39 protein-coding genes and 3 tRNA genes (2 of these 42 cut by a window edge) are annotated in these 57,671 nt (G+C 55.7%); 24 read left to right on the top strand and 18 right to left on the bottom strand.

Features of this window, described 5'->3' with window-relative positions:
- Both IEX77_RS06750 and IEX77_RS06745 read right to left on the bottom strand, forming a co-directional pair.
- A protein-coding gene (locus IEX77_RS06750) for an AAA family ATPase (RefSeq protein ID WP_188808259.1) crosses the window boundary here: on the bottom strand, positions 1-747 show its 5' portion. It extends 318 nt beyond the left edge of the window; the window shows 747 of its 1,065 coding nt (coding positions 1-747); its start codon is at positions 745-747; its stop codon lies beyond the left edge, outside the window.
- Positions 744-1,055, bottom strand: coding sequence for a DUF3853 family protein (locus tag IEX77_RS06745; RefSeq protein ID WP_188808258.1), 312 nt, complete (start codon positions 1,053-1,055; stop codon positions 744-746). Before IEX77_RS06745 ends, IEX77_RS06750 begins: the two co-directional genes overlap by 4 nt.
- Before the next feature lie 320 nt (positions 1,056-1,375).
- Here IEX77_RS06745 and IEX77_RS06740 point away from each other — a divergent pair, with 320 nt between their 5' ends.
- The 4 genes from IEX77_RS06740 to IEX77_RS06725 all read left to right on the top strand — a co-directional run bounded on the left by IEX77_RS06740 (position 1,376) and on the right by IEX77_RS06725 (position 7,522).
- Complete coding sequence (locus IEX77_RS06740; RefSeq protein WP_188808257.1) at positions 1,376-1,579, top strand: helix-turn-helix domain-containing protein; 204 nt, start codon at positions 1,376-1,378, stop codon at positions 1,577-1,579.
- Between the two features lies 1 nt (position 1,580).
- Complete coding sequence (locus IEX77_RS06735; protein ID WP_188808256.1) at positions 1,581-3,614, top strand: type I restriction-modification system subunit M; 2,034 nt, start codon at positions 1,581-1,583, stop codon at positions 3,612-3,614.
- Positions 3,608-5,050 (top strand): restriction endonuclease subunit S, encoded by a 1,443-nt coding sequence (locus IEX77_RS06730; protein WP_229770827.1) that lies wholly within the window; start codon positions 3,608-3,610, stop codon positions 5,048-5,050. The genes IEX77_RS06735 and IEX77_RS06730 overlap by 7 nt, the downstream gene beginning before the upstream one ends.
- A gap of 84 nt (positions 5,051-5,134) precedes the next feature.
- Positions 5,135-7,522 (top strand): AAA family ATPase, encoded by a 2,388-nt coding sequence (locus tag IEX77_RS06725; protein ID WP_188808255.1) that lies wholly within the window; start codon positions 5,135-5,137, stop codon positions 7,520-7,522.
- Between the two features lie 90 nt (positions 7,523-7,612).
- On the opposite strand, the gene IEX77_RS06720 is transcribed toward IEX77_RS06725, so the two are convergent.
- Positions 7,613-7,697, bottom strand: a tRNA-Ser gene (locus IEX77_RS06720).
- 249 nt (positions 7,698-7,946) lie between these two features.
- On the opposite strand from IEX77_RS06720, the gene IEX77_RS06715 reads away from it, so the two are divergent.
- From IEX77_RS06715 to nagA, 7 genes are all read left to right on the top strand, one after another.
- Positions 7,947-8,885 (top strand): DMT family transporter, encoded by a 939-nt coding sequence (locus IEX77_RS06715; RefSeq protein WP_188808254.1) that lies wholly within the window; start codon positions 7,947-7,949, stop codon positions 8,883-8,885.
- Between the two features lie 564 nt (positions 8,886-9,449).
- Positions 9,450-10,031, top strand: coding sequence for an RNA polymerase sigma factor (locus IEX77_RS06710; protein ID WP_044115538.1), 582 nt, complete (start codon positions 9,450-9,452; stop codon positions 10,029-10,031).
- 45 nt (positions 10,032-10,076) lie between these two features.
- Positions 10,077-10,790 (top strand): type IX secretion/gliding motility protein PorT/SprT, encoded by a 714-nt coding sequence (gene porT / locus IEX77_RS06705; protein ID WP_188808253.1) that lies wholly within the window; start codon positions 10,077-10,079, stop codon positions 10,788-10,790.
- A gap of 82 nt (positions 10,791-10,872) precedes the next feature.
- Positions 10,873-11,256, top strand: a complete 384-nt coding sequence (locus tag IEX77_RS06700) for a DUF1573 domain-containing protein (RefSeq protein WP_188808252.1) — start codon at positions 10,873-10,875, stop codon at positions 11,254-11,256.
- A 169-nt stretch (positions 11,257-11,425) separates the two neighbouring features.
- Positions 11,426-11,947, top strand: a complete 522-nt coding sequence (locus tag IEX77_RS06695) for a KdsC family phosphatase (RefSeq protein ID WP_009432122.1) — start codon at positions 11,426-11,428, stop codon at positions 11,945-11,947.
- 16 nt (positions 11,948-11,963) lie between these two features.
- Positions 11,964-12,569, top strand: coding sequence for a Maf family nucleotide pyrophosphatase (locus IEX77_RS06690; protein WP_188808251.1), 606 nt, complete (start codon positions 11,964-11,966; stop codon positions 12,567-12,569).
- Entirely contained in the window at positions 12,569-13,738 is a 1,170-nt protein-coding gene (nagA, locus tag IEX77_RS06685; RefSeq protein ID WP_188808250.1) for an N-acetylglucosamine-6-phosphate deacetylase, read from the top strand. The genes IEX77_RS06690 and nagA overlap by 1 nt, the downstream gene beginning before the upstream one ends.
- Before the next feature lie 96 nt (positions 13,739-13,834).
- Here nagA and IEX77_RS06680 read toward each other — a convergent pair whose 3' ends face one another.
- The 12 genes from IEX77_RS06680 to mfd all read right to left on the bottom strand — a co-directional run bounded on the left by IEX77_RS06680 (position 13,835) and on the right by mfd (position 30,276).
- Positions 13,835-14,896, bottom strand: coding sequence for a YeiH family protein (locus tag IEX77_RS06680; RefSeq protein ID WP_188808249.1), 1,062 nt, complete (start codon positions 14,894-14,896; stop codon positions 13,835-13,837).
- Between the two features lie 630 nt (positions 14,897-15,526).
- Positions 15,527-16,057: a 3'-5' exonuclease gene (locus IEX77_RS06675; protein ID WP_188808248.1), complete on the bottom strand. Its 531-nt coding sequence runs from the start codon at positions 16,055-16,057 to the stop codon at positions 15,527-15,529.
- 21 nt (positions 16,058-16,078) lie between these two features.
- On the bottom strand, positions 16,079-16,975 hold the full coding sequence (locus tag IEX77_RS06670) for a ChaN family lipoprotein (RefSeq protein ID WP_188808247.1): 897 nt from the start codon (positions 16,973-16,975) through the stop codon (positions 16,079-16,081).
- Positions 16,972-19,818 (bottom strand): M16 family metallopeptidase, encoded by a 2,847-nt coding sequence (locus tag IEX77_RS06665; protein ID WP_188808246.1) that lies wholly within the window; start codon positions 19,816-19,818, stop codon positions 16,972-16,974. The genes IEX77_RS06670 and IEX77_RS06665 overlap by 4 nt, the downstream gene beginning before the upstream one ends.
- Positions 19,819-19,996: 178 nt before the next feature.
- Positions 19,997-22,036 (bottom strand): DNA topoisomerase 3, encoded by a 2,040-nt coding sequence (locus tag IEX77_RS06660; protein ID WP_188808245.1) that lies wholly within the window; start codon positions 22,034-22,036, stop codon positions 19,997-19,999.
- Between the two features lie 207 nt (positions 22,037-22,243).
- Positions 22,244-22,319 (bottom strand) — tRNA-Gly (locus tag IEX77_RS06655).
- Between the two features lie 577 nt (positions 22,320-22,896).
- A tRNA-Arg gene (locus IEX77_RS06650) sits at positions 22,897-22,968 on the bottom strand.
- A 91-nt stretch (positions 22,969-23,059) separates the two neighbouring features.
- Positions 23,060-23,743 (bottom strand): porin family protein, encoded by a 684-nt coding sequence (locus tag IEX77_RS06645; protein ID WP_229770826.1) that lies wholly within the window; start codon positions 23,741-23,743, stop codon positions 23,060-23,062.
- Positions 23,730-25,238, bottom strand: coding sequence for a LysM peptidoglycan-binding domain-containing protein (locus IEX77_RS06640; protein WP_188808244.1), 1,509 nt, complete (start codon positions 25,236-25,238; stop codon positions 23,730-23,732). Before IEX77_RS06640 ends, IEX77_RS06645 begins: the two co-directional genes overlap by 14 nt.
- 68 nt (positions 25,239-25,306) lie before the next feature.
- Positions 25,307-26,359: a nicotinate-nucleotide--dimethylbenzimidazole phosphoribosyltransferase gene (gene cobT, locus IEX77_RS06635; protein ID WP_188808243.1), complete on the bottom strand. Its 1,053-nt coding sequence runs from the start codon at positions 26,357-26,359 to the stop codon at positions 25,307-25,309.
- A gap of 26 nt (positions 26,360-26,385) precedes the next feature.
- Positions 26,386-26,898 carry a bifunctional adenosylcobinamide kinase/adenosylcobinamide-phosphate guanylyltransferase gene (locus IEX77_RS06630; protein WP_188808242.1) on the bottom strand — a complete coding sequence of 171 codons (513 nt, stop codon included), beginning with the start codon at positions 26,896-26,898 and terminating at the stop codon, positions 26,386-26,388.
- A gap of 30 nt (positions 26,899-26,928) precedes the next feature.
- Complete coding sequence (gene mfd / locus IEX77_RS06625; RefSeq protein WP_188808241.1) at positions 26,929-30,276, bottom strand: transcription-repair coupling factor; 3,348 nt, start codon at positions 30,274-30,276, stop codon at positions 26,929-26,931.
- Positions 30,277-30,893: 617 nt separating this feature from the next.
- Between mfd and susR the strand changes: the two genes are divergently transcribed.
- The 10 genes from susR (at position 30,894) to infB (ending at position 50,605) form a co-directional block, all read left to right on the top strand.
- Entirely contained in the window at positions 30,894-32,582 is a 1,689-nt protein-coding gene (gene susR / locus IEX77_RS06620; RefSeq protein WP_188808240.1) for a SusR family glycan utilization regulator, read from the top strand.
- Positions 32,583-32,792: 210 nt separating this feature from the next.
- A complete protein-coding gene (locus IEX77_RS06615) occupies positions 32,793-35,783 on the top strand; it encodes a SusC/RagA family TonB-linked outer membrane protein (RefSeq protein ID WP_373287900.1) in 2,991 nt (996 codons plus the stop codon).
- Between the two features lie 45 nt (positions 35,784-35,828).
- Positions 35,829-37,553 carry a RagB/SusD family nutrient uptake outer membrane protein gene (locus IEX77_RS06610; RefSeq protein WP_188808239.1) on the top strand — a complete coding sequence of 575 codons (1,725 nt, stop codon included), beginning with the start codon at positions 35,829-35,831 and terminating at the stop codon, positions 37,551-37,553.
- Between the two features lie 46 nt (positions 37,554-37,599).
- Positions 37,600-39,159 (top strand): SusF/SusE family carbohydrate-binding protein, encoded by a 1,560-nt coding sequence (locus tag IEX77_RS06605; protein ID WP_188808238.1) that lies wholly within the window; start codon positions 37,600-37,602, stop codon positions 39,157-39,159.
- A 28-nt stretch (positions 39,160-39,187) separates the two neighbouring features.
- Positions 39,188-40,639 (top strand): alpha-galactosidase, encoded by a 1,452-nt coding sequence (locus IEX77_RS06600; RefSeq protein ID WP_188808237.1) that lies wholly within the window; start codon positions 39,188-39,190, stop codon positions 40,637-40,639.
- Positions 40,640-40,787: 148 nt separating this feature from the next.
- Positions 40,788-42,914 carry a glycoside hydrolase family 97 protein gene (locus IEX77_RS06595; RefSeq protein ID WP_188808236.1) on the top strand — a complete coding sequence of 709 codons (2,127 nt, stop codon included), beginning with the start codon at positions 40,788-40,790 and terminating at the stop codon, positions 42,912-42,914.
- A 125-nt stretch (positions 42,915-43,039) separates the two neighbouring features.
- Positions 43,040-44,857: an endo-dextranase gene (locus IEX77_RS06590; RefSeq protein WP_229770825.1), complete on the top strand. Its 1,818-nt coding sequence runs from the start codon at positions 43,040-43,042 to the stop codon at positions 44,855-44,857.
- An 847-nt stretch (positions 44,858-45,704) separates the two neighbouring features.
- A complete protein-coding gene (rimP, locus tag IEX77_RS06585) occupies positions 45,705-46,175 on the top strand; it encodes a ribosome assembly cofactor RimP (protein WP_009433673.1) in 471 nt (156 codons plus the stop codon).
- A gap of 47 nt (positions 46,176-46,222) precedes the next feature.
- Positions 46,223-47,554: a transcription termination factor NusA gene (gene nusA, locus IEX77_RS06580; RefSeq protein WP_188808234.1), complete on the top strand. Its 1,332-nt coding sequence runs from the start codon at positions 46,223-46,225 to the stop codon at positions 47,552-47,554.
- A gap of 126 nt (positions 47,555-47,680) precedes the next feature.
- Positions 47,681-50,605 (top strand): translation initiation factor IF-2, encoded by a 2,925-nt coding sequence (gene infB / locus IEX77_RS06575; protein ID WP_188808233.1) that lies wholly within the window; start codon positions 47,681-47,683, stop codon positions 50,603-50,605.
- A 335-nt stretch (positions 50,606-50,940) separates the two neighbouring features.
- Here the strand turns inward: infB and IEX77_RS06570 are convergent, their stop codons facing one another.
- Positions 50,941-52,110 (bottom strand): PDDEXK-like family protein, encoded by a 1,170-nt coding sequence (locus tag IEX77_RS06570; protein ID WP_188808232.1) that lies wholly within the window; start codon positions 52,108-52,110, stop codon positions 50,941-50,943.
- Between the two features lie 684 nt (positions 52,111-52,794).
- Here IEX77_RS06570 and rplU point away from each other — a divergent pair.
- The 3 genes from rplU to serS all read left to right on the top strand — a co-directional run bounded on the left by rplU (position 52,795) and on the right by serS (position 54,794).
- On the top strand, positions 52,795-53,112 hold the full coding sequence (rplU, locus tag IEX77_RS06565) for a 50S ribosomal protein L21 (RefSeq protein ID WP_009433676.1): 318 nt from the start codon (positions 52,795-52,797) through the stop codon (positions 53,110-53,112).
- Positions 53,113-53,148: 36 nt separating this feature from the next.
- Complete coding sequence (rpmA, locus tag IEX77_RS06560) at positions 53,149-53,406, top strand: 50S ribosomal protein L27 (protein WP_188808231.1); 258 nt, start codon at positions 53,149-53,151, stop codon at positions 53,404-53,406.
- A 101-nt stretch (positions 53,407-53,507) separates the two neighbouring features.
- The gene (gene serS / locus IEX77_RS06555) at positions 53,508-54,794 is read left to right on the top strand and encodes a serine--tRNA ligase (protein WP_060934857.1); all 1,287 of its coding nucleotides are present in this window, start codon (positions 53,508-53,510) and stop codon (positions 54,792-54,794) included.
- A gap of 102 nt (positions 54,795-54,896) precedes the next feature.
- On the opposite strand, the gene IEX77_RS06550 is transcribed toward serS, so the two are convergent.
- Positions 54,897-55,421: a thioredoxin family protein gene (locus IEX77_RS06550; protein WP_188808230.1), complete on the bottom strand. Its 525-nt coding sequence runs from the start codon at positions 55,419-55,421 to the stop codon at positions 54,897-54,899.
- A gap of 153 nt (positions 55,422-55,574) precedes the next feature.
- Positions 55,575-57,671, bottom strand: partial view of a M16 family metallopeptidase gene (locus IEX77_RS06545; RefSeq protein WP_188808229.1) — the 3' portion only. The gene runs 756 nt beyond the window's last position; only the last 2,097 of its 2,853 coding nucleotides appear in the window; its start codon lies off the right edge, out of view; its stop codon occupies positions 55,575-55,577.

Raw genomic sequence — 57,671 nt, 5'->3', positions numbered from 1 at the left:
AGCGAATGGCTGAAAAGCCTTCGAGCGAATGATCGCAGAGGATACGATGCTTCTATCAGCGTCAGCATTATCTCTGGCAATAAGTAGCACGCTTTCGGCTTTGTTGTTTAGCTCAGTACCAATGTGCCCTCGTGCATTATCGTCGCCTTTGTTGAGATGAAGGACCGTCTGGATATGGATGTTCTGCTCGCCTGTCCATTGCATTAGGTCTCCGACGAGCTTTGTGGCTTCAGTGGAGCTGTTGATGTCATGCATGAGATCACGGATACCATCAATGACGACGAGCCCTACATCAGGGGTGTGGTAGATGGCGTAGCGAATGATGGCTCTGCGCTCTTCGGGATCAGCGATGGCTCTCAAGTGGCTGAAGTGTAAATGCTCGGGCTCACGGTCAAGAGGAAGTCCGGCCAAGTGTAAGATGCGCTGCATGACGAGCTGGCAGTGATAGGGGCTTTGTTCGGTGTCGAAGTAGAGGATGTTGCGCTTGGTCTCAGGAAAGCTCGCTCGATATTCTAGCACCTGCCCATTGATGAGGGCTGCCGCCACCAGGGCACAGACGTTGAAGGTCTTCTTGGCTTTTGCCTTCCCCGTCGAGACGCTGAAGTTGCCGAGCGTGCCAATGATTGCATCCTCCACACGGAGCACTACGGGAGGGAGGGTGAATTCGTCTGTTACTCGGATGAGTGAGCGTTTCCATACCTCCTCCATATCGGGTGATGGATCGCAGGAATGGGTGAAAGCGTTCATCTGCGTCCTCCTGATTTGCGCCCAGCTAGCTCAAGGGCAAGGTCTGCATCGACGATGATCTTTCGTCCGACTTGCGTGATAGCCCGATCGATCTTTCCACTCTGCTTGATGCGATTGGCTGTGGGGAGGCTACACCCAAAAAGTCGGGCAAGCCCAGAGAGCCCGTAAACGAAGTGTCTTTCTTCTTTGGCGGAGGTTTGTTGTGTGCTGTTGGTCTCTGTGTGACGCTGTCCGTGCTGAGCGAGGAAGAGGAGTTCTTCGCCTGTCATCTGCCACACAGGTTTGTCGAGAAGTTCGTGTAGTGTCATAGGATATGGATGTTTACTTGTGCGTTGATATTGCGTTATGCCTAGCGATGTCTTGCGAGCTGTAGGGATGCTTCCTGCGTCGCTTTGACACTGCAAAAGTAAAGGCGAAATCAATGCGTATGAATAGCTCGGGAAGCGCAGGGAAACGCCAGGAAAGAGTAGGAAATCGGGAAGTCTATCTAAGTCTTCTGCTCGTGTTCTTTGATACGTTTAGTGGGTGTCTCAAGCAAATCATACCATCGAGCGTGTTAAAGTCGTTCGAAATCTCTTTTCTCTCACTATAAGTTCATATATTTGTAGCCAAAATCAAGATACATTCAATGGGGCAGAAGAAAGAGCATAGCAATCTCATCAAGGAGTATTTGAAGAAGCGAGGTATCACGCAAACGTGGCTTGCCAAGGAGCTAGGTATGAGCTTCAGCATCACCAATGCCTATGTGTGCAATCGCAAGCAGCCCAATCTGGTCACCCTTTTTAAGGTGGCCGACTTGCTCGGTGTGTCTCCCAAAGAACTCATCAAATAAAATGGCAGAAGAACAAAAATATCAGATCGTTCCCGAAGGGAAGATAAGAGACTACATCGATGGGACTATCCGCAAGGATACGCCCGAGGAGTATGTGCGCCAGACAGTAGAGAAGCGTCTCGTGGTTGAGCATAAATATCCCAAGGCGCGTATTGCTGTGGAGTATCCCATCAAGATGGGCGATGGCAAGAAGCGGGCAGACATTGTGATCTTCTCAGAAGAGGCCACGGCCGAAGAGCAACAAGACCAGCAGAACATTGTCCTCGTGATTGAGTGCAAAAAGGAGTCGGTGAAGCCTACCGACAAAGAGGAGGGTGTGGCCCAACTCAAGACATATATGGCTTCGTGCAGCAACTGCGTGTGGGGCATGTGGACCAACGGAAAGCACAAGACCGTCTATCAGAAAGTGACAGACGACAAGGGGAACATTCTCTTCGAAGAAGCCAATGACATCCCCTCAGCCGATGGTAGCAATAGTGCCAACGATCGTCCTAAGCGTGGTCTCATGTCTAAGGCTACAGACGACAATCTGCTCTTCACCTTCCGCACTTGTCACGACATCATTTCGGTCAATGAGGGACACTCCAAGCAGGCAGCCTTCTTTGAGTTTCTCAAGGTCATCTTCTGCAAGATCACCGATGAGCGCAACGTCACCCAGCCCGTAGAGTTCTACACCACAGCTTCTGAGCGCAACAATTCAGATGGGCAAGCCACGGTGTATAAACGCATCGCGGCCATCTTTGAGGAAGTGAAGAAGAAGCAGGGTAAGATCTTTGAAGCCAATGACACCATCAAGCTAGAGCCACGCACGCTCACTCATTTGGTGGGCGAACTTCAGAAATATTCGCTCCTCGACACGCGCATCGACTTCAAGGGCAAGGCCTATGAGGAAATTGTGGGTTCCAACCTCCGTGGCGACCGCGGAGAGTTCTTCACCCCTCGCAATGTGATGCAGATGGCGGTGGCCATGATTGCGCCACGAGAGGGAGAGAAGGTGCTCGACAGCAGTTGTGGCACTGGAGGCTTTGTGGTCACGGCCATGAATGCCGTTATCGCTACGCTCAAAGCCCAAATGCAAGGGGAATATGGCGAGAACATTGAAGACTGGCCACCGATGATACGCGATGCCTTCAACAATAAGATCACAGAGATTGCTGGAGAGAACTTCTTTGGCTTCGACATCAACCCCGACCTGGTGAAGGCTACGAAGATGAACATGGTGATGAACAACGACGGTAGTGGCAACATCATTCAGCTCAACAGCCTCCTTCCTCCCCACGAGTGGAGCGAAGAGAAGAAGCATCTGCTCGAAGCGCGTATGGGACGAGCCAAAGACTCAATTGTCAATCACAAGACCATCGACCTCTTTGACGTCATCGTCACCAATCCGCCCTTCGGGTCTAAAATTCCCATCAACGACCAGCAGATACTTGAACAGTTTGACCTGGCCCACACGTGGACGAAAGACCAGCACGGCAAGTGGAAGATGAACCCCACGAAGCTCCGTGTGAGTGTGCCGCCCGAACAAATTTTCATTGAGCGCATCATCCAGCTCTTGAAGCCTGGTGGGCGTGCTGCCATCGTCTTGCCCGATAGCATCTTCTCTTCGCCAGGCTTGGAGTTCATTCGTGTGTGGCTCATGCAAAAGACGCATATCATCGCCAGCATTGACCTGCATGCAGACACCTTCCAACCTCACAATGGTACGCAGTGTTCCATCCTCTTTGTAGTCAAGAAGACAGAAGCCGAATTGCAAGAAGAGCTGAAGCTCGGATTTATCCCCAATGAAGAGATCTTCATGGTTATGGTAGACCACATTGGGCATGATAAGCGAGGTAACACGGTGTATAAGCGTGACGAAGAGGGGAACTTGGTCTTGCGTCACGAAGAGAACGAGGTGCGCGAGATTAATGCTGAGACTGGCGAAGTGACTTATCGCAAGGAGAATTTTGAAGAGAAGATCGTTAACGACCAGACCATCATGGTGGCAGAAGTCTTCTTGAAGTGGAAACGTCAACAAGGTATCGTATGGTAGAGGATAAGGAACTGAAAGAGCTTTTACCTCCTTTGCGTTGGTATACTCTTGCTAAGGAGCAAGTCATCAGTAATGGTTATCGCCTTGATGCTTCAGCCTACGACATCGGCGCTATGGATGCACTCTCACGAGTACACCACAACCCTTATGGCTGGGTCTATCTCTGGAGCAAAAAGGGATTGGTCGAGGATGCGTATGTTGGAGGACGCTTTAAGCGGATATACACAGAGAATAAGAATGATATTCCATTCTTTCTACCTTCAGATATAGAGAATGTATATCCAAGCCCAAGCAAGTATATCTCGGCAAAGACCGTGGCTCCATTAGATGACTTGAGAGTCAATAAAGGAATGTTGTTAGTTTCTGTATCGGGGACTATTGGTAAGACGAGTCTGGTTAGTAAGAAGATGGATAAGCAAGTATTTAGCCATGATTTGCTTCGTGTTACCTTCCAAGGATCATACGATCTCGGTTACGTCTATGCCTATCTCAACACAGAGGTGGGCTTGAAGCTTTTGCAGAGCAATAACTATGGAGCAGTCATTGATCATATTGAACCTATACATCTAATGAGGCTCCCCATCCCGAATGCGCCCGAAGAAATCAAGCGGAGCATTCACGAGGCTGTAGTAGCATCCTACGACCTACGCGACCAATCGAACGACCTCATCGACGAGGCGCAACGCTTGCTCTATGACGCACTCGGATTGTCTGCAAAGATGGAATTGACCCCGCAGTACTATACGCCCGATGCTGGCTTCCGCTGCTTCACTGTCAAGCACGAGGAACTCAACAACCGCTTCGATGCCTCCTACCACGTGCCCGAAGTCAAGGAAATCCTCTTCCTCATTGCCCAAAATGCTGCCGAAGTCACCACCCTCGGCGACCCAAGGGTGAGCAAGGAAATAATCTTGCCAGGACGTTTCAAACGTATTTATGTTGAAAAGGGGAAAGGGGTACCTTTCTTTGGAGGTAAACAACTGTTACAGTTGGATCCTTCGGGAGATAAATATTTATCTCTCAATAATCATGGAGACCGCATCGATCAAGAACTCTCCATCAAAAAGAATATGTGTTTGGTAAGTTGCAGTGGTACTATTGGAAAAGTGCAGATTGCTCCTCGTCATTGGAATGGCTGGGCGATCAATCAGCATGTGATGAGAGTGATTCCTGCGTCCGATGAAATAGCTGGCTATATTTATAGCTGGCTATCTTCCCCATATTGTTTCCCTCTCATTGTGCGCAATAATTATGGTGCTGTCATTGATGAGATTGATGATAAGCAGTTAGCTGAAGTCTCCATTCCCCTCCTGACGGATAAGGCGGTTCAGTCACGCATCAATAACTTAGTGCTAGAGGCAAATGCCCTGCGCTACAAAGCTTATCTCAAGGAGCAAGACGCACTGCAACAGATGGAGAAAGTTCTGAGGCGTTGATATAGATGAAGTTATAATGAAAATAATACCTTATACAGGCATTCTAAGGTAAAGGAGTGTAAGGAGTTCAAATTCTAGAAAGATATGATTAAAAAGTTTGACGTCAAGAATCTAGGGGTTTTCAAAGATTTTGAATGGGACAAGAACGTTGTAGACGATAATGGAAAAATAGAGACCTTACAAGATATAAACATTTTATTTGGGCGTAACTATTCGGGAAAGACAACTCTTTCTCGGATTTTTCGTGCCTTAGAGTTAAAATGCGGACTCGAAAAGTTTGAGAGTGGTTCGTTCCAGTTGGAACTGAGCAATGGAAATACTATAGATGAAAAATCTATAGCGAACTTTACAATCCCTGTTCGAGTCTTCAATGAAGACTTTATGAAAGAGAATCTACTCTTTATTGGTAATCCTGAAGAAGGTATAACACCCTTTGCCGTATTGGGTGAAAACGCCCAGATTGAGTTAGAAATCCAAGAGCTAAAAGGTCTGTTAGGGTCAGCAGAAGAAGGGAATGAAACTGGACTTTATCTGGAGAGAAAGAATGCAGTCAAAGACTATCAAGATGCAGAAAAAGAAATAAAGGAAGAGAAAGAACGGTTAGAGAAGATGCTCAAGCTTAAGGCTCTGGATAAGAAATCCGGTATCAAGTATCTATCCCATATTTTTGGCGATCAGAATTACAATGTAGCCAAACTCGAAGATGAACTTAAGAATGTTACTCACGACAATCAACTGGCAAACGAGCAATTAGTTGAGTTGAAAGCACTATTAAAGGAAGAGACAAAGCAAATCACACTTATATCAGAATGTTCTTTCCCAAGTTTCGAGGACATCAATCAACGAATTAAGGTTATTGTGGAGCAGCAGATAATGCCATCAGGAAAAATTGAAGAATTAGTACGCAATGCAATAGCAAACAAATGGGTTGAGGAAGGATGTAAACTACATGAGGGAAAGAAAACTTGTTTATTCTGTGGAGGTGAAATCACAAACAATCGCTGGGCAGAGTTAGAACGTCATTACGACGAAGCTACAAGGAAATTGAAAGATAAGGCAGAGAAGGCGGTTGATTGGTTAGAAGAACATATTCAAGTAGCAAAGGATCTCTACAAAATATCACCTGAGAAATACTATCAGCACTTTAAAGTTGAGGTAGAGGATATTAATAAGGACATGGATAAACTTCGAGAGAACCTTTTGACAGCGTTGAACGACATTTTGCTACAAGTGAAAGAGAAATTAGCGGATATTCATTCTACCCCTTCTTATATTGAATCCGCATTTGATATTTCAGATCTCAATGCAATTTATAGTCGGATTGAGAATCTTGAGAAAAGTGCAGCTGAGTATGGTGCTAAGCTTAAGCAGGAGCAATCTAAAACTCAGGAAAAACTCCGTTTAGCTGAAGTTTCTCGCTTTAAGGAAGACATAGGCTATGAAGAGAAAGTCAAGCTCATATTAGAGAAAGAGGCGGTTCTCAAAGAGAAAGGAGAAGCAAAGGAAGCAAAGGAAAAAACAGTTCTTTCCAAGGAGAAAGCTATTAAAGAAAAAGAGCGCCTCCGTCAAAATGAAGAAGAGGGAGCAAGAAAAGTAAATGCAATTCTGAAAAACTATTTTGGACATAGATTCATTGAGCTTAGAGCTGTTAAGAAAGATAATGAAGAAGGTGTTTACTTTGATGTGTTTCGAGGAGAGCAGAAAGCGTATAACTTGAGTGAAGGGGAACGTAATCTAGTTGCTTTTTCGTACTTCGTTGCGAAACTGGAGGATGTTGAGACTGTAGCAGAAAAGCCAATAATTTGGATTGATGATCCTATATCGAGCTTGGATGTTAATCATGTGTTCTTTATCTTCTCGCTGATAGACCAGCAAATAGCGGCTAAACATCAGTGGGTACAGCTCTTTATATCTACCCATAATCTTGATTTCTTGAGGTACCTCAAACGGCTCCATACAAAGGAACTGACTATACCCTATTCAGATAAGAAAGGCGATATAAAGCAGCGGAATATTCAAATCCAGCGCTTCTTATTGGAACGGAAGGGGCATTCTTCGGTTATCAGTGTTATGCCGAAGTATATGAAAGAACATGTGACAGAGTTTAATTACCTATTTCACCAAATCTATAAATGTAGTCAAGCGGCTGAAAATGAAGCATATGAGCTGTTTTATGGCTTTGGGAATAATGCACGTAAATTTTTAGAGGCCTATCTATATTATAAATATCCTGATAACGATACAAACTGCCTCCATAAGAAAATGATGCGCTTCTTCTCAGATGAATGTGCGGCTACTACTATAGATCGCATTGATAACGAACTTTCACATCTTGAGGGGTTAATGGAGAGGGGGATGTCTATGTCCGATCATGCCGAGATAAAGAAATGTGCCCAGTATATACTAGAGACTATCAAGACCAAAGATCCAGATCAATATGATGCTTTTCTTCTAAGTATTAACCCTAAATAAAGCATTCTCTATCTAAACATTATGCTTATAAGTTTCTGGGTGTAGAAAAGGGTGTAAATTGCATAACTTGCTGATTTACACCCTTTATTGCGGAGAGAGAGGGATTCGAACCCCCGGAACCTCTCAGTTCAACGGTTTTCAAGACCGCCGCAATCGACCACTCTGCCATCTCTCCATGGTCAATTTCACCCCGTTTGAAGCCCACCCGCAAGGGAGGGTAGGGGGCTTAACCGATGCAAAGATAGTCTATTTCGGCGAATTTGCAAGAGTGGACTTATCGGAGAGGGGAGTATCTCCTTTGTGAGGAGGGGAGAGAAGGGTGAGTCGTGGGACCTGCTGCCACGCCTGCTCGCTGGGGAAGTTGTACCTTTGTAAGAAGGCCGCGGGACTGCGGTCACAGCACATCGCCTAATACATTATGTATATGAATAAGTTCAAGGGCTTCCTCTACGGGATGACTGCATCTGCGACCTTCGGGCTGCTGCCCCTATTCACGCTGCCGACGATGGCCGAGGGCATGACGACGGATAGCATCCTCTGCTATCGTATGCTCTTCGCTTCGCTGTTGGTTGCTGTGCTGATGATGGTGCGTCGGGTGAACTTCTCCGTAGGCTTGCGCGAGCTGAGTTGGCTCGTCCTCTTGGGCTTCTTCTACTATGGGTCGGCTACTCTGCTCTTCCAGGCCTATGGGAGTATGTCGAGCGGGATGGCCACGACGCTGCACTTCCTCTATCCGGTGGGCGTGACGCTCATTATGGCGGTACTCTTCAAGCAGCGTCCTTCGCCCTTCACGATTATCGCTATTATCCTTGCGCTCTCGGGCGTGGCACTGCTCTCGCTGCGAGGTAGCGGGGTAGCGGAAGGAAGCGCTTCGCTGGTAGGCATCCTGCTGGTCCTGCTCTCGGGGCTCAGCTATGCGATCTATCTTGTGACGGTGAATAATGTCCGCCGCATCCGCGAGATGGACAATCTGAAGCTGACGCTCTACGTCCTCCTATCCAGTGCGGGCTTCTTCCTCATCAATGCGTCCTTCAATGGCGGGGTACAAGCTATCCCAAGCGGGTCGGCACTGGTCAACCTCCTGCTGCTGGCCTTCCTCCCTACGCTGGTGTCAAATCTTGCGCTCGTGCGGGCGATCAAGAGTATTGGCTCGACACTGACTTCGGTCCTCGGGGCTATGGAGCCGCTGACGGCTATTGTCATCGGGGTGGTAGTCTTCGGCGAAACGATTTCGGGTACGATGGCTCTGGGGATTCTCCTCATCATCGCAGCGGTGACGATCATCGTGCTTTCGCCCCTCCTTGATAAGAATATCGCCGAGCGCCTGCGCCGTTTTGCCCAGCGACCTATTGGGCGGAGGTAGGTCGACCGACGGGACTTCTTCCCTGCTTCATCTCTCTTATTATACGGTGCTCCTTGCGGTGAAGGGCTCTCCTAAGGGAGGGCCCTTTGTCGTTTGCGTGGGAGCAGGGGAAAATGAACCAGTACTGGTCGCTGAGTGGACCAGTACTGGTTGCCAAAAGTGACCAGTACTCCTTCGCATCGTGATCAGTACTCCTCCGATCGATGACCAGTACTGGTTGAAATTCCTCTCTCCCGAGTAGGGGGATTTGCCTTCGTAGGAGAGGGGCGTGGGAGGCGCGAAATAGGGGGCTTCGATGTAACCGACTTTATGGTCTATTCGTATTGTCTAAGGCAGGAGATTTGGTGAATTCAAAACATATCTCTTAATTTGTAGCCGAGAGATGTAGCAAAAAACGCTCATCTCCACGCACAAATTTCATTCATTACGTAGCAATAAATAGTCGCCTATCGAGTAAGCTTTACATATCTGAAAGTAATTAAGTCTATCGCTGGTCCGTAGCCAGAGTCTGCCCCGACGTCTTGTGGGCGCGCCCTGTGGATCCAGCCCTAAACTGAGACAACAATGAGACGATATGAAAGCATGAGCGATGATCAGCTGGTGCACCTTTATTCCGCTGGGACTAACGAAGCCTTTGACACGCTTCTCCTTCGCTACGATGCCTATGTCCATACGACGATCCGCTATTGGGTCACTGACGAAGATCTCGTGGAAGATATCTTCCAGGATACCTTCATCAAGGTCATGATGACCATTCGCCAAGGCCGCTACACGGCCGAGGGGAAGTTCCGCAGCTGGATCGGGCGCATCGCGCACAACCTGATCATGGACCACTTCCGCCGTCAGCGTACGCGTGGTCAAGAGCAGACGATCGAGGGGACTTCGACCGAAGATCTCCTACAGACGATCCAGATCCCCTCTCCCGAAGCTATCGCTGAGGAGCGCCTGATCCACGGCGAATATGTCGATGAGCTGGGCTATGGCCTGAGCCAGCTTTCCGCCGAGCAGCAGGAGGTCGTGCGCCTTCGCTACTGGGAAGAGAAGAGCTTCAAGGAGATCGCCGAAGAGACAGGCGTCAGCATCAATACAGCCCTCGGGCGTATGCGCTACGCTCTGCAGCATCTGCGCCGCTACGTGCGTCAGTAAGCCTCCCGCCCTCTTGTGCGGTGGGACGATACCATATTAATATATATGTCCCTTCGCAGCCTTACACTTGCCTTTGCGCTCCTGCTCTCCGTCCTTTGCCCCGCCGCTCTGTGGGCGCAAGAGGGAGCCGTCGAGCGTCAGCCCTATCTCGACTTACGCCGCTATTATATTGGCTTCCGCCTCGGGCTTCACTTGCCCGATGTGCGGATCACCAATAGCGGGGCGGTCAATAGTCTGGGTGGGCAACTCTGGGCCGATAGCCCTGTGTGGCACCCAGGCTTCAGTATCGGCGTCATCGGGGGCGTGACCCTCGTGCCTCAGCTGGAGCTACGCCTGCTCCCGACGCTTCATCTCGGGGATGTGCCCGTGGCCTACACTGATGGGAGCCAAGAGGTAGAGCGCCTCTCTCTGCGCACGAGTAGCCTGCAGCTACCACTGGAGCTGAAGTGGGCAGCCGTGCGCTGGGGCAATTACCGCCCCTTCGTCGCTGCTGGTGGCTATGCTGCTCTGCAGCTCAGGACGCGCTCGAGCGAACTCCTGCACCTCCGCCCCATAGACTACGGGCTGAGTATCGGTGCTGGGTGCGACCTCTACTTCTCCTTCTTCAAGCTCTCGCCTCAGCTGACCTTCCACTATGGCTTGGCGAACCTTCTCCAAACGCACCGCCCCGATCTGCAGGGTGCCCCCCGGATACGCTTCACTGAGGCCGTTCGTGGGGTGGCGACACGTGCGCTTCTCTTCACGCTGTCCTTCGAGTAAAATGGTCTTTTAAAAAGTTTTAACTATCTTTGCGACAAATAGCCTCTTCTCAGAGGGATCATACTTAAACGAACAGAAGATTATGAAAAGATTTGCTCTTATATTCTCAGCACTCCTTCTCTGCATCGGCTTCGTCGTTGCACAGAACGGAAAGGGTGCCGTCATTTCTTCCGCTGCGCCAGAGTTTGACTTCGGCATCATCAAGGAAGCTAATGGTAAGGTCTCACATACCTTCGTCATCAAGAATGTCGGGGACGCTCCCCTGGTGATCACGCGTGTCGCTACGCCCTGCGCTTGCACGACGCCTGAGTACAGCCAGGAGCCTATCGCTCCAGGCCGCGAAGGCAAGATCACTGTCTCCTTCAACCCCGCAGGCCGTCCCGGTCCTTTCTTCAAGAATGTCGCCGTCTATAGCAACGGCCGCGATGGGGCCTTCACCCTGCGTATCAAGGGTAAGGTCGAGTAATCTTACCGGACTCTATCACGACTAAGACGAAGCCGCTACAGCATCTCAGCTGTGGCGGCTTCGCTCTTTTATAGACCTGCCTATGGGTAGATGTGCCGAATTTTATGGAGGAAATAGGCACAGATATGGGTAAATGGTTGTACCTTTGTATCATAAATTCTTTTAGGAAATGAGTAGTATCCCCTTTGATCTGTCGAAGATCCGCGCCTTCGTCCTAGATATGGACGGGGTAGTGAGTGCTACGGTGAGCCCCATTGGCCCCGATGGTATGCCTATGCGTACGGTCAATGTCAAGGACGGCTATGCGATGCAGTACGCTGTCAAGCAGGGCTATACGCTGGCAGTCATCTCCGGTGGTGCGAGCGAAGCGATGACGCAGCGCTTCCACCAGCTCGGTGCTAAGCACGTCTATATGCGGGTCTCGGACAAGGCTGCTCAGCTCGATATCCTCTGCCAAGAAGCGGGTATTACACCCGACCAGATCGCCTATATCGGCGATGATATCCCCGACATCCCCATTATGAAGCTCGTGGCTCTGCCCTGCGCACCTGCGGATGCCGCTCCCGAAGTCAAGTCCATCGCTACCTACATCTCCCTCTGTGATGGGGGCTATGGTGTGGTGCGTGACGTCATCGAGCAGACCCTGCGCGCCAATGGCCAGTGGTCGCTCTCAGCAGGCTTTGGCTGGTAAGGAGACCTATAATACTATGTGGAAGCACCTCGACGACTACCAGATCATCTTAGGCTCACAGTCTCCGCGCCGTGTGGAGCTCCTGCGTGGGCTGGATCTTCCCTTTGAGCAGATCCGTCTGGAGGGTGTCGATGAGTCTTACCCTACTGATCTACCTCTCGAGGAGATCCCCCTCTATATCGCCCGCGTGAAGGCGGAGGCTTATCGTCCACTTCTCGGTGAGCGCACGCTCCTCATCACGGCTGACACGCTGGTCTTCATCGGGGATAAAGTCCTCGGTAAGCCCCGTGATGCTGCACAGGCGAAGGCGATGCTTCGCGAGCTAAGTGGGCAGAAGCATACCGTCACTACGGGTGTCGTACTGATGACGCCCGAGCGTTCGGTGGCATTCTCCGACACGGCGACGGTGGAGTTCCTCCCCCTGACGGATGAGGAGATCGACTACTACGTCACTCACTACCAGCCACTGGATAAGGCTGGCGCCTACGGTATACAGGAGTGGATCGGCTACCGTGCCATCCGCCGTATCGAGGGCTCTTTCTACACGGTAATGGGCTTGCCAGTGCATCTGGTGGGCGAACAATTGATGAGCATATTTCATACAAATACATCCAATAGATAATGTATATACAGATCGTAGGCGGGCGCATTTACACGCCCACAGGCTGGATCGATGGTGGCAGTGTCCTCGTCGAAGGCAAGAAGATCAAAGCGATTCTTAATACCGACCTCCCTATCGAGGGCGCACGTCAGCTGGATGCTCGAGGCTCGTACATCATCCCTGGTGGGATCGAGATGCACGTGCACGGCGCTGCCGGAGCAGACTACATGGACGGGACGGTAGAGGCCTTCCGCACAGCATCAGACTACCACCTCCAGCAGGGTACGACGACGATCTTCCCCACACTCTCCACCTCGAGCTATGAGACGATCATGAAGGGGATCGAGTGCACGGAGATCCTGATGAAGGACGATGAGTCCACCGTCGAAGGTCTCCACCTCGAAGGTCCTTACTTCTCTGTGAAGATGGCTGGTGCTCAGCTCCCCGAGCTGATCCGCCCCGCTCGTCCCGAGGAATACACGAAGATCATGGAGCGCGGTGACGGTGTCATCAAGCGCTGGGACGCTGCTCCCGAGATCGAGGGTGCACTGGACTTCGGTAGCTATATCCGTGAGCGCGGTGTCGTCGTCGCACTGGCCCATACCGAGGCCAACGACAAGCACGTCCGCGCAGCTTGGGAACATGGCTACACGCTCGGTACGCACTTCTACAATGCGATGAAGGTCGCTCACAAGGTCGGTGTCTACAAGGAGCCTGGTGCCGTAGAGACCATCCTCGATATGCCCGACTTCGATATCGAGGTGATCTGCGATGGTATCCACGTGCCTCCCGTGATGGTCCACCTGGCTTACGCTGTGAAGGGCCGCGAACGTATGGCACTCACCACCGATGCACTCCTCTACACGGGTACGGTGAACTTCAAGGATCCCACGGGTCACGCTATCGTCGAGGACGGCGTCTGCAAGCTCTCCGACCGCTCAGCTCTCGCTGGTAGTATCGCTACGATGGACCTCCTCATCCGCACCGCTGTGCAGAAGGCTAATATCCCCCTCATCGATGCTGTCTACATGTGCACCTACACGCCTGCCCGCATCATGGGTATTCAGGATACGAAGGGTGCTCTCGAGGCAGGCCACGACGCAGATATCCTCTTCCTCGACGAAGACCTCCAGCTGCGCTTCGTCATGCACCGTGGTCGCACGGTCCGTGGCGCCGAGTTCTGGGGCTAAGCCTTTCCGACTGCTACAGATATAAATACGCAGCGCCCCGTGCCACTACGGCACGGGGCGCTGCGTGTTTTATGTTTGTCCCTATCGTTCCCGTGGCTATGCCAGCAGGCGAGCGAGGATATAGCCACCGCCTACGAGCCAGACATACAGCCCGAGGGCGAGGAGGAAGGCCTTAGCGCCCGACTGGCGGAACTTGGCAAAGGTCGCATCCAAGCCAATCGCCGTCATCGCCATCGCCAGCATGAAGCCGTCGATGACCTCGATGATATGCGTCAGCTGGTGATATGCTGCGACTTGGCCGATATGCTCAGCTCCCATGCCCAGCAGCGTATTGATCCCGATAGCGATGAGGAAGTAGAAGGCAAACCAAGGTACTTGTATCTTCCCCGAGGTAGCGCTGTCTGCACTGCCTCGGCGCATGATGTAGCCGAGGATCATCAGGACGGGTGCGAGCAGAAGCACGCGAAGCATCTTCGTCATCGTCGCGATGCCTGCGATGTCTATGCTGGAGCCGTGGGTGTCGGGTGTCATCGCAGCCCCTGCCCCGACGACGTGTGCGACCTCGTGTATGGTAGATCCCGTGTAGACCCCGACTGCTTGTGGGGAAAGGGCATCTAAGAGCCCTGCACGGTAAAGGAGCGGGTAGCCAAACATCGACAGCGTACCGAAGAGGACTACCGTCGCTACGGCGACGACCGTCTTGTGTGGCTTCGCCCCTACGACGGGCTCTGTGGCGAGTACAGCCGCTGCTCCACAGATAGCCGAACCCGAGGAGATGAGTAAGCGTTCGTCTTTGTCCAAGCCCAGTGCTCGCCCGAGGTAGTTCCCAAGGATAAGTGTGCCAGCGACGATGATCACATCGATAAGGATGGCGCCACCACCTACGGCGAGGAGCGTATCGAAGCTCAAGCGGAAGCCATAGAGTACGATCCCCGCACGCAGGATTTGCTTGCTGGCGATCTTCAGCCCGCCGTCCCAGCTTTCGGGGAACTGGGAGCGTACGGTGTTGGCCAAGATCATCCCCACGATGACGCCGAGCACCATCGGGCTGAGGCGCAGGTCGTGGAAGAAGGGCACGAGCGAAAGGGTATGAACCAGGAGGGTCAGGACGACGAGGAAGAGGAGACCATGGATGGTACCTCGAGGGAGGGCTTTCATTGAATTGCTGTCGTGAGTAATAGATCTTTTGTCCTGCAAAGATACGGCACTCCTCGCTACCTTATACCGGAGGGTCGTATGAACCTATATTGGTCGCTGGGCGAACCTATATAGGTTCACTCACGGATCTATATAGGTCACGACGCCGACCTATATAGCTTCACCCGATGAACAATATGAGACTGTTGCTCCGCGTAGGGATAAAAGTTGTGGACGAGTGGCAGATAAGTTTGGACTACGCACGTGGCTCTAATATCTACGTACGTGGATATTTGGATTTACGTGCCTGGTCTTTAAGACTACGTGCATAGATGCGGAAAAACCACTACGGGAAGGTGCTTTTTTCTTCACGAGAATGATACTTTTCCCTCCGCTGGATAAGAGGAATACTCGCGATAAGGTGAAGGGCTTGTGTATCGCTTCGGAGAGGCATATCGGGGAGCTGGGTGCGCGATGCTTTAGCACAATAAGTAGGGGGCAGGACTCTCGGCAACAGTCTCCATATAGGTTCGCTCACCCCTCTCTCATACTTATGATGGATATGGATATAGGCAGGGGGACGAACCAATATAAGTTCGTCCCCCTGCCTATATGATTTCTTGCCTTATATGGCTGGCGGTACTGATGTGCTTATCTCCGTCCGCCCTTCGCTGGAGCATCGGCCCACTCCCTCAGATAGAGGCGGGCGCACATCTCGGCGTCATCGCCAGCGCGGTGGTGTGTGCCGCGAGTGATCTGGAGCTGGTCGCAGAGGGATGCGAGCGAATTGCTCTCGAAGTTATAGATCTGCCGTGCACGCTTCAGCGAGCAGTCCCACTTCAACTCCCCAAGCTCGATCTCGTAGAGCTCGGCCGTACGCTCCAGACAGCTGCGGTCGAAGGGAGCGTTGTGGGCGACGAACGTGTCGAACTCCTCCAGATACTCGCGGGCAATCTCCTCCCACACGTCGGGGAAGGAGGGGGCGGTGGCGGTATCCTCGGGGCGGATGCCGTGCACTTGGATGTTCCAATAGGCATAGGCATTGTCCTCGGGCTGTACGAGCCACGAGCGCGTCTCGACGATCTCGCTATCACGGACGACGCAGATACCCACCTCGCAGATGGAGCTGCGCTTCTGCGTAGCCGTCTCGAAGTCAATGGCGATGAAGTTGAGCTTGCTCATTCCGTAGGGTGATGGGGGAGCTTAGTGCGTGCGGGTCATGTCCTCGGGGACGATGAGGATGAAGTCTGCCATACCGCGGTAGGCTTCTTCGAGGGACTGGACATCCTCCTGCAGGACGGTCGTGATCGTCACGATGCGCGTCTTGGGAGCGTAGCGACTGAGGTAGGGGATGATACCGCCATTCTGCAGGGAGTGGTAGGAGCCGTTGAGGTGGAGGAAGGTGTGCTGAGGGCGGAGGTGCTGGCTGATGCGGTAGCCCATGGTGGCATCCTTGATGGCTTGAGCTTCCTCGAGGTAGCGCTTCTCCTTCTTCTTATCCCCGTGGACGAGAGCACCCATAGCGGCGAACATTCCCGCACTCTCCTCCGTGGACTGGAAGGCGATGGGCAGAGGGGGTAGATAGCGCTTGGCTTCGGCGCTGAGCGAGTCGAGGGCGGGAAGGCCCTTGCGATTCACCAGATCGGCATAGCGACGGGGTACGTTCGTCGCGATGACTCTAAGGCCATGGTCCTTGGCGAAGTAGACGACGGGGTCGTAGTCCGTCTCATAGTTCGGCCACAGGCGTGCCTCGTCGCCGTAGCTCTTGGGGCTGATGGTCTTGGCGAGGTACTCATCGAGGATCAGCTGGATATCCGCCTCGAGCATCTCAAGCCCGAGGGTGAGGTTCTTCCCCTTACGCTGCTGCAGGGCCTCGAGGACACGGAGCTGCATCCAGTGGCTGATGGGATTGTTGTGCAGCTCCCCGAAGAAGACGACATCGGCACCAGCGGCGCGTGTGATGAGCTTGTCGAAGGTGACGGGGCGCCCGACGGAGTCTACGAGGCGGTAGGCGACGGGCTCGGTGGTCTTCTGCGCTGATACGGAGAGGGAGAAGAGAAGCCCCGTGAGGAGCAGGGTGAGGGTACGGAGGAGTTTCATTGCTTGGGTACAATCGAATAGATGAGGTGGCGCTGAGGGCTGAGGATCGTGCGGAAGGCGGTGCGGAGCTCCTCGGGTGTGATGGAGCGAAGGATCTGCTCGTACTGAGCGAAGTCCTCAAGGCGCTCACCGCTACGCACGAGGCCAAGGAGCATATCTTGCCAAGGAGCCAGATCACTCTCGGTGAGGGCTTCGCGCTTATTGATGAGGAAGGTGCGGGCGATGTCGGCTATTTCGCTGGGGCTGGCGAGCTTCGTCTGGAGGTCTTCGACCAGCTCCTCGATGAGCTTGCAGGCCAGTGGAGCATTGCTACTCTTCACAAGCGTCTCGAGGCGGAACCATACGAAGGGCTCGGGCTTCGGGCGGTACTCCATATAGAGATAGGGCGAATAGATGATGCCCGCCTCGGAGCGCAGGCGATCGATGAGACGACTGCGCAGGAGCTCACGCATGAGCTTGAGGCGTAGGCTACCACGTAGGGTAGGCTCGTAGGTGCCGTAGTAGACGTTGTGCAGTGCCGTCTCGTCGCCAGCATCGATATCCTCGAGGGTATAGTTTTCTGCCGTGAGCTGGCCCTGAGATGGGAGGGTGGGCTTAGCGGGGCGCTGGGGAAGGTCAGCGAAGACGCCCGAGATTTCCTTGAGGAGAGCTTCGCTGTCGAAGCGCCCGACGACTACGATCGTCATCCCCTCGGTGCGCGTCCACAGGTCGGTGTGGAAGTCAATCATGTAGGGAAGGCTGAGGGCACGTGCTTCGGCTTCGGTCTCAGGTTCGCGCTGGGGGATGTAGGTGCCGAGGATGCTATCCAGACGGCGCTGTAGCTTGCGCTCAGGGTCACGGGCAAGCATTTGCTCCAGACGGCTGGGGCGCCCGAGGGCGGAGATAAGTGATTCGCGTGACTCCTCGAAGTCTGCTGTCGCAGCCTCGGGGTGCAGCATCTTCTCCTTCATTAAACGTAGGAGGCTGTACGTCTTGCCCGTGGGAGCTGTACCGAGGAGTGCACCCCAGTCCATGGCTTCGGTGAGGGTGAGTGCTACGCCGTGGTCGAAGAGGAAGCTATCGAGCTGGTCACGGGGTAGGGTCGCGATACCGCCCAGCTCCATATAGGCAGCGAGCGAAGCGACGCGAGGCTGCTCGTCAAGCGGGATGTCACGCAGGCCCGAGGGGTGGTTGATGGCGATCTTCACGACAGAGTCCGCTTCGGGCATGGGGCGCAGGATGATGCGGATGCCATTGGGGAGATAGGCCTCCTGCACGCCGAGGTTGGGGTGTAGCTTCGACGAACGGAGTTGTGCCGTGGGGAGCTTCTGTGGGGGAGTGAGGAGCTGTGGGATGGCGCTCTTCTTCTCTTCGGTAGCCTCATCCGAAGGCGGAGTGAAGCTGAGACGGGTGCGCTGGGCGGAGAGTCCGCGCTGGATAGCACGCTCGATGGCGCCACGCTGTGGGCGTGCTGTCTCGGGGAGCTGCGCATTGTGTGTGAAGCTCGCCAGCTTGCTTGGCCCAGTGAGGTAGCGGTAGAGGCGGTCAAAGGCGGGGCGGAGATCGCTGGCACGTAGACCGTCGATGCGACGCTCGAGCTTCTTCTTCTCTGCCTCATCGGTGAGGAAGTGGTCGCCGTGGAGGATCTCATCAGTGTAATAGTCGCACCAGCCAGCCGAGGGCGTATCGCCCGTGACGACGTATAGGGCGGACTTTGCACGCTCCTTGAGGAGGGTGAGTTCGCGCTCTGATATCGTGCCTCGTCGCAGTACGCTCAGTGCCGAGATAGCCTCGCGGAGGTCACGGAGGATCTCGGCCGTACGACTGCCTTCGAGGGTGAGGGAGAGGTGGCTTGTACGGCCAAGATACCAGCTGTCAGCGAGCTTAGCGCCGCGGAGCTTGTCGAGTCGGTGACTCCATGCAGCTAGTGCCATGCGGTGGACCTTCTCCGTAAAGAGCTCGGAGAGCGTCCGTGTGGGGAGGGTCTTGTGGGGGAAGATGAGGTCGAGGGTCGCTGTGCGGATGAGGGTGTCGCTATGGCTCTCGAGATGTAGGCCACGCGGGTAGTGCAGCTCTGGCTCGATATAGGTACGGGCTGGGGTGGTGGGGGCGGTGGTGAAGGTCGCGCGTAGGCTCTTCTCCGCGGCATCCAGGTCGAAGTCCCCGACGAGGACGATGGTCGCAAGGGAAGGACGATACCAGCGATGGTAGAAGGCACGTAGGCCGCTCGCCGTCGCACGGTCGATGTCTTGTGCTGTGCCTACGGGGAGGCTACGGCTGTGGATGCCTGTGCCGACCTTCAGCGAGTAGAAGGGATCGGTCTGTACGTAGGCGCGTATCTCCTCCTTGATGATACTACGCTCCTGCTCCACCTCGAGGCTGTCGAGCTGTAGCCCCGTGAGCCAATCGCTGAGGATGAGCGCCGTGCTATCAAGGACGTGCGGCTCATCGGTGGGGAGGGAGATCATATAGACGGTGCGGTCGTGACCAGTCATAGCATTTAGCTCGACGCCGTAGCGTGTGCCGAGACGCTCTGCATAGCGCTTGATACCGCCCGAGGCAAAGTGCTTCGTTCGACCGAACGCCAGATGCTCGATGAAGTGTGCGTAGCCTGCTTCGTCGGGACGCTGAGCGCAGGAGCCCACACGCATGACGAGGCGTGCCTCCATCTTCTTGCGTGGCTGAGTATTGTGTCTGAGGATGTAGCTCATCCCATTGGAAAGCGTCCCTCGTCGCTCTTGGGTGAGAGCGGGGCAGGCGAAGGAGAGGAAGAAAAGGGTAAAGAGGAGGGTGAGCCCTATGGAGCGGAATCCCTTCCTCTCCACACGGCTGGTCGGTGTGTATACGTATCTGTCTATTGCCATCAGATGCTACTTTTCGCTAATAGATAGAACGCCGTAGGTATGCCCTCCGGTTGTCAATCCGCCAAATATCCCTATTTCTTGGTAACTCTACGCCCTGCCGTGGTACGAGAATGGAGCCGCAGACCTTGGTCTACGGCTCCATATTTATATCGTGCGTCTGCAGAGGAGAGCATCGGGATCAGAAGAGGAGGGGTGTATCGCCCAGCCGGGCGCTCAGCTCTTCGGGCGAAGCTGTGCAGGGGCACTCCTTATAGGAGAGGCGGAAGGTGCAGCCCTCACGGAAGGCGGAGCAGCCGAAGGCCGCACGACCTCGCAGAAGGGTCCCCTGCTGACACTGGGGGCAGGGCACGCCCGTGTCGACGGGAAGGATGGGGGCAGCTGGCTGAGGTGCTGGTGCCGGCTGTGGGGCAAGGACAGACTGCACCAGCTGGTAGAGCATCGCCTTGAGATCGTCGATGAAGACCTGCGTCTCCAGCTCACGACGCTCGATCTGACGGAGCTTGTACTCCCATTCGCCCGTGAGTGCAGCGCTCTTCAAGAGGTCGTAGTTGATGAGCTTGATGAGCTGACGGCCCGTCTCGGTGGCGTGGATCTGGCTGCGCTTCTCCTTGACGATGTAGCCGCGCTTGAAGAGCGTCTCGATGATGTTGGCACGTGTTGAGGGGCGTCCGATACCATTCTCCTTCATTGCCTCACGGAGCTCTTCCTGCTCGACGAACTTACCTGCGGTCTCCATAGCACGCAGGAGGGTCGCTTCGGTGTAGTACTTCGGGGGCTGGGTCTGCTTCTCGCGTAGCTCGGGGATGTGCTCGCCCGTCTCGCCTTCGGTGAAGGTCGGGAGGAGTGCTTCGGATGCTTCTCCGCCCTCTTCGCCTTCCTTGGCTTCGCTCGCCTCGGTGGGTGTCTCGGTCTCGAAGACCACACGCCACCCTGGCTCGAGGATTTCCTTCCCCGAGGTCTTGAACTTCACCTTGCCTGCTGTGCCCTCGACGCTCGTCGTACTGACGAGGCAGTCGGGGTAGAAGGCCGCGATGAAGTGGCGGGCGATGAGGTCGAAGACCTTCGTCTCTGTCTCGGAGAGCCCCGAGGGCGACTGCCCTGTGGGGATGATAGCGTGGTGGTCGGTGACCTTCTTGTTGTCAAAGACCTTCTTACTCTTGCGGATGGGGGCGCCACTGAGGAGCGGGCTCACCAGATTGAGATAGGGTGGGATGACGAGGCCTCGCAGGATACCTGCGACCTTAGGATATAGGTCTTCGCTGAGGTAAGTGGTGTCGACACGAGGGTAGGTCGTCACCTTCTTCTCATAGAGCGACTGCACGGTGGTGAGCGTCTCTTCGGCGCTCATACCGAACTTACGGTTGCACGCTACCTGCAGGCTCGTCAGGTCAAAGAGCTTCGGAGCGGACTCCTTGCCGTCCTTCTTCTTGACACTGGTGATGGTGAAGGGCTCGCCCGTGATGCTTTGTAGGGCAGCATCAGCCTTTGCCTTGTCGCTGTACTTGCCCTTGTCGGCGCTGAAGATGACCTCGCGGTAGCGAGTCTTCAGCTCCCAGTAGGTCTCGCTCTTGAAGTTCTCGATAGCCTCTTGGCGCTCGACGATGAGGGCGAGGGTGGGGGTCTGTACGCGTCCGATGGAGAGGGGTTGCTTGCGGTCGCTGCCGCCATAGCGGAGGGTATAGAGTCGGGTGGCATTCATCCCGAGGAGCCAGTCGCCGATGGCGCGCGCTAAGCCCGCCTCATAGAGAGACTGGTAGTCGGAGCCGTCGCGGAGCTTATCGAAGCCCTCGCGGATCGCTTCGTCAGTCAGTGAGGAGATCCATAGACGGCGCACGGGCACCTTACAGCCCACTTTCTGGAGTACCCAGCGCTGGATGAGCTCCCCCTCTTGTCCCGCATCACCGCAGTTGATGACCATCTCGGCGCCTGCGACGAGCTCTCCGATGACGGCGAGCTGTCGCTCATAGTGCTCGATGGGGATGGCCTTGATGCCGAAGCGCTCGGGGATCATAGGTAGGGATGCCAGGCTCCACGCCTTCCACCCCGGCGTATAGTCGTGGGGCTCTTTCAGCGTGCAGAGGTGTCCGAAGGTCCAGGTCACAGCATACCCGTTGCCTTCGTAGTGGCCGATACCTTTGTCGGTCCTACGGACGGTGGCTCCGAGGATGTTCGCTATGTCACGTGCCACGCTGGGCTTCTCGGCGATGCAGACGATCAAGATAGTATGGAGTGAGGGGTGAGACGGGCTGGGGTGATAGTCGATGTGAGTAGGTGCAGCGCAGATGATGTGCCGCAGAGGAGTACCCTTTCAGTGGGCTGATCTCCGAATGCAATAGGCATAAAAGAGAGAAACATCCCAAGATCACTTAAGTGAATCTTAGAATGCCTCATCAAACAAATACACATCAAAACTATGGAAACCTATTGGAGCGGAAGACGGGACTCGAACCCGCGACCCTAACCTTGGCAAGGTTATGCTCTACCAACTGAGCTACTTCCGCATTTCAAATTTGCTCTGGGAGGTTTGCCTTTCCCTTTTGCACTGCAAAGGTACGACGAAGTTTTGAATTGACCAAATGTTCGGCGAAATTTCTTGCAATTTCTCATCTCGCCTCTCGCCCAAGGTGAGATGGTCTGCCTCTTCTCCAGATATAGGTGCTGGTTACAAGACAGAATAAAATGGCTTCATTTTGAGGGAATTGGAGTGAAGGTGTGAGGAGGGTGGTGTGAACCTATATTGGTCAGCGGGCGAACCTATATAGCTTCACGCAGCGACCTATATTGGTCCGCATCTCGACCAATATAGGTTCACCCGCTGACCAATATAGATATGCGTTTGCTCCCCTTTGATCTCTATGCGCGGAGCTGTGGGAGGGATAAAATGAACCAGTACTGGTCGCTGAGTGAACCAGTACTACTTCACGTCGTGACCAGTAGTGGTCTGAACGCCGACCAGTACTGGTTGCTTTGAGACGGAATAGAGGGATGAATTGCCTCCTCCCACGACTTAGCGGTAGGGATATAAGCGTCACGCCCCACCATCCGCTGTGGGATGGTGGGGCGTGGCGATAGTGGGTGTACCCCCGAGCAGAATCGAACTGCTATCTAAAATTTAGGAAATTCTTGTTCTATCCGTTGAACTACGAGGGCTCATCTCCTCTTGCGCAGAGCTCTTGCCGCGCTGAGATGTGGGGCAAAGATAGTCATTTTATACTTGCACCCTCGGTGAGCAGCCGCGAGGTCAGAGGCGGAAGAAGTAGTTCAGCGTAGCCCCAAAGTACATCTCCGACGATTGTACATAGGTCGAGCCACGCTTAGAGCTCCAGAGGTTGCCTAGCCCGTAGACGAAGCGCCCTTCGAGCTCGACACGCTGACGCTTGCCGATGGGGATGCTTATCCCAGGCCCGCCACCGAGCCCCCAGAAGAAGCGATCGCGCACGGCCATACCGTGGCGGGTGGAGTCCAGTGCGGACATATTCGCCTCGCCCGAGCTGGTAGCTGATTCTCCGAGCTGATAGCCGAAGAATGGCCCCGCATTGATGAAGATGCGGATATCTCCCGAGCGGAAGTAGAGGTGCGTGAGTAGGGGAAGCTCGAGATAGTCGAGCGTGCGGCTGTAGCTCGTGGCGAGGACATCATAGCGCTCCTGCCAGCCACCCCGGCGGTAGTTCAGCTCTGCCTGCAGGGATGCCCCGCGCTCGACGTCGTAGCGCACGGCGATACCCGCGATGGGCCCCGTATGTAGGCGCTGACGTACCGAGGGGACGAAGGTGAATCTACTGGCAGTCATCCCACTATGCACCCCGACGGATACCGACTGGGCGAAGGGCTCCTTCGTCGTCTGCGCACTGAGATGCACTCCTGCTACTGCGAGCAGGAGGCATATCAAGATGAGGCTGTGGCGGAGGGAACTAATGAGCTTCACGCGTGATAGCACCTGAGCTGGGGTAGTGGACGAAGAAGAAGCGGGTATTCGTGTACACGTTCGCCTCGTCGCTACGCTGGAGGTAGAAGTCGAGCTGGAGGCCGTCCGAAGGGATGGACGACATACTGTTGATGAAGTTGCGGCCGTACATCGAGTAGGCGCGGATGAAGTAGCGTGCCAGGTCATAGCCGAGGACGCTGTACTTCGGATAGGAGTTGCTGACCTTGTGGCTGAACCATCCCGTGAACTGACTTAGGAAGTCCTTTGACTCGGCAAGCGTAGGATCGAAGAAGAACGTCGAGTAGATGGTCGTGTTGTAGCGGCGCAGGCTCTGCTGGAACTGCGATCCGTAGGCCTGCCACTGTGGGTGACCGAAGAGCGTGACGCCACTCGTACGCGTGCCGATAGCCGCCATAGTTGCCATCGCGAGGTTGCGGTCGGGAGAGACGGGTACGATGACAGCGTCAGAGCTGATACCTCCGACGGCACCACTACCTACCTGTATAGAGCGGAAGGGTAGACCTGCGTGGCTGAGTGCCGAGCGGAGCTGGCTGACGAAGCCGTCTTCCGTGTCGCCAGGGCGTGAGGCGAAGATGACTTCACGGCCCTTGTACTTCTGCAGGAAGGCGGGGACGACGCGATCGATGATGGTGGAGGTGTGGGCGTTGGTCAGGATGACACGGCCTTCACCCGTCTCAAGGTGACTGGCCTTGCTGAAGGGGATGATATAGTAGTTGTATCCTGCAGCTGCGGAGATGGCACGGATCTGCCCCTCGGTGACACCACCGATGACGAGGTCCTTACCACGAAGCTTGCCAGCATCGATGTAGGCATTCAGCGCTTCATCGTCGGGCACATCCAGCGTGGTGAGCTGCATCGAGATCCCAGCTTTCTTGAGCTGATACATGCCGAGGAGGAAGCCTTCGTAGAACTCGACGAAGTGCTTGTCCTTCTTCAGCGGCAGGAGCATGAGGATGCGCGTCTGCGAAGCGGCTACCTGTGAGGGTAGGCTGCTTTCGCCTTCGTCGCTCTTAGGCGTGGTGGTCGTGGCGCTGTCACCCTTAGCACCAGGGATGACGAGCTCCATGCCGACCTTGACGGTGGAGGAGGTTACCCCAGGATTGGCGCGCAGGAGGTCCGCTAGGTCAATGCCGTAGCTACGGCTGATGCCATAGAGCGTCTCGCCTGTCTCTACGCGGTGCTTCTTCGGGCTCTGCGAAGAGGACGAAGCTGCGGAGGTGGTGGCCGGTGTAGCGGGAGTAGAAGGGATGAGGAGCTTGTCGCCGACCTTGATCTGCTGGCGGGCCCATGGGTTGAGCTCGTAGACCTTATCGATGGCGACACCGTAGCGACGTGCGATGCTATACACCGTCTCTTCGCGCTGGACCTCGTGCTCACGGATGCGTCGCCCGCCCTGGGCGCTGGCACCTATATATATAAGGAGTGCGGTCGATAGCAAGAGGAGTGCGCGGCGGCAAGTGTCGGAGAGGGTCATCTGTCTATACTTAGTCTTGTGATGAATATGGGGCAAAGGTACTTAATCGTGTGCAAATGAGCTCGGAGCTACTCGGCAGGGCTGACGTAGTCGGTGACTCCAGAGGTGGTGAAGGAGGCCATCTCACGGAGCATTCGCGCTGCCGAATCGAGGATAGGGAAGGCGCAGATAGCCCCCGTCCCTTCGCCAAGACGCATACCTAAGCGCAGGATGGGGTCGGCCCCGAGGTAGCGTAGGAGACGAGCGTGCCCCGCCTCATCCCCTGCATGTCCATAGAACGCATAATCAGTGACTGCTGGGTATAATGCCCGTGCCATAAGTAAGCAGGCCGTCATGATGAAGCCATCGACGAGGAAGGCTACGCGGCGCTCTGCTGCACGGAGCATCGCCCCGACGGTGACCACCATCTCGTAGCCACCGAAGTAGCGGAGTATAGCTTCGGCATCCACAGGACCGCGATAGTTGTCCACAGCCTGGCGAAGGATAGCGAGCTTGTGCTGTACGCCTTCGTCGTCAAGTCCGCTCCCACGACCCACACATTCTTCGAGAGGAAGGTCGGTGAGGTAGTACATCCAGAGTGCCGAGGTAGAGGTGTTGGCGATGCCCATCTCGCCGAAGGAGAGGAGCTTACACCCGCGGTCGATGGCCTCATCTACTGAGACGACGCCGATAGAGATAGCGCGGTCGACCTCCTCCTCAGTCATCGCAGACTCGTGGAGGAAGGAGCGGGTACCTCGGCGGATCTTGCGGTGGATAAGTGCTGTCCCTTCGAGGGGGAACTCGTGATCTACCCCGACGTCGACGATGTGCAGAGCGAAGTCATGCTGTCGGCAAAGGAAGCATATCCCCGCTCCACCACGTAGCATGCTGTAGACGACTTGATGGGTGACCTCGCGCGGGCTCTTGCTCACGCCCTCGGTCTCGATGCCGTGGTCGGCGGCGAAGACGAAGTGCTCACGTGGCGAAAGGCTGGGCTGTAGGGTGTCTTGGAGTGCGGCGAGGCGTGCGGCGAGTGTCTCGAGCTTGCCCATGGCTCCCAGAGGCTTAGCGATCTGGTCGATGTAGCATTGGGCACGGTAGATCTCTTCCTCGGGGATGGGGCGGATATCGAAGTCTTGCATTGTGATAGGGAGTAATTCGGGTGAGGTCAGCCCTTGACGGTGAGGGGAAGGCCGCTGACCATCAGGGTGACGCGGTCTGCGCGGGCGGCTACATACTGGTTCATCCAGCCCTGTAGCTGGGTGAAGAGGCGCTGTGTGCGGGACTCGGACATACCGCCCATACCCAGCTCATTGGTGACGAAGATGAAGGTGGCATCCTGCTGGACGAGCGTGTCGAACTCCTTCTTGAGGGCTTCGAGCGCTTGATCGACATCCTGCTGCATATCGAAGAAGTAGTTCGTCGCCCAGAGCGTGATGCAGTCGATGAGGACGACGCGCCCCGTGAAGTCGTGCTTGGAGGGACGGATGTCCTCCTCGATGTTCGTCCACTCGGGCCCGCGACGCTCCTGGTGACGCAGGATGCGCTGGCGGAATTCTTCGTCCCAGACGCGGGCCGTGGCCAGATAGACGGGGCTCTCGCTGAGGCGCAGAGCTTCGCTCTCGGCATAGGTGCTCTTGCCAGAGCGCTCGCCGCCGGTGATGAGATGAATGTAGCTCATAGATAGTCAGGTGATGGTAGTGGGGTGTGGTTAGGCTCGTGTTCCCTCGATGCGACGCTGGAGGATGTGCTGCATCACGGTGATAGCAGCGGCGACGGAGGGGATATGATGCACGCGGATGATGTGGCGACCCGATCGCTGGACGAACTCGCACTGACGGCTGTTGCGTGCCACGTACTCGAGGAGTCGGCCGAAGGTCTCCGAGGCGTAGTACGGGCTGGAGGTATCGGCGATGAGGTGGAGGCTCATAGAGCCACCCTTGAGTACGACCTTCTCGATGCCGAGGTGATGGCCGAGACGGCGCAGGCGAGGGATGAGGATAAGCTCCTCGGTCTCTGGGGGAAGAGCACCGAAGCGGTCGCGCAGTCGGGAGGCAAAGTCCTCGAGCTCCTTGTCTTCGCTGAGGCTGTCCAGCTCACGGTAGAGGAGGATACGCTCGCTGTCCGAGGGTACGTACTCGTCGGGAAGGGCAAGCTCGAGGTCACTCTCTACCTGCGTCTCGACGACGAAGCGGTCGGCGAGCTCGCTACCGTCACTCTGCTTATCGTCGTCGGCATAGACGTGTGCGAACTCATCGGCCTTGAGCTCTCGGATAGCTTCGGAGAAGACCTTCTGATAGGTCTCGTAGCCCATGTCGGTGATGAAGCCACTCTGCTCGGCACCGAGGACGTTGCCCGCACCCCGCTGGTCGAGGTCCTGCAGGGCAATGCGTATGCCACTGCCCAGATCGCTGAAGCTCTCAATAGCACGTAGACGGCGCTTGGAGTCTTCGCTGAGGCCCTCGAGCGGAGGAGTGAGGAGGTAGCAGAAGGCCTTGCGGTCGCTACGTCCTACACGGCCACGGAGCTGATGCAGTTCGCTCAGGCCGTAGTGGTGTGCGTCGTGGATCATGATGGTATTGGCGTTCGGCACGTCGATACCATTCTCGATGATCTTCGTCGCCACGAGGACGTCGTACTCGTGGTTGCCGAAGTCGATGAGGATCTGCTCCATCTCCTTCGGTGCCAGCTGCCCATGGGCGACGGCGATGCGTGCGTCGGGGACCTCGCGCTGGATGAGGGCGGCGAGGTTCTCAATGTTGCTGATGCGGCTATTGACGAAGTACACCTGTCCGTTGCGACTCATCTCGAAGCCCACGGCCTCGCGGATGATCTGCGGGGTGGTCTGCGTGAGGAGGGTCTCTACGGGACGGCGGTTGGCAGGCGGGGTGTTGAGGTTCGAGAGGTCACGCGCACCCATCAGAGAGAACTGTAGGGTACGGGGAATAGGCGTGGCACTCATCGTGAGCGTGTCGACATTGACCTGTAGCTGACGGAGCTTCTCCTTCGTGGCGACGCCGAACTTCTGCTCTTCGTCGATGATCAGGAGACCAAGGTCGTGGAACACTACGTCCTTGCTCGTCAGGCGGTGCGTGCCGATGATGATGTCAATCTTCCCCTCACGGAGGTCTGCGAGGATGGCGCGAAGCTCCTTCGGCGTGCGGGCACGGGAGATGTAGTCGACACGGACGGGGAAGTCCTTCAGTCGCTTAGAGAAGGTGCGGTAGTGCTGGTATGCCAAGACCGTCGTGGGGACGAGGACGGCGACCTGCTTGCCGTCGGTGGCAGCCTTGAAGGCGGCTCGCACGGCTACCTCCGTCTTCCCAAATCCGACATCCCCGCAGAGGAGGCGGTCCATCGGATAGGGTCGCTCCATATCGGCCTTCACAGCGGTGACGGCAGCGGCTTGGTCGGGGGTGTCCTCGAAGGCGAACGATGCCTCCAGCTCGTGCTGGAGGTAGGTGTCGGGGCTGAAGGCAAAGCCCTCCGTCTCGCGGCGCTTGGCGTAGAGACGTATCAGATCACGGGCGATGTCCTTGATGCGCTTCTTCGTGCGCTCCTTGATACGCTGCCATGCCCCCGATCCGACTGCACTGAGCGTGACTTCTTTCCCCCCTTCGCCCGAGCGGTAGTGGGAGAGCTTGTGCAGGCTATGCAGGTTGACATAGATGGTGTCATTGTTGCGGTAGACGAGCTTGACGAACTCCTGCATGTGGTCACCCTGAGGCATACTCACCAGGCCGTCAAAGCGCCCAATGCCGTGGTCGGCGTGGACGATGAGGTCGCCACGGCTGAAGCTCTGGATCTCCTTCAGCGAGAGTGTGACCTTCCCCGAGCTGGCCTTGTCGCTACGCAGGGTGTACTTGTGGTAGCGGTCGAAGAGTTCGTGCTCGGTGAGAAGTACCCAGCGGTGGTCTTCGTCGACGAAGCCCTCGTGTAGGCCGAGGGTCACCTCTGTGGGTAGCTCGGCTTCGCTGAGGCGTGGGGTGAGGATGTCGCGGGCGCGCTCGTGACCCTCACGGCTCGCAGCACATATATATATGGTATAGCCGTCGGTGCGCCAAGAGCGGATCTGGGCGGCCAGACCATCATAATCCTTGTGGAAGAGAGGCTGGCGTGTGGTGTGGAAGTGCAGGCCATTCGGTGTAGCCTCGTCCGTCAGCTCGTAGCCCGAGAGAGCCTGGATCTCGGAGAAGAGCTGGCTGGGCTCGATGAGCATACGTCGCAGTGCCTCAAGGTCTTCGAAGCCCTCGCCGTCTTGCAGCAGTGGGGCTTCGCTCCAAGTCATCTCAAGTCGGGTACTCAGCGATCCGCCACCCGAGAGGAGGAGCTGGGTGCCTGCAGGGAGCAGGCTGATGAGCGAGGTGAGGTCGCCCGAGCCCTGAGAGAGGTCGGGACTCAGCGTGATCTCTGTGAGCTGACGTACGGAGAGCTGTCTATCGACCTCGAAGCAGCGTACGCTCTCCACTTCGTCATCGAAGAAGTCCAGTCGGTAGGGGAGCTCGGAGGCAAAGGAATAGATATCGACGATGCTCCCACGCAGGGCGAACTGCCCCGGCTCATAGACGTAGTCCACGCGCTCGAAGCCCCAGGCGAGGAGCTGGTCACGCAGGTGGTCACGCTCGATGATGTCCCCCCGATGGATGATGAGAGGCTCTTCCTTCGTGCTACTCTCCTGGGGGATACCCTCCATGAGGGCCTCGGGATAGGAGACGAGGATGGGTAGGGGAGTGCCGCCTGGTGCCGCTGCACTTATCAGGGCGCTGAGCACCATGGAGCGCAGGAGGGCACTCGACTCATCGCGGTGCCCATAGCGGATAGCACGGCGATAGGCTGAGGGGAAGAAGAGTACGCCATCCTCGCCCAAGAGCTGGGCTAAGTCCGAATAGAAGTAGCCGGCTTCCTCTTCGTCACGTAGGAGTGCCACGAGCGGTGCCGCCTGGCGGATGCGCGGAGCGACGAAGGCACGGGCAGAACCCATGAGCCCCGAGAGGGAGCGACGGGTGTGAGGCGGAAGGGGCTGGGAGAGGGAGACTCCTTGCTCAGAAAGCCCCGTCATGAGGGGCGGCTGGAAGGTAGGGCGGGATGGATTTGTATCGACCTGTTTCACACTGCGAAGATACGGCTTCTCCCCCACGTATGGAGCCTGCCGTGCTATTCCTTTTCGTGGGGCAGAAGTTACCTCTAGGAACGGCCTTTCTACGCCGGGCTTTTCTGCGCCTTCGTAGTAAGGGTGGTGCGAACCTATATAGGTCGGCGGGCCGACCTATATAGATCGCTGCGATGACCTATATAGGTACGTGGGTAGAGCTATATAGGATGGCGAAGAAAGCTATATAGCTTTGTGAAGTGACCTATATTAGGTCGTTGCTCTGCGTAGGGATAAAAGTTTTGGACGAGTGGCAGAAAAGTTTAGGCTACGTACGTGGCTCTAATATCTACGTACGTGGATATTTGGATTTACGTGCCTGGTCTTTAAGACTACGTACATAGACAGAGGAAAACCACTACGTGAAAGCGCTTTTTTATTCGCGAGAAGGACACTTTTTTCTGTGCTGGATAAGAAGAAAAGAGAGGGGAAGAGAGCCGTCATAGGTGGGAGATCCCATGACGGAAACCCTGCTGAATTCACGCGCTTTTGCTGATAAATCAAGGATACTTTCTAAATTTGGGGTTATGATCAAGCGGAATTCTCTAAAGTGGATGGCCGTTATCGCTGTCTTCCTCTCCTTCTTCCCTTCGCTGTGGGCAGGCTCTTCGGATAGCCTCTTGGTGAAGCTCAATCAGACGATCGAGCAGCGCCCATCCTATATGCAGCGCAAGGAGGAGGCCTTAGAGACCCTGCGACAGAGCTTGAGTAAGCTGAGTGCTGGGAACGTGGAGGGGCGCATGAACCTCTACGAGGCGCTGTGGCAGGAGAATCGCTCATACAATACCGACTCCTCACTCTTCTATGCTACGGCACTCTCCCAGCTGGCACAGCAGGCGGGCAATGAGGAGCAGAAGCAGAACGCCCTACTCCATCGGGCTACGGCATTGATGACGATCGGGATGTTCAAGGAAGCCGATGAGATCATCAAGCCTCTGCGTGAGGGGGGCCTCCTCCCAGGGCAGCGTAGCCAGTTCTTCCACCTCGGTCGAAGCCTCTTCGGCCTCATGGCGGACTATGCCGTGACGGCACAAGAGAAAGCGGCCTATGCCAGCCTCACCGATGACTTCCGCGACTCGCTGCTGACGATCTATGAGGCGGGGTCGAATATGTATCGGATGATCTATGCCGATAAGCTGACTGCCCACGGCAAGTATGCCGAGGCTCTACGTGAGCTCCTGCCCTTCACGCCGACGGGCGATGGGCGCTTCGACGCGGGCTACCACTACACCATCGCCGAGGCCTACTACCACATGGGGCGTATCGAGGAGGCCCGACACTACTACACGCTGGCTGCTATCAGCGACATGCAGAGCGACACACGTGAGTACATCGCCCTGCGCAAGCTCGCTGTGATCCTCTTCCAGTCGGGCGACATCGACCGAGCCTACCACTACCTCACGCTGTGTATGGCCGATGCGAAGGCGTGTAATGCCCGCCTCCGTATCCTCGAGATCCTCGATACCTTCCCCGTCGTCAATGAGGCTTATCTGGAGAAGAAGCAGCAGCAACAGCGTGTCATCACAGGGGTCCTTATTGCCATTAGCCTCCTTGTCGTGAGCCTCATCTTCGCCATCTTCAGCGTCCTGAAGCAGAAGAAAGCCCTGCAGCAGGCGCAGATGGATCTGGCGTATGCCAATAGTCAGCTCAATGAGGTCAACCGCACGCTCGTGGAGTACAACGAGGAGATGAAGCGGCAGAATCAGCTCATCACCGAGACCTCGTACCTCAAGGAGGCCTACATCACTCAGTACATGGATCAGTGCTCGAGCTATCTGGAGAAGATGGAGAGCTTCCGTAAGCGCCTGCGTCAGCTCCTCAGCGCTGGCAAGACGAAGGAGATCCAGCAGGCCCTCACCTCATACAATCAGGAGGTCGAGACGGAGCTGGCAGAGTTCTACGACAGCTTCGACACGACCTTCATCAACCTCTTCCCGACCTTCGTCGAGGACTTCAATGCGCTCCTTCGTGAGGACGAGCAGGTACAGCTCAAGCCAGGGCAGAAGCTCAATACCGAGCTGCGTGTCTTCGCACTCATCCGCCTCGGCATCACCGACAGCACCAAGATCGCACACTTCCTGCGCTACTCGGTGACGACGATTTACAACTACCGTACCCGCATGCGCAATCGTGCTCGAGGCGATCGTGACGAGCTCGAGAAGCAGGTCATGGAGATCGGGAAAAAGGCTCTGAAAGGCGCCAATCCGCCCCAATAATCACTACTTTTTTTGTCTGTAAAAAGAGGGTAAGTCGCTAAGTATCAGAGTGGACGTTTCTACACCAACTATATACTTAGTACCTCACCCTCTTCGCGTATGCATTTCGTCTATCTTCGTTGGTAGCGATCCGGGTGAGCTACGGCTCAGCCACTCATCCGAGTCGCCAGATACCTACCTGTTGGGATAAAAATTCTAACCTACATATCAATGATGGAAACTGTACAAAGCGTGGATACCTCGCTGCGGCGACTACTCCTCTCATCGACCTTGGTACTCACCTCGGTCAGCCTCTTTGCCCAGACCGTGAGCGTCAAGGGTACCGTGACTGATCCGGCAGGTGAGCCCATCATCGGGGCGACCGTCCTCGAGAAGGGTACGACCAATGGTACCATGACCGATGCCAAGGGGCACTTCGTCCTCAAGGCTAAGAATCCTAAGGCTACGATCCGTGTGAGCTACGTCGGATACAAGCCCCTTGAGATAGCCCTTGATGGCCGTCGTGAGATCAAGGTCGTCCTCACCGAAGAGGCGGCTACACTCAACGAGGTCGTCGTCGTCGGCTATGGCACGATGGGTAAGAAGGAGCTGACCTCCGCTGTCACCCACGTCTCCTCCAAGAACTTCTCTCAGATGGCTACCGTCGACCCCTCGATGATGATCCAGGGGAAGGTCGCTGGTGTGAGCATCACGAATACCGGAGCAGGTGACCCCAACAATCAGGCAAGCATCCAGGTGCGTGGGGTCTCCTCCCGTGCTGCAGGCCTCGGCCCACTCATCGTCATCGACGGGGTGCCTGGTGGTAACCTGACGAACCTCAACCCCAACGATATCGAGAGCTTCGACATCCTCAAGGATGGGGCTGCCAGTGCTATCTATGGTACGCGCGGATCCAATGGGGTCATCCTCGTGACGACTAAGAAGGGCGCCCGTGACGGCAACCTTCATACGACCTACACGGGTACGGTCTCCTTCGACGTCATCAAGCGTGAGCTCGATATGCTCAGTGCTGATGAGTATCGTGCGAACCGCTTGGCCTCGGGCGTCGGCTACGACCTCGGAGGTAGTGTCGACTGGCTTGATGCGGTGAGCCGCGTCGGGGCACGTACCCAGCACTCTCTCAGCCTCAGCGGTGGTAGTGCTCGCTCGAACTATCGTGTGTCGGCTGACTACCGCAGCGCTAATGGTATCGATCTCTATTCGGGTCGTGAGGAATATGGTGCGCGTGTCGCACTGAACCACACGGCAAAGGGTGGTCTCATCACCTTCTCGCTGAATGTCGCTCCCCGTATCGCCTACCGCAAGAATGCTTCTTGGGATGTCTTCCGCAATGCTGTCGAGGCTAACCCCACGACGCCTATCATGGACCCCAAGGATCCTTCGCTCTACTACAACTTCAAGGGGCAGGCTGCTGGCTACAATCCGCTTGAGCTCCTCAAGAAGGACAAGAGCACGGGTACGACGAAGCTCCTCGACTGGGACGGTACCGTCAAGCTCAACCTCCTGCCTCTGCTACTGAATAAGGAGGATCGTCAGACGCTGACCACGCAGCTGACCTTCGCTGACCACCAGTATGACAACTACAATCAGTGGTTCCGCCCCTCGACGAGCACGCTGGCGATCAATGCCGGTCGTGAAGGTGAGGCCTCGCAGGACTACTCGAAGAGTGCTATACGTACCCTCGAGTGGGTCACGAACTACGCCAACTCCTTTGGTAATCACAACTTCAAGGTGATGGCAGGGTACTCCTATCAGTATGAGCAGTACTCAGGGCTGAACGCTGCGAATAAGGACTTCCCCAACGATGCGCTCGAGGACAACAACCTCGGTAGCGGTACTTACGCTAAGGATGAAGGGGAGCTCGGTATGGGGTCCTATAAGAATGACTCCAAGCTCATCTCCTTCTTCGGTCGTGTGAGCTACGACTGGAAGGGCCGCTATATGCTGACAGCTTCACTCCGTCACGAAGGTTCGTCGAAGTTCGGTGAGCACCACAAGTGGGGGAACTTCCCCGCTATCTCTGCCGGCTGGCGTATCTCTGACGAAGCCTTCATGGCTGGGACGAAGAGCTGGCTCACGGACCTCAAGCTCCGTGGTGACTTCGGTATCACGGGGAACCAGTCCTTCGACAGCTACCGCTCGCTCAACACGATGTCGGGCTTCGGCTACTACCTATATAATGGTAAGTACTATCAGGTATGGGGACCTGGCAAGAACGTCAACCCTGACCTGCGCTGGGAGAAGGGCCAGAACTGGAACGTCGGTCTCGACTGGACGCTCTTCGGTGGTGACCTTTACGGCTCCTTCAACTACTACAGCCGTAAGCAGCAGGACCTCCTCGGTGACTACAATGTCTCGGTACCTCCCTATCTCTTTACCTCGACCTTCGTCAATGTAGGTACGATGCGCAATAGCGGCTTCGAATTCGACCTCACGTGGAATGCCGTCAAGACAAAGGACTTCACCTACACGATCAATGTCATCGGGGCTACGATGAGCAATAAGTTCGTGGACTTCAGCAATGATAAGTTCGTCGGGCAGGACTACTACGACGTCGTCGGTACGGAGGACCCCTATCCCTTCCACAACCTGCAGCGTATCGAGAAGGGCAAGCGTATCGGGAACTTCTACATGCTGAAGTATGCTGGGGTAGATCCTCAGGGGCGCTGGGTCGTCTACGACAAGGACGGCGACAAGGTCCTTGCCGATAATGCTACCGACGATGACCGCCAGTATGTGGGCAATGGCTTGCCTCAGTTCACCGGCTCGATGACCCATACCCTGCGCTACAAGAATATCGATGCCTCGCTCTTCTTCCAGACGGCACTCGGCTTTGACCTCTTTAATATCCACGACTTCTACTACGGGACGCGGAACTTCCAGGGCAATGTGATGGACAAGGCTTATAGCAAGAATAAGATCGTCTCGCAGAACCCCATTGTCTCCGACTACTTCCTCGAGCCCGGGGACTACCTCAAGCTCTCCTCAGTCAGCCTCGGCTATACGCTGAATCTGAAGAAGAAGTACATCGATGCTGTACGCATCTACGCTACGGCGAGCAACCTCTTTACCATCACCAAGTTCTCTGGTATCGATCCCTCAAACTATCAGGTCAATGGACTGAATCCTGGGGCTACGGGTTCCCGCTCGTACTACCCCTCGACCCGTCAGTTCATGATCGGTACGCAGGTGAACTTCTAATCTATTGATGGACATCACTGTCTGTGACATCATACAGAGTAAGCAATGAGAAGGACAATGAAATATATGGCAGGTGCGCTCGTCGCTGCCAGCCTCGTGGGATGTACTAACCTGGACGAGAATCTCTACGATCAGGTCGCCTCACAGAACTACTATAATACGAAGTCGGACGTCATCCGTGCCGTCTTCCGCCCCTTCGAGCACGCCTTCTGGAGCGTGCAGAGCCGCCACGTGCTCAATGAAGAGTCCGCTGACCAGCTCATCACCCCCACCCGCGAAGACTGGTGGGATGATGGTGGACGCTGGGCACGTATGCACCGCCATGAGTGGCTCACGACCAATGGCGAAGCCCAGACGGAGTACAATGGTTGCTTTCAGGGGATCATGCAGGCCAACCTCGTGATCGAGGACCTTGAGCAGCGCTCAGCTGCAAAGTTCGGGTTCTCCGATGCGGAGTTCAAGAACCTCAAGGCGCAGAATAGAGTGCTGCGTGCGTGGTTCTACCTCCGTCTGCTGGACGCCTTCCGCAACGTCCCTCTGGCGGTGAGCTACTACGACACGAGCAAGAACTCCGCGGGGCAGGTAGAGCCTCGCAAGGTCTATGACTTCATCGAGTCTGAGCTGAAGGCAGTCCTGCCCGAGCTGACTCGCAAGACCTCTCTCGGTGGCAATCAGGCCGCGCAAGGTCAGTGGACGCAGGCCAGTGCCGCAGCCCTCTTGGTGCGCCTCTACCTCAATGCAAAGGTCTACATCGGTGAGGACCACTACACCGAGTGTGCGCAGTACGCTCAGGATATCCTCGACGGTAAGTACGGCTCCTACAAGGTAGCTGACCGCTGGGACGCTGCCTTCGACTGGGACAACCAGACCTCCGACGAAGTCATCTTCGCCTTCCCTGCATCAGCGGGTCGTACACACTGGCACTACAATGGTGATATGTTCTGGTGGTCTGTCCCCTCTAAGGCCAGTGACTGGCTCAAGGATACCAAGAACAAGGTCGGTACGCACAACATCAAGTACTCGGCTTCTCCCAGCTACAACCCCAAGGGTGAGAAGTACACCTATGAGCTAGGTATGCCTATCGAGCGCTTCAAGCAATATCCCTCCGATGTCCGCCTGAAGATGTACACGAACCTCGGTAACAACCGCCGCGAAGGGCTCTTCATCTTCGGCAAGATCTCCTACACGGATGACAAGGGGCAGACGGCCTACCTCAAGGATCACAACGGCCGCTACACGCTTGACCTGCGTGATGCCGTAGGGAAGTTTGGCGGGACCGACGGGAATAAGTGGCTCGCTACCTCTGAGAGCCGTCTGGAGGACGGGGACGATAACTCTGGCTGGATGTTCGCCAAGTATCCCCTCTACTCAGACGATGAGTCAGGGCAGCTCGAGGCGGACTACTGTGAGATCCGCCTGCCTGAGATCATCTACAGCCTCGCCGAATGCAAGCTCCGCAGTGGTGATGCAACCACAGCTGCCCAGCTGCTGAATAGCGTCCGTAAGCGTAACTATCCCTCCACCGACTGGTCGACAGCACTCTACACTCCCGAGGGTGCAGCACAGCTTGATCTCAAGGAGATGCTCGCCGAATGGGGCCGTGAGTTCTTCGCCGAAGGGCGTCGCCGTATCGACCTCATCCGCTTCGGGAAGTTCCTCGATGCTTGGTGGGATAAGAAGGCCGATGCAGATAGCCACACACTCATCTTCCCGCTTCACCGAGATATCCTTGGGGCTAACCGCAACCTCAAGCAGAACCCCGGCTACTAACTCCACTACATACTAAAGTGTAATCTCTAAAGCACACAGATTAGATATGAACAGAATATTCAAGTATGGGATATGGGCTCTCGCTGTGCTCGCCGTCCCAGCGGTCCTCCAGTCATGCCATGATGACAAGGACATCGTAGTCATCGACGAGGAGCTCCCTCTCAAGGTCGACCATCTCTATATGGTAGGTGACGCTACGCCTGCGGGCTGGAGCATCGACAATCCTGCCGAGCTGGTGCGCGATGCCAGCAATAAGTTCGTCTTCACCTACCATGGTCGTCTCGCCGCAGGGGAGCTGAAGTTCCCTCTCGCTAAGGGCGACTGGGGGGCGACCTTCATCTATGCTCCGAAGGCAAACACCGAGATCAATAGCAAGGGGGTCTCCGAGAGCGGCATCAGCGTCCGCCGAGGTGGTGACGATACGAAGTGGAAGGTCACCGAGTCGGGTACCTATCTGCTGACGATTAACCTCCGCGAGCGCACGATCCAGGCTGTCTATGAGGGCGCAGAGCCCGTGACACCTATCACGACCTCTACGCTTGGCTTCATCGGTGACGCTACTCCCGCGGGCTGGTCAACGACGGAGGCTACGACCTTCACGAAGGCCTCCGATAGCCCCCTGCAGTTCACCTATGAGGGTGCACTGAAGACGGGCGAATTCAAGCTCGTCTCTGACGCTACGGTCCTCAAAGACTACGCTGGTCCCTACATCCAGGCTCCCGAGGCAGGTGTGACACTCAGCCACGAAGGGGTGTCCAAGCAGGGTATGGTCGCTGGTGGCGCAGACAATAAGTGGACGGTCACCGAGGCTGGGACGTATAAGCTCGTCTTCGACGTCACGAACCGTACGATCAAGGTAGAGTCCTTCACCGCTGCCCCCAAGAGCGATCCTTGGAAGACCGAGACGCTCTACGCTCTTGGCGATGCTGCCAGTGGCTGGAATATCGGCGAGGCGCTTGCCTTCAAGAAGGTCGGTGAGCATAAGTTCGTCTACGCTGGCGAGCTCAAGGCTGGTGCACTGAAGCTTATGGCCACGAATACTGGCGGCTTTGACGACGTAGCTAAGGACTGGTTCTATGCTTCGGCTGCCGATGTCGAGATCTCGGACGCTACGACCAGCGCACTGGACGTCGTCGCTGGTACCAATAAGAGTGCTGACAATAAGTGGAAGGTCACGAAGGCTGGCAACTACGTCCTCACCATCGATATGAAGACGCACAAGCTCACCGCCGAATACGTCGGTGGTGCCAGCACGAGTATCGCTACTGCTGAGGCACGCCTCGTCGGTGATGCTACACCTAAGGGCTGGGATATCAAGGGGACGGCGATGACGAAGAGTAGCTCCTCGCCCCTCGAGTTCTCATGGCAGGGTGCTCTCGGTACCGGGGAGTTCAAGGTGGCTCTCACCTCGACCAACGATGATTTCTCTGGTGACTGGCTTCAGGCCCCTCAGGCTGATACGGAGGTGAATGCCTCGGGCATCAGTGCTGGCGACGTCGTCAAGGGCGGCGCTGACCACAAGTGGAAGGTGACGCAGGCAGGTACCTACAAGATCACTATCAACTTCTCCACGAAGAAGATCAACGTCACGTATATCGGTGCATAGCCGACGACTCTAACAAGACAATAGGAATATGAAGAAATATCTCATCGCCGCACTGGCGCTGGCAGCTCTTATGACCAGCTGCAATAGCAACACGTGGGACGTGACGAGTGACCTCAGCGTCGACAAGGTCGACCCTACGCAGGGCTTGACACCACTGGCTCAAGACCCTGGTATGGACTATGCTCCGCTCTACTGGAGCGTCTATGGCGCACTGCGTCAGCAGGAGAAGGACGGCTCATTCCCCAATATCTTCACCGAGAAGGACTGGGATGAAGCTATTGACTTCGTCGCTACTAAGCTCAAGCCCTACGGCTACGATATGCTCGTCACCGATGGCTTCGCTGCTATGGGTGGGGACAACGGGTATATGACGCGCTACAGCCGCTCTCAGAAGGATGAGAACTCTCCCGAGATCGAGCTCTCGACGATCATCGCCAAGCTCAAGGCTAAGGGCCTCAAGCTCGGGGTCTACGACAATCCCTTCTGGCTGCACTATAGCAATCCCAATGCGATCATCCCAGGTACTGACGGCATCACTGTCGGTAGCCTGCGCTACAATCCCGAGAAGGATAAGGATGTCCTCCACCCCACGAAGAATGATCAGTTCGGTTGGGTGCTCACCGATCACCCTGGAGCTGAGCAGCACTTCGAGGCCTTCTTCAAGCACTACGCTGATATGGGCGTGCACTTCATCCGTATGGACTTCCTCTCTTGGTATGAAGACGGTATGAACTACAGCGACCAGATCGACCGTGGCTATGGTCGTGAGCGCTATGTGCGTGGGATGCAGTGGATCAATAAGTACGCTCGTAAGTACGGCGTCTATGTCTCCCTCGTTATGCCTCACCTCAAGAATAATGCAATCATCGAGAAGTACGCCGGCAATATGATCCGTATCAATGCCGACGCTCTCGAAGGCTCTTGGTACCGCTTCTCGGAGAACAACCGTGGCTCGCTACGTGGTGGCTGGCCTAACTCAGAGAATGCCTTCGACGGCTTCATCAACTGGTCGAAGATCTCGGGTCGTGGCAAGGTCCGCCTCGATGGAGACTTCATCCGCCTCGGCTCCTTCGCCAGCGATGACGAGAAGCGCTCGGCTATCTCCCTGCCTCTGATGGCAGGTGGGCCTATCGCTGTCACGGACTACCCCAATGCTCATGACCTCACCTTCTTCCAGAATGAAGAGCTGCTCGCCCTGCAGAAGGACGGCTTCGTCGGTCAGCCCTACAAGCGTGACCTCTGGGGTATCGATGGCGAGATCTGGTACGGGCAGCTGAAGGACGGCTCTTGGGTCGTCGGTCTCTTCAACCGCGATCAGTCTGCCGCCACGCGCTCCGTCATGCTCTCACAGATCGGTATCCACGGCTCGTGGAAGGCTCGCAACCTCTGGACATATGAGGATGAAGGTACGGTCTCAGGGACGATCTCCGCAGAGATCCCTGCACATGGCTGTAAGATCCTCAAGCTCACGAAGCTGTAAGATCCTCCGCTCCGAGCATCTATTTAATGTTGAGTAGAGCCTGTTGCCTGATGCGGGCAGGCTCGTAGTATGCCCCAGCCCAAGTGCGGGCTGGGGCATGCCTATCTCCACGAGTTTATATCCATACAATTCATATAGCTAAGCAGATATGAGAAGATTCTTTATGCTTATGTGCCTCGTATGTCTGGGGCTCGCTGGTCGAGTCCAAGCCTCCGAGGTGACATCCCCCAACGGTGAGATGAAGCTGACCTTCACCCTCCGTGACTCCAAGCCCTACTATTCGGTCTCCTTCCGAGGTAAGCCCGTCATCAAGCCCAGTCGCCTCGGCTACGAGCTCCACAATGCGGAGAGCCTCCTCGAGGGCTTCACGCAGACGGGGGAGAAGACCTCGACCTTTGACGAGACCTGGACGCCTGTCTGGGGCGAGAATAAGACCATCCGCAATCACTACAAGGAGCTGCTGGTGGGTCTCATCCAGGAGAAGACGGGGCGTGTGATGAACCTCCGCTTCCGTGTATATGACGAGGGCGTCGGCCTGCGCTATGAGTTCCCACAGGAGGGCAGTAAGCTGAATTACTTCGTCGTCAAGGAGGAGTGCACCGAGTTCGCCCTCACGGGTGACCATATCGCTTGGTGGATCCCTGGTGACTACGACACGCAGGAGTACGAGTATTCGCGCTCACGTCTTAGTGAGATCCGCCCGCTCTTCAAGAAGAAGGTGACGGACAATGCTTCGCAGACCTCCTTCTCCGAGACGGGGGTACAGACCTCTCTGCAGCTCAAGACGGACGATGGTCTCTACATCAACCTCCACGAGGCTGCGCTGGTGAACTATCCTGCGATGCACCTCAATCTCGATGATAAGAACATGGTCTTCCGCTCTTGGCTGACTCCCGATGCACAGGGCATCAAGGGCTACCTTCAGACGCCCTGCCAGAGCCCTTGGCGTACGATCATGATCACCGACGATGCGCGCAAGGTCCTCTCCTCGCACCTCATCCTCAATCTCAACGAGCCCTGTAAGATCAAGGACACCTCTTGGATTCACCCCACGAAGTACGTCGGCGTATGGTGGGAAATGATCTCGGGTAAGGGTGACTGGGCCTATACCTCTCAGTTCCCCTCCGTCAAGCTCGGCATCACCGACTACGCGAAGGCTAAGCCCTCGGGCCGTCACTCGGCAAATAATGAGAACGTCCGCCGCTACATCGACTTCGCCGCTCAGCATGGCTTCAATGGCGTCCTCGTCGAGGGCTGGAATATCGGTTGGGAAGACTGGTTCGGCAACTCTAAGGAATATGTCTTCGACTTCCAGACGCCTTACCCCGACTTCGATATCAAGGCGCTCAATGAGTATGCCCACTCTAAGGGTGTGAAGCTCATCATGCACCACGAGACCTCCTCGTCCATCATGAACTACGAGAAGCACATGGACCAGGCCTATCAGCTGATGAAGGACTATGGCTATGATGCGGTGAAGAGCGGCTATGTCGGCAACCTCATCCCTCGTGGCGAGCACCACTACAGCCAGATCGCTATCAATCACTACCAGCATGCCATCGAGCGCGCTGCAGACTACAAGATCATGGTCAATGCCCACGAGGCTGTCCGTCCTACGGGGCTCTGCCGCACCTATCCTAACCTCATCGGCAACGAGAGCGCACGTGGTACGGAGTATCAGGCCTTCGGCGGGATCACCCCTGGGCATACGGCTATCCTTCCCTTCACGCGTCTGCAGGGTGGCCCCATGGACTACACGCCTGGTATCTTCGAGATGCAGTGCTCCAATGGCTCACGTGCCAACTCCACCATCGGCGGGCAGCTCGCTCTCTATGTGACGATGTACAGCCCGCTGCAGATGGCTGCTGACTTCCCCGAGAACTATGAAAAGCACCTCGATGCCTTCCAGTTCATCAAGGATGTCGCCCTCGACTGGGATAAGTCCATTTACCTCGAGGCTGAGCCTATGGAGTATATCACCGCAGCTCGTAAGGCAAAGGGCTCCAGCAGCTGGTTCGTCGGTAGCGTCACAGGGCTGAAGCCACACAACTCTACCCTGCGTCTGGACTTCCTCGATAAGGGGAAGACGTATGTAGCTACGGTCTATGCCGATGCTCCCGATGCCGACTACAAGACCAACCCACAGGCCTATACCATCACCAAGGGACTGGTCACGGCTAAGTCCGTCCTCAAGCTCCACTCGGTGGCTGGCGGTGGCTATGCTATCAGTATCGTAGAGGCTAAGGATACGAAGGGTCTCAAGCCCCTGAAGTAATCCGCCTATCCTATATAGATAAGGAGGCTGAGCACAGGCATAGTGCCGTAGCTCAGCCTCCTCTCTTTATGCCCTTGCTCGCTCTCATAATACCCCACACACTCTATATTAATATATGTATGCGTATGCCGAAGATGATCTCGAGCCTCTCCCTCTCTGCAGCTCTCCTCTTCTCTGCTGAAGCTCAAGAGCCCACACTACCCCGTATGGAGCTCGCTACCGATAAGGCCTGTTATCTGCCAGGCAAGATGGTATATCTCACCGCCTCGGGTACACCTCCCTCCGCCCTCTTCATCCGCTACCGCCACGGTGCGCAGATCCTCGCTGAGGTCCCCTATGCCGAGGTGGTGAAGGCTGGCCGCTGGTCATGGCGCCCTCCACGGCGGGACTTTCAGGGCTACCTCGTAGAGGTCTATACCCGCTCTGCCGAATGTGAGCTGGTCGTCGCTACCATCGCTGTTGATGTGTCCAGTGACTGGCGACGCTTCCCCCGCTACGGCTTCGTGGCGGACTTTGATGATGGGGGAGACCCTGCTGCCAAGCGCACTCGCATCGCCGAGGAGATGGCCTTCCTCAATCGTTGTCATATCAATGGGGTGCAGTTCCAGGACTGGCAGTGGAAGCATCACTATCCCGCTCCTATCGATGCTAAGGGGCAGCTGATGCCCGCCTACCGCGACATCAGCAACCGCTGGGTCAAGGCCGAGCACGTCCGTCACTACATCGAGCTACAGCACCGCTACGGGATGAAGTCGATCTTCTACAACCTCTGCTTCGGGTCGTGGAAGGGAGCTACGGAAGATGGAGTGCAGGAGGCTTGGGCGCTCTATGCTCAGCCCAAGGATGGTAAGCGGTATCAGGACTTCCACGGCCTACCCTCGAGCTGGCAGAGTAATATCTACCTCCTGGATCCAGGGAACGCAGATTGGCAACGCTATCTCTGCGACCGCAATGACGAGGTGTATCGGCTCTTTGACTTCGATGGCTATCAGATCGACCAGCTGGGCAACCGTGGTCCGCGCTATGATGCGACGGGGCGCGAGGCCCATCTCCCACGCGCCTATGCCTCCTTCATCAAGGCCGTCAAGAAGCGTCGTCCCGAGAAGCGTCTCATCATGAATGCCGTCTCGGGCTATGGTGATGCCGAGATCATCGGTACAGGGAAGCTGGACTTCTGCTACAATGAGGTCTGGGGCAATGGCAACGGCTATGGAGGTACTTCCGAAGTAGCCTTTGCCAACCTCTATGAGATCATCAAGCGCAATGATAGCCTGAGCCGTCACCGCCTCCCTACGGTCTTCGCTGCGTATCTGAACTATGATAAGGCCGATCACGGTGGGCGAGGGGATAAGCTGATGAATACCCCAGGGGTACTACTGACCGATGCAGTGATGTTTGCCCTCGGTGGGTCACACCTCGAGCTGGGAGACCACATGCTCTCACGCGAGTATTTCCCCGCAGCACCCCTGGCGATGAGTCCCGAGCTACGGGAGGCTATCGTCCACTACTATGACTTCCTTACGGCTTATCAGAACTGGCTCCGTGGGACGACCTCCCGCCACGCCTTCACGCCTCGTATCTCGACGACGAGTGCCGATATCCAGCTCACGGCTTGGCCTCCGAAGGCAGATGCTATCACCGTCTTCGCTAAGCAGGTCGGCTCGAGACAGCAGGTCGTGCATCTGCTGAACTTCCTGGGGACGAATGACCTCTCCTGGCGGGATGTCGATGGCACTCGCTCTGAGCCTCGCTTAGTGCGACAGCTACCGCTCCAGCTGGAGAGTGCGGCGCGTGTCGTCCGTGTCTGGGCAGCCTCGCCTGATCTGCGTGGCGGGGCACCCGAGCTCCTGCCATTCACCCAGCGTAGCGGTGTGGTATCGGTCACGCTCCCTGCGCTCCACTACTGGACGATGCTCGTCCTGGAGCTGGCGCCCGCTCGTTAGCCTCCCCTCATTCATAAGTTGATAGGTGTTGTTGGCCCCGTCTCGTAGACCCTTGGTCTATGGGGTGGGGCTTCCGCCTTATCGCGCGTATTCCTCTTATCCAGCGGAGGGAAAAGTGTCCTTCTCGTGAAGAAAAAAGCGCTTTCCCGTAGTGGTATTCTTCTATCTATGCACGTAGTCTTAAAGACCAGGCACGCAAATCCAAATATCCACGTACGTAGATATTAGAGCCACGTACGTAGTCCAACCTTATCTTCCACTCGTCCACAACTTTTATCCCTACGCGGAGCAACAACCTAATATAGGTCACTTCACAAAGCTATATAGCTTTCTTCGCCATCCTATATAGGTCAGCCCGCCGACCAATATAGGTTGATAGCTCTCCCTTATATTCCTACCTATTTCTCAGCAAGGAAAGAGGTGGCATTGGGAGCTCTATAAATGCGTTTGTAAAGGAATTAAAGAACAGCGTGTCTGTGCCTTCTCAGTGGAGAGTTCGCTTGTGATAAGGGCTCTCGGCCTACCCTCGGGTCGTGGAGCCTTGCTTGTGAGAGAACACCTTCTACAGTGTGATAGGGCCGTTCGATACATTTGGTGTCTATGGGCTGCAGGCCATGACGCTGAGCTTTACTCGTGACACAGATTATGTGGTGACGGACCTATCATCAACGCTCCCGACCAGTGCCTTCAGGAGGTGCTGGGCGGGAGCGTCTGTATGTAGAAGTGTCGGGTGGGGGAGCTTATGTCGGTGATTTTTATTACCTTTGTGGCAAAGAGATGATCGAGAGAGGAGGCGACAGAGCTTCCTCTCTTTGCATTCATTCCCTATTATCCTACGAGACGCGTCATGATCGATAAGAGCTACATCGAGGGAATTGCTTCCCAGTACTGTGCCACCGAGCACCCCGATTATTATATTGTAGAAGTCGCTGTCCACCCTGGCAATCGTATTATCGTCGAGCTGGGTGCCCGTGGGGGTATCAGCATCGATGCATGCGTCGCCCTCTCGAAGCATATCGAGGGGCAGCTGGACCGTGAGGCAGAGGACTTCGAGCTCGAGGTCGGCTCCGCAGGCCTCACCGCACCCTTCAAGGTCCTCCGTCAGTACACCGATGCTATCGGTGAGGAGGTCGAGGTGCTCCGTAAGGGGGGCATCAAGGAGAAGGGCGTCCTCTCTGACGCTACTGCCGAAGCGATCACTCTCACCGTCGTACGCAAGGTACGCCCCGAGGGTCAGAAGCGCAAGATCGAGGTCGAGGAAGCCCTCCCCATCCCGATGGACGAGGTGCTACAGACCAAGCGCGTCTTGAAGTTCTAAACTCACCACCCCATCCCAGTAGAAGAATAAACCTATATAATAGCCCCATGGCAAAGAAGAAAGAGACTACCAGCTTGATCGAAGCGCTCCTCGAGTATCAGGAGCTCAAGAGTATCGACCGCAATACGCTGATCGCGGTCATGGAGGATTCCCTCCGCAATGTCCTGTCGAAGATGTTTGGCTCGGACGATACCTTTGACGTCATCATCAACGTCGAGAAGAAGGGTGACTTCGAGATCTGGCGCACGCGTCACGTCGTCGCCGATGAGGACTTCGTCGATGAGGTGCGTGAGGTGCCCCTGAGCGAAGCCCAGCGCTTCGACTCGGAGATCTCCGTCGGCGAGGACTTCGTCGATGCAGTCGACTTCAACTCCTTCGGTCGCCGTGCAGTCATCAACCTGCGTCAGGCCCTGGCAAGCAAGATTCTCGAGCTGCAGAAGGAGCACTTCTACCACAGCTTCGTAGGCCGTGTGGGCGAGCTGATCTCCGCCGAAGTCTATCAGGTATGGAAGCGCGAAGCCCTGCTCATCGACGATGAGGGCAACGAGCTCCTCATGCCCAAGACCGAGCAGATCCCTGGCGACTTCTTCCGCAAGGGTGAGACGGTACGCGCTGTCATCGAGCGTGTAGAGAACGAGAACAGCAATCCTAAGGTCATCCTTTCGCGCGTCAGCCCTGAGTTCCTCAAGCGTCTCTTAGAGCTCAACGTGCCTGAGATCGCTGATGGCCTTATCACGATCCGTGCCGCAGCCCGTATCCCAGGTGAGCGCGCTAAGATCGCCGTAGAGTCGTATGACGACCGCATCGACCCCGTAGGGGCTTGCGTCGGGGTCAACGGTTCGCGTATCCGCAGCATCGTCCGCGAGCTGAAGGGTGAGAACATCGACGTGACGACCTACACCACGAACCCCATGCTCTTCATCCAGCGCGCACTCAGCCCTGGGAAGGCCGTGGCTATCGCCCTCAGCGACGAGGACGAAGAAATCAAGCAGGCCGAGGTCTACATGCGCCCCGATCAGGTGCCCTTGGCTATCGGTAAGAACGCTGCTAACCTCAAGCTGGCTTCCCTCCTGACTGGCTACCGTATCGAGATCTTCCGCGACGAAGAGGGTGCTACGGGTGAGGAGGATATCTACCTCGACGAGTTCTCTGATGAGATCGACGAGCAGATGATCCAAGCCCTCAAGGAGGAAGGCTATACTACGGCTAAGTCCGTACTGCGTGAGGATCGTGCTACGCTCCTTGCGAAGACTGAGCTGGACGAAGACGTCCTCGACCGTATCCTCGAGGTCCTCAGCGCCGAGTTCTCCGAAGAAGAGCCCTACGAAGCTGACGAGCCCGCCGCTGAGCTCGCCACCGAAGAGGGAGAAGAAGACTAATCCGTCCCGCCCGCCCGCTGCCCAGCTGTCGCTCCCTGTAGTGTAGATACCCATAGCGAGAAGCCCGAGCAAGCCAGCAGCGAGCCCGTGAAGAGGCGGACATAAACCATTCAAAAGAGAAGATACATGCCAAAGGACATCAAGCTCTTTACCTTGGCCAAGGAACTCAACGTAGGGATTGGCTCATTCAAGGATTCGTTAGAGAAGAAGAACGTCTTAGACGTCAATACTATCACCCCCAACACTCGCGTACCCCGCGAGGTGGCCGAGCAGCTCATCGCTGAGCACGGCAAGGGCATGGGCAAGGCCGAGATCGCCGCGCTCCTCGACACCCTCAGTGGTGCCGCTGCTAAGCCTGCTCCTGCCAAGCCTGCAGCTAAGCCCGAGGCCCCCGCTGCTGAGCCCGCTCCCGCGAAGGTAAAGCACATCGAGACAGTCGTCCCCGAGGATCGCCGCCCCAGCCTCAATATCAAGGGCTCCATCTCTACGGAGAAGAAGGCTGAAGCTAAGCCCGCCGCCAAGGCGAAGGCCGAGCCTAAGCCCAAGCCCACTCCTGCCCCTAAGGCCGAGGCTCCTGCACCAGCAGCTAAGCCCGAGCCCAAGGTAGAGGTCAAGCCTGAGCCCAAGCCCGAGCCTGCTCCTGCACCCGCTCCTAAGGTCGAAGCTCCCGCCCCCAAGTCTGAGCCAAAGCCAGCGCCTGCTCCCGAGCCTGCCCCTGCAGCGCCCGAGGTAAAGCCCGAGCCCAAGGTTACTCCCGCTGCAGAGGAGCCCACGGTGCGTGAGCCCGAGATCTATCGCCCTTCGACTCCAAGTGCAGGGATCAGCTTCAACGTAGTAGGTAAGATCGACCTCTCTTCGATCAACGATAATACGCGCCCCGCTAAGAAGTCCGCTGCCGACAAGGGCCGTAAGCGCACCCGCATCGGTAAGGGTCCCGTCGATGTCAAGGCCGAAGCCGCTAAGGTGACGGACAATGGCACGAAGAAGCCCGGACAGCGCAATGGTAATGGTGGTAATGGTCGCTCCGCAGACCCCAACAACCGCGGTGGTCGTGGCAATGCCCAGCAGGGTGCTGCCGAGCAGAAGACCGGCCGTAAGGCCAAGCGTCAGAGCCAGCAGCCTCAGAAGGCTGTCGTCACTGACGAAGATGTACAGCGTCAGGTCAAGGAGACGCTTGCTCGTTTGACGGGTAAGAACCAGCAGGGTGCGAAGTCCGCTAAGTACCGTAAGGACAAGCGTGACGCTGCTCGCTCTGCAGCTCTCGACGCTCAGGAGCGTAGCGAAGCCGAAAGCCGTACGCTGAAGCTCACTGAGTTCGTCACCGTCAGTGACCTCGCAAGCCTCATGGATGTCCCCGTGACGCAGGTCATCGCTACCTGTATGAGCATCGGGCTGATGGTGTCTATCAACATGCGCCTCGACGCTGAGACCATCGAGATGGTCGCAGAAGAATTCGGCTACAAGACCGACTTCGTCAGCGCTGAGGTCGTCGAAGCCATCACGCAGGAAGAAGAGGTCGATGACGAAGCTGATCTCATCAGCCGTCCTCCTATCGTCACCGTCATGGGTCACGTCGACCACGGTAAGACGTCACTCCTCGACCGCCTGCGCAATACCAACGTCATCGCTGGTGAAGCAGGGGGGATCACCCAGCATATTGGTGCCTACAGCATCCGCTTCAAGGGTGGTAAGCGCATTACCTTCCTTGATACGCCAGGTCACGAAGCCTTCACCGCTATGCGTGCTCGTGGTGCGAAGGTCACGGACATCGCTATCATCATCGTCGCCGCTGACGACGACGTGATGCCTCAGACGAAGGAAGCTATCAACCATGCCGCCGCCGCTGGTGTGCCCATGGTCTTCGCGATCAATAAGATCGATAAGCCTGGCGCTAACCCGGACCGTATCCGTGAGCAGCTCGCTGCCATGAACTACCTCGTCGAGGAATGGGGTGGTAAGTACCAGTGCCAGGAGATCTCCGCTAAGCAGGGCATCAACATCGATGAACTGCTGGAGAAGGTCCTCCTCGAAGCTGAGCTTCTCGAGCTCAAGGCTAACCCCAAGCGCCGTGCCGTCGGCTCCGTCATCGAGTCTTCACTCGATAAGGGTCGTGGCTATGTGGCTACTGTCCTCGTGCAGAATGGTACGCTCTCGCAGGGTGACGTCGTCCTCTCAGGTACGCACTATGGCCGTGTGAAGGCTATGTTCAACGAGCGTAATCAGAAGGTCGAGCATGCTGGCCCCAGCGAACCCGTTCTGATCCTTGGCTTGGACGGTGCACCTACCGCAGGTGAGACCTTCAACGTCATGGAGACCGAGCAGGAAGCGCGTAGCATCGCCAGCAAGCGTGAGCAGCTCAAGCGTGAGCAGGATAACCGCACGAAGAAGGGGCTTACCCTCGACGAACTCGCTCGTCGTCGTGCGCTGGGCAACTTCCAGGAGCTCAATGTCATCATCAAGGGTGACGTGGACGGCTCTATCGAAGCGCTCTCCGACTCGCTCATCCGCCTCTCTACGGAGGAAATTCAGGTCAACGTCATCCACAAGGGCGTCGGTCAGATCTCCGAGAGCGACGTCGTGCTCGCCTCTGCTTCTTCTGCTATCATCCTGGGCTTCCAGGTACGTCCCAGCCAGGCCGCTCGTCGTCTGGCAGACCGTGAGGGCGTAGAGATCCGTACTTACTCGATCATCTACGACACCATCGAAGACATCAAGTCCGCTATGGAAGGGATGCTTTCGCCCGAAATCAAGGAGAATGTCGTGGCCAACCTCGAGGTTCAGCAGACCTTCAAGATCACCAAGGTCGGTACTATCGCCGGCTGTATGGTCGTCGAAGGGAAGATCAAGCGCAACAACAAGATCCGCCTCATCCGCGATGGTATCGTCAAGTACCAGGGCGAACTCGGCTCTCTCAAGCGCTACAAGGACGATGCTAAGGAAGTCGTCATGGGTCAGGACTGCGGTCTGAATATCGATGGCTACAACGACATCATGGTCGGTGACATCATCGAGGCCTACGAAGAAATCGAGATCAAGAAGACCCTCGACTAAGTCGCGGTCAACTTCACTCACGATATACCAATAGACATTACGCCCCAGGCCGCTTCGGCAGCCTGGGGCGTAATGCGTTTCTGCACTATCTGTGCGGTGGTTTTTACGACCACTACTGGTCGCTGGGTTGACCAGTACTAGTTGGTTATAGCGACCAGTACTGCTTCGCGTCGTGACCAGTACTGGTCAGATGAGTAACCACTACTAGTCACCGTGACGCTTAATATAGGTTCACACTGCTTGCTGTATGGCGTCGTATTACGATGGACTTCGGGGAGCGCTGCTTGGGAGGAGGGAGATGTTGCCTTGTGTGGGGTAGGGTCGCTCTACTTACTCTACTTGATGCCCAACTCCTCTATGATCTCGTTAAGTTTGCTGATGATCTCTTCGGCGACGCTTGTCTTCATTGCGGGGAAGTTCTCGGCTGAGTACCAGTTTGGTGTCGTGAGGTACTCCCATCCCATAGGATATTCAGGACTTTGCTTTTCTAAGCAAGCAAGTTTTTTCGCTCCAGTCACCTTTGAGTCTATGCCTATCCAGAGGTTCATCCACCAGCCATAGTTCGATTTTTTATCTTCGCTATCTGCTGATATGATGATAGAGCCATCCCAGCCCTCTTTACGGAGGCGGATTTTAGGCTCTTCTTCATTATACGAAGACTCACTATCATCGTACAACCAGCCCTTTTGATCGGCATATTCCTTCAGTTTGGCGAAGATGTACTTCTTTCTAATTCCCTGAGCGATTGCATCACGTTTGCTTGATAGCGTGGCCACTACTTCGGGGTGATCAACTGCGAGATCAATGATTTTTTGGATGTCCTCTTGATTCATATCTTGATAGGTGAGTTGCTTGATAGTTCGGATATACTGATTGAGAGACTCTCGGACGAGGGGCTTGTTGTCGGCCAGTCGCACGCATTGCTCCAGCCAGCGAAGGATGTCTTCCGCGTACGATAGGCGAAAGTAGCCTACTTCCTCAGCGTTTTTCGTGGCTGTGCTCTCTTTGCTGGCATCATATCCATAGAGTGTGAGATAAACCAAGAGATATCCGTCTGCACCAAAAGTCTCCCTGCCATAGTTGTCGTAGCGAGTCAGTTGCTTGTCTTGATCTCCAGCGTAAATCTTGTTCTCTATGATGAGTCCGTAGCGGCTACTTTTCACGAGGATGTCAATGCGCCCGCCGGTGTCGCCTGATATGGGGCCTGTATAATACTCTGTATAGCTATGCGGGAGTGTACAGTCCTCGAAAGGGTAGGCGAGATCCTTCAGTGCGATCTCAAAGAAAGCTCTTAGGAAGGCGTCGCCGCATCCGTGGCTTCCCTTGGGGTCGAGTAGATTAGCGATTAGGGCGGAGTGCTTTAATTCGTAGCGCTCTATGCTAAGGATGCTAAAGAGATTGTAGTTTTCGCCTTTGCGATTTCGCTCCTCCTGCTGTGCTTGTCCTAAGGCGCAGATGCTCGCTACCTCTTGAAAGAATCGCTGTATATCCAGCTCTGTATCCATACTTATTTTGTGTTGTGATGATTGTCTAAGTCTGATATCCTTGCTCAGCCAGAGGGGGGGGCGGGGTGCAGACTCCTACTCGATGGGTTCGCTTACCTGTATTTGCAATACCCTCTGGCTGCAAATGTACGAGTTTCGATAGGATAGGGCGCGGGATCCTGTGCGCTGCGTGTGACTTCATCTGGGTGAGGCTGTCGGAGGTATAGCGGTCGCTTGGTTTCTAGAATGATAAAGGAGTTTGGATAGCATTTCTATGTGTTTCGTAAGTGGTTTGCCCTTATGGTGTTATGTTGTCTCGGTGTGAAGGGGCTTTTGCAACCTATATTGGTCGTCGGGTGGATCTATATAGGTCGGCGTGACGACCAATATAGGTTCGTGCGCTGACCAATATAGGTCGGAGCAGTGACCAATATAGGTTCATAGCCCTTACTGTGGGACTCCGTGGTGCGGCAGGCTGTAGTGGGGGCTTCTTTGGTGGAGGGAGATGTTGCCTTGCGTGGGGTAGGGGAAGAGCTCGGACTGAGGATGTTTCTTCGGTGAAAGTCAAGGGTGTGCAAGGTGTTTTATCAGATATTTTTGTATCTTTGTGACCGAATTTCCTATGTAGGGTAGGAGAAGAAGTCTATCCCTCCGTCGTGGAGCGGGTGGCACCCTACGGGGCTAACTTTTTAGTTATCAACGATAATGTACGTCATCGTAGACATTCAGGGCCAGCAGTTCAATGTAGAACAGGGCCGTCGCCTCTTCATTCACCACGTCAAGGGTGCAGAGAGTGGCGCAGTAGTAGAATTCGACAAGGTCCTCCTCGTAGACAAGGATGGTGCTGTCACTGTAGGTACGCCTGTAGTGGCTGGTGCTAAGGTCGTGTGCGAAATCATCACGCCTCTTGTAAAGGGCGACAAGGTACTCGTCTTCCACAAGAAGCGCCGTAAGGGCTATCGCAAGCTCAATGGCCACCGCCAGCAGTTCAGCGAAGTCCTCGTCAAGGAAATCGTAGCGTAAGTAATTGTATCACCGCATTAGTTTAGACATAAGACAATGGCACATAAAAAAGGTGTAGGTAGCTCCAAGAACGGACGCGAATCAGAAAGTAAGCGACTCGGAGTAAAGCTCTTCGGTGGTCAGCACGCTAAGGCTGGTAACATCATCGTCCGCCAGCGTGGCACGCAGCATCACCCAGGTGCAGGCGTAGGTATCGGTAAGGACCACACGCTCTATGCACTGATCGACGGTAAGGTGGTCTTCACTCGCAAGAAGAACGACCGCTCGTACGTCTCCATCTCGGCTGAGGCCTAAGACGGAGCACACGTCAGACAAGTCAACCGGAGGTTGCTCCAGAAGGGTCTACACAGCCCGGAGGGAGCGACCTCCTCTCATTATACCCCACACGAGATATTATGCTTACACTCAAGCAAATCAAGGAGAATACCGAGGCGGTCATTGAGCGCCTCCGCAAGAAGCAATTCGAGGCACGCGAAGCGATCACCGAAGTCCTGAACTTCGATGAGATCCGCCGTCGCTCTCAGCAGGAGCTCGATGCCAGCCTCTCTCGTCAGAAGGCCCTCGCTAAGGAGATCGGTGATCTGATGAAGCAGGGCGCCAAGGAGCAGGCTGAGAGCATCCGCTCTCAGGTGGCACTGCTCAAGGAGGCAAGCAAGAGCCTTGAGGAGAAGAAGGCCGAGGCCGAAGCTAAGATCCGTGAGATCCTGCTCTCTGTACCTAACCTCCCCGCTGACATCGTGCCCGAAGGCGCTACGGCTGAGGACAACGTCTGCGTCAAGACTGGTGGCGAGATGCCCGCACTCGATGCTACCGCCGAGCCCCACTGGGAGCTGGCGAAGGACTATGACCTCATTGACTTCGAGCTGGGTGTGAAGATCTCGGGTGCTGGCTTCCCCGTCTATAAGGGTTATGGAGCTCGCCTGCAGCGCGCGCTCATCAACTTCTTCCTCGACAATGCTCGTGAAGCTGGTTACCTCGAGGTACAGCCTCCCTACGTCGTCAACGAAGACTCTGGCTACGGCACGGGTCAGCTCCCCGACAAGGAAGGGCAGATGTACCACGCTACGGTGGACAACCTCTATCTCATCCCTACGGCTGAGGTGCCTGTGACGAATATCTATCGTGACGTCATCCTCGAGGAGAAGGACCTGCCCGTGCGCAACACAGCTTACTCCGCCTGCTTCCGCCGCGAAGCTGGGTCGTATGGTAAGGATGTGCGTGGTCTGAACCGCCTCCACCAGTTCGACAAGGTCGAGATCGTCTGCATTGACAAGCCCGAGCGCAGCTATCAGCGCCTCGATGAGATGGTCGCCTACGTAGAGACGCTCGTCACGAAGCTTGAGCTGCCCTGGCGCATCCTGCGTCTGAGCGGTGGCGATATGAGCTTCACCAGCGCACTGACCTATGACTTCGAGGTCTTCTCTGCTGCACAGAAGCGTTGGCTTGAGGTCAGCTCTGTGTCCAACTTCGAGAGCTATCAGGCCAACCGCCTGCGCTGCCGCTATCGTGACGCTGAGCAGGGTGTCCAGCTCGTGCACACGCTCAATGGTAGTGCACTGGCTCTGCCCCGTATCGTCGCAGCGCTGCTGGAGAACAACCAGACGCCTGAAGGTATCCGCATCCCCGAGGCTCTTCGTCCTTACACGGGCTTTGACTTCATCCCCCGTCCTACGAAGAAGTAAGCGACTTCCTCACTCGGACGCTACAATAAAAGCTCATCCCCACACTGCCATCAGGCGGTGTGGGGATGAGCTTTTATTGTAGATGCGAATGACTCGCTGGGCTTACTTAGCGTCGGAGTAGATCTGCTTGATGGTCTCCTCGATCTGATCGGGAGTGAGATCGCCTACTGTCTGGATGGGCGTACCCTGCATAGGGATGAAGAGGCACATAGGGATGCTCTTCACACCGAAGATATTGGCCAGATCAGCTTCCTTGTCGACATCGATCTTGTAGACGTCGATCTTACCCGCATACTTCTTAGCGATAGCTTCGAGCTTGGGGCTGAGCTTACGGCAGGGACCGCACCAGTCGGCGTAGAAGTCGAGGATAGCGGGACGGCTGCCCTTGAAGACGAACTTCGAGGGCTCTTCCTTGTAGTCCCAGATGTACTTGCGCAGGTAGGCTGCGTCGATGTGCTTGATAGCGCCTTCTGCGGCCTTATCGTCGGCAGCAGCTTCTTCGCTGGGGGCAGCTGCAGTCGTCTCGGTGGAGGCAGAAGCAGCGTTGCTCGAAGCCTTGGCCGTGCAGGCATAGCTCGAGAAGAGACCTGCGGAGATGAGGGCGAGGCTGAGGATGACTTTCTTCATTATTCAGTTAGTTGCTACGAGGTGATAGAATACTGCTCGTTGGTATGATAAGCGTGAGATGGGGCGAATTGTTCATTAAGCGACAAGCCGGGCATCCTCAGATGGGGAGGGTGCCCGGCTTGCTATATGAAGTGGGGGAGGGCTGTGAAGCGCTTACTTCTTAGCTTCCGTAGAGCGGAAGAGGATCTCCGTACGGTCCTTAGACTCGTAGAGCTTCTTAGCGAGAGCCTGTACAGACTGAGGCGTGACAGCGTCGAGGAGCTTGTCGTAGTTCGTCACGAAGTCGAAGCCCTGACCGTAGAAGCGAGCGAGCTGGCCGAGCCAGTAGCTGTTCTTGCGGAGGCTTTCGCCGTGAGCCTTCTTGAGGTTCTTGACAGCCTTGTCGAAGTACTCAGCAGAGGGGCCGTTCTTGACGATGCCTTCGAGACCCTTGAAGACGAGCTCGTTCATAGCTACGGCCTTAGCGGGGTCGGTCTGGAACTGGACGGTGACGTTCGTGCGTGGGCTGGGGAAGCGTGATACGTCAGCGAGGACACCGACGCTGTAGGCACCGCCTGCATCTTCGCGGATCGTCTTCGTGTAGAGCTGGTCGAGGATAGACTCAAGCACAGCGCTCGTCAGACCTTCCTGCTGGCTGTAGGTCGTAGGTGCGGAGAGGCCGTCGATGACGATACCCATGGGCGTCTCCATAGGAGCGCTGTACTCCTTCTTGTTCGTGCCGAGGCGCTCTACGGGGACGCGGTTCGTGTGAGCCTTGTCGGTGTAGACCTTCTGCGCGGGGAGTGAAGCGATGTACTGCTCTACGAGAGGGCGGAGGGCTGCTTCGTCGACATTACCTACGAAGTAGAATTCGAAGCCACGAGCGTTAGCGAAGCGGCTACGGAAGAGCTGGAGCACACGATCGTAGTTCACGCTCTTGACTTCTTCGACGCTGAGTGGGTAGCGTTCAGGGTTGTTGGGGAAGATGTAGCGCGTGACGGAGTCGCCGAGGAAGGAGAGAGGGTTAGCCTTGCTTGCCTCGATCTGGCTGATGGTACGCTCCTGCCATGCCTGGAAGGCGTCCTTGTCAGCGCGTACAGCAGTGAAGTTGAGATAGAGGAGCTGGAGCATCGTCTCGAGGTCTTCCTTCGTCGTGCTACCTGCTACATCATCGCTGATGTTGGAGACCGTCGCAGAGACAGAAGCGATGCGACCGCTGAGGGCCTTTTCGAGAGCTGACTCATCGAACTTGCCGAGACCACCGATGGTGGGGAGGCTGTTGAGGACCTTCAGCTCCGTAGCGCTGGGCTTGGTGAAGTTGTAGTACCCACCATCACGGCGACCCTTGAAGAGAATCTCATCTTCCTTGTAGTCGGTCTTCTTGATGTAGACCTTCGTACCGTTGGAGAGCGTCCAGATGGTAGAGCCGTACTGACCGTTCTTCTCGGTCTTGACGATCTTACCCTTCATGGGGAGCTTGTCGATGAGCTTCTCGTTGCTGACCTCGTCCTTAGGAGCTTCGACCTGCTGCTTGGTATAGTCGAGGTACTTCTTCGTGAGCTCGTCGATGCTGGGGAGCTTGACGCTGGGCTTCTCTACGCTGGTCAGAGCGACGAGTACATTCTTATCGAGGTCAAGCTGCTGGACCATAGCATTGATCTGCTCGAGGGGGAACTGCTCTGCGATGCCCTGGATGAGCTGGTAGTGCGTGGGGATATCGAGGAGGTAACCACCGTCTTCGAAGTAGTCTACATAGACGTTCGCCCAAGCGTCGCTGGTACGCTTGTCACGCTCGTTGTAGAAGTTCTTCATGCTGACGAGGTAGTCCTTCTTGGCGCGGCTGTATTCACCAGGAGTGAAGCCGTACTTCTTGAGACGTACGATCTCAGCTACGAGAGCCTTGAGAGCAGGCTCCCACTGACCTTCCTTGAAGGTAGCGTCGAAGTTGGCAGCATCCTTGGTCTTAGCGACGACGTAGTTGCCGAAGTCCACGGAGGCGTTGACGAAGGGAGCGTTAGGCTTCTTGACGATGTCGCTGAAGCGCTGGGCGATCATCGAAGTGACGACACTTTTGATGTAGTCTTCGAGGGGGCCCATTAGGGTAGCGCGGATATTTGGAGGCGTGACGTCGGCCTTGTAAGAGATGTTGATCGAGTTCTGCGTAGCTTCCTTGTCAGCAGCGATACCTACGATGGGCTTGTCGTTGTCTTCGACAGGGATGTAGACACGCTCAGCTGCATTCACTGGAGCGGGGATGTCGGCGAAGATCTT

Source organism: Porphyromonas pasteri (genome assembly GCF_014647755.1).
GTDB classification, from domain to species: Bacteria; Bacteroidota; Bacteroidia; order Bacteroidales; family Porphyromonadaceae; genus Porphyromonas; species Porphyromonas pasteri.
Note: the sequence above shows the minus strand (reverse complement) of the source record. Positions and strands in the feature narration are given on the sequence as shown.

Coding starts and splice junctions, on each gene's coding strand:
- IEX77_RS06630 (WP_188808242.1), bottom strand. CDS start 26,898: ATGAGCTACATTCATCTCATCACCGGCGGCGAGCGCTCTGGCAAGAGC.
- susR (WP_188808240.1), top strand. CDS start 30,894: ATGATCAAGCGGAATTCTCTAAAGTGGATGGCCGTTATCGCTGTCTTC.
- IEX77_RS06695 (WP_009432122.1), top strand. CDS start 11,426: ATGAGTAGTATCCCCTTTGATCTGTCGAAGATCCGCGCCTTCGTCCTA.
- IEX77_RS06680 (WP_188808249.1), bottom strand. CDS start 14,896: ATGAAAGCCCTCCCTCGAGGTACCATCCATGGTCTCCTCTTCCTCGTC.
- cobT (WP_188808243.1), bottom strand. CDS start 26,359: ATGCAAGACTTCGATATCCGCCCCATCCCCGAGGAAGAGATCTACCGT.
- porT (WP_188808253.1), top strand. CDS start 10,077: ATGTCCCTTCGCAGCCTTACACTTGCCTTTGCGCTCCTGCTCTCCGTC.
- IEX77_RS06690 (WP_188808251.1), top strand. CDS start 11,964: ATGTGGAAGCACCTCGACGACTACCAGATCATCTTAGGCTCACAGTCT.
- IEX77_RS06740 (WP_188808257.1), top strand. CDS start 1,376: ATGGGGCAGAAGAAAGAGCATAGCAATCTCATCAAGGAGTATTTGAAG.
- infB (WP_188808233.1), top strand. CDS start 47,681: ATGCCAAAGGACATCAAGCTCTTTACCTTGGCCAAGGAACTCAACGTA.
- IEX77_RS06640 (WP_188808244.1), bottom strand. CDS start 25,238: ATGACCCTCTCCGACACTTGCCGCCGCGCACTCCTCTTGCTATCGACC.
- IEX77_RS06605 (WP_188808238.1), top strand. CDS start 37,600: ATGAACAGAATATTCAAGTATGGGATATGGGCTCTCGCTGTGCTCGCC.
- IEX77_RS06730 (WP_229770827.1), top strand. CDS start 3,608: ATGGTAGAGGATAAGGAACTGAAAGAGCTTTTACCTCCTTTGCGTTGG.
- mfd (WP_188808241.1), bottom strand. CDS start 30,276: ATGACGGGGCTTTCTGAGCAAGGAGTCTCCCTCTCCCAGCCCCTTCCG.
- rplU (WP_009433676.1), top strand. CDS start 52,795: ATGTACGTCATCGTAGACATTCAGGGCCAGCAGTTCAATGTAGAACAG.
- IEX77_RS06590 (WP_229770825.1), top strand. CDS start 43,040: ATGCCGAAGATGATCTCGAGCCTCTCCCTCTCTGCAGCTCTCCTCTTC.
- IEX77_RS06745 (WP_188808258.1), bottom strand. CDS start 1,055: ATGACACTACACGAACTTCTCGACAAACCTGTGTGGCAGATGACAGGC.
- IEX77_RS06700 (WP_188808252.1), top strand. CDS start 10,873: ATGAAAAGATTTGCTCTTATATTCTCAGCACTCCTTCTCTGCATCGGC.
- IEX77_RS06715 (WP_188808254.1), top strand. CDS start 7,947: ATGAATAAGTTCAAGGGCTTCCTCTACGGGATGACTGCATCTGCGACC.
- IEX77_RS06610 (WP_188808239.1), top strand. CDS start 35,829: ATGAGAAGGACAATGAAATATATGGCAGGTGCGCTCGTCGCTGCCAGC.
- nusA (WP_188808234.1), top strand. CDS start 46,223: ATGGCAAAGAAGAAAGAGACTACCAGCTTGATCGAAGCGCTCCTCGAG.
- IEX77_RS06600 (WP_188808237.1), top strand. CDS start 39,188: ATGAAGAAATATCTCATCGCCGCACTGGCGCTGGCAGCTCTTATGACC.
- IEX77_RS06615 (WP_373287900.1), top strand. CDS start 32,793: ATGATGGAAACTGTACAAAGCGTGGATACCTCGCTGCGGCGACTACTC.
- IEX77_RS06675 (WP_188808248.1), bottom strand. CDS start 16,057: ATGAGCAAGCTCAACTTCATCGCCATTGACTTCGAGACGGCTACGCAG.
- IEX77_RS06665 (WP_188808246.1), bottom strand. CDS start 19,818: ATGGCAATAGACAGATACGTATACACACCGACCAGCCGTGTGGAGAGG.
- rimP (WP_009433673.1), top strand. CDS start 45,705: ATGATCGATAAGAGCTACATCGAGGGAATTGCTTCCCAGTACTGTGCC.
- IEX77_RS06725 (WP_188808255.1), top strand. CDS start 5,135: ATGATTAAAAAGTTTGACGTCAAGAATCTAGGGGTTTTCAAAGATTTT.
- IEX77_RS06735 (WP_188808256.1), top strand. CDS start 1,581: ATGGCAGAAGAACAAAAATATCAGATCGTTCCCGAAGGGAAGATAAGA.
- nagA (WP_188808250.1), top strand. CDS start 12,569: ATGTATATACAGATCGTAGGCGGGCGCATTTACACGCCCACAGGCTGG.
- IEX77_RS06550 (WP_188808230.1), bottom strand. CDS start 55,421: ATGAAGAAAGTCATCCTCAGCCTCGCCCTCATCTCCGCAGGTCTCTTC.
- rpmA (WP_188808231.1), top strand. CDS start 53,149: ATGGCACATAAAAAAGGTGTAGGTAGCTCCAAGAACGGACGCGAATCA.
- IEX77_RS06570 (WP_188808232.1), bottom strand. CDS start 52,110: ATGGATACAGAGCTGGATATACAGCGATTCTTTCAAGAGGTAGCGAGC.
- serS (WP_060934857.1), top strand. CDS start 53,508: ATGCTTACACTCAAGCAAATCAAGGAGAATACCGAGGCGGTCATTGAG.
- IEX77_RS06710 (WP_044115538.1), top strand. CDS start 9,450: ATGAGACGATATGAAAGCATGAGCGATGATCAGCTGGTGCACCTTTAT.
- IEX77_RS06595 (WP_188808236.1), top strand. CDS start 40,788: ATGAGAAGATTCTTTATGCTTATGTGCCTCGTATGTCTGGGGCTCGCT.
- IEX77_RS06670 (WP_188808247.1), bottom strand. CDS start 16,975: ATGAAACTCCTCCGTACCCTCACCCTGCTCCTCACGGGGCTTCTCTTC.